Source organism: Phenylobacterium sp. (assembly GCF_041913825.1).
GTDB lineage: Bacteria > Pseudomonadota > Alphaproteobacteria > Caulobacterales > Caulobacteraceae > Phenylobacterium.
Genome location: NZ_JAYSEO010000010.1, coordinates 1 through 55,342, shown reverse-complemented (window position 1 = coordinate 55,342; position 55,342 = coordinate 1). Strand labels below are relative to the sequence as shown.

The 55,342-nt window shown below is 71.0% G+C and carries 49 protein-coding genes, 2 tRNA genes and 1 pseudogene (1 of these 52 cut by a window edge); 28 read left to right on the top strand and 24 right to left on the bottom strand.

The window, feature by feature from the left end; genetic code table 11:
* From ACE3Q8_RS09975 to ACE3Q8_RS09965, 3 genes are all read left to right on the top strand, one after another.
* On the top strand, nt 1-359 hold the 3' portion of the coding sequence (locus tag ACE3Q8_RS09975; protein WP_374470127.1) for a flagellar assembly protein FliX. 73 nt of this gene lie to the left of the window's left edge; the window shows 359 of its 432 coding nt (coding positions 74-432); its start codon lies beyond the left edge, outside the window; it ends in the stop codon at nt 357-359.
* A 92-nt stretch (nt 360-451) separates the two neighbouring features.
* Nucleotides 452-880, top strand: a complete 429-nt coding sequence (gene dksA / locus ACE3Q8_RS09970; RefSeq protein ID WP_374470126.1) for an RNA polymerase-binding protein DksA — start codon at nt 452-454, stop codon at nt 878-880.
* Nucleotides 881-1,058: 178 nt separating this feature from the next.
* The gene (locus ACE3Q8_RS09965) at nt 1,059-3,104 is read left to right on the top strand and encodes an NAD(+) synthase (RefSeq protein WP_374470125.1); all 2,046 of its coding nucleotides are present in this window, start codon (nt 1,059-1,061) and stop codon (nt 3,102-3,104) included.
* Nucleotides 3,105-3,126: 22 nt separating this feature from the next.
* Here the strand turns inward: ACE3Q8_RS09965 and ACE3Q8_RS09960 are convergent, their stop codons facing one another.
* Entirely contained in the window at nt 3,127-3,285 is a 159-nt protein-coding gene (locus ACE3Q8_RS09960) for a hypothetical protein (RefSeq protein ID WP_374470124.1), read from the bottom strand.
* 99 nt (nt 3,286-3,384) lie between these two features.
* Between ACE3Q8_RS09960 and ACE3Q8_RS09955 the strand changes: the two genes are divergently transcribed.
* A complete protein-coding gene (locus ACE3Q8_RS09955) occupies nt 3,385-4,314 on the top strand; it encodes a LysR substrate-binding domain-containing protein (protein WP_374470123.1) in 930 nt (309 codons plus the stop codon).
* Here ACE3Q8_RS09955 and ACE3Q8_RS09950 read toward each other — a convergent pair.
* Nucleotides 4,307-4,906 carry a TIGR00730 family Rossman fold protein gene (locus tag ACE3Q8_RS09950; RefSeq protein WP_374470122.1) on the bottom strand — a complete coding sequence of 200 codons (600 nt, stop codon included), beginning with the start codon at nt 4,904-4,906 and terminating at the stop codon, nt 4,307-4,309. The genes ACE3Q8_RS09955 and ACE3Q8_RS09950 overlap by 8 nt on opposite strands.
* Nucleotides 4,907-4,999: 93 nt before the next feature.
* Here ACE3Q8_RS09950 and ACE3Q8_RS09945 point away from each other — a divergent pair, with 93 nt between their 5' ends.
* Both ACE3Q8_RS09945 and ACE3Q8_RS09940 read left to right on the top strand, forming a co-directional pair.
* The gene (locus ACE3Q8_RS09945) at nt 5,000-5,755 is read left to right on the top strand and encodes an Ig-like domain-containing protein (RefSeq protein ID WP_374470121.1); all 756 of its coding nucleotides are present in this window, start codon (nt 5,000-5,002) and stop codon (nt 5,753-5,755) included.
* Nucleotides 5,756-5,860: 105 nt separating this feature from the next.
* Nucleotides 5,861-7,621, top strand: coding sequence for an ABC transporter ATP-binding protein/permease (locus ACE3Q8_RS09940; RefSeq protein WP_374470266.1), 1,761 nt, complete (start codon nt 5,861-5,863; stop codon nt 7,619-7,621).
* Nucleotides 7,622-7,624: 3 nt separating this feature from the next.
* Here ACE3Q8_RS09940 and ACE3Q8_RS09935 read toward each other — a convergent pair whose 3' ends face one another.
* Nucleotides 7,625-10,849 carry an efflux RND transporter permease subunit gene (locus tag ACE3Q8_RS09935; protein ID WP_374470120.1) on the bottom strand — a complete coding sequence of 1,075 codons (3,225 nt, stop codon included), beginning with the start codon at nt 10,847-10,849 and terminating at the stop codon, nt 7,625-7,627.
* A 28-nt stretch (nt 10,850-10,877) separates the two neighbouring features.
* Nucleotides 10,878-11,945 carry an efflux RND transporter periplasmic adaptor subunit gene (locus tag ACE3Q8_RS09930; protein WP_374470119.1) on the bottom strand — a complete coding sequence of 356 codons (1,068 nt, stop codon included), beginning with the start codon at nt 11,943-11,945 and terminating at the stop codon, nt 10,878-10,880.
* Between the two features lie 237 nt (nt 11,946-12,182).
* On the opposite strand from ACE3Q8_RS09930, the gene ACE3Q8_RS09925 reads away from it, so the two are divergent.
* The 3 genes from ACE3Q8_RS09925 (at nt 12,183) to ACE3Q8_RS09915 (ending at nt 14,891) form a co-directional block, all read left to right on the top strand.
* Nucleotides 12,183-12,623, top strand: a complete 441-nt coding sequence (locus ACE3Q8_RS09925) for a VOC family protein (RefSeq protein WP_374470118.1) — start codon at nt 12,183-12,185, stop codon at nt 12,621-12,623.
* A gap of 67 nt (nt 12,624-12,690) precedes the next feature.
* On the top strand, nt 12,691-13,515 hold the full coding sequence (locus ACE3Q8_RS09920; RefSeq protein ID WP_374470117.1) for an aldo/keto reductase: 825 nt from the start codon (nt 12,691-12,693) through the stop codon (nt 13,513-13,515).
* Between the two features lie 95 nt (nt 13,516-13,610).
* Nucleotides 13,611-14,891: an MFS transporter gene (locus ACE3Q8_RS09915; RefSeq protein WP_374470116.1), complete on the top strand. Its 1,281-nt coding sequence runs from the start codon at nt 13,611-13,613 to the stop codon at nt 14,889-14,891.
* Here the strand turns inward: ACE3Q8_RS09915 and ACE3Q8_RS09910 are convergent, their stop codons facing one another.
* Complete coding sequence (locus tag ACE3Q8_RS09910; protein WP_374470115.1) at nt 14,892-15,347, bottom strand: group III truncated hemoglobin; 456 nt, start codon at nt 15,345-15,347, stop codon at nt 14,892-14,894.
* 186 nt (nt 15,348-15,533) lie between these two features.
* Here ACE3Q8_RS09910 and coxB point away from each other — a divergent pair, with 186 nt between their 5' ends.
* Genes coxB through ACE3Q8_RS09895 form a run of 3 tightly spaced genes read left to right on the top strand, consistent with a single transcriptional unit; the run spans nt 15,534 to nt 19,320 of the window.
* Nucleotides 15,534-16,442 carry a cytochrome c oxidase subunit II gene (coxB, locus tag ACE3Q8_RS09905; RefSeq protein WP_374470114.1) on the top strand — a complete coding sequence of 303 codons (909 nt, stop codon included), beginning with the start codon at nt 15,534-15,536 and terminating at the stop codon, nt 16,440-16,442.
* Entirely contained in the window at nt 16,439-18,982 is a 2,544-nt protein-coding gene (locus tag ACE3Q8_RS09900) for a cbb3-type cytochrome c oxidase subunit I (RefSeq protein ID WP_374470113.1), read from the top strand. The genes coxB and ACE3Q8_RS09900 overlap by 4 nt, the downstream gene beginning before the upstream one ends.
* Nucleotides 18,979-19,320: a hypothetical protein gene (locus ACE3Q8_RS09895; protein ID WP_374470112.1), complete on the top strand. Its 342-nt coding sequence runs from the start codon at nt 18,979-18,981 to the stop codon at nt 19,318-19,320. The genes ACE3Q8_RS09900 and ACE3Q8_RS09895 overlap by 4 nt, the downstream gene beginning before the upstream one ends.
* On the opposite strand, the gene ACE3Q8_RS09890 is transcribed toward ACE3Q8_RS09895, so the two are convergent.
* From ACE3Q8_RS09890 to ACE3Q8_RS09880, 3 genes are all read right to left on the bottom strand, one after another.
* A complete protein-coding gene (locus ACE3Q8_RS09890) occupies nt 19,317-20,177 on the bottom strand; it encodes a hypothetical protein (RefSeq protein ID WP_374470111.1) in 861 nt (286 codons plus the stop codon). The genes ACE3Q8_RS09895 and ACE3Q8_RS09890 overlap by 4 nt on opposite strands.
* Nucleotides 20,178-20,243: 66 nt before the next feature.
* Nucleotides 20,244-21,098, bottom strand: a complete 855-nt coding sequence (locus ACE3Q8_RS09885; protein WP_374470110.1) for a hypothetical protein — start codon at nt 21,096-21,098, stop codon at nt 20,244-20,246.
* A gap of 82 nt (nt 21,099-21,180) precedes the next feature.
* Nucleotides 21,181-21,256: transfer RNA gene (locus tag ACE3Q8_RS09880), tRNA-Asn, on the bottom strand.
* 361 nt (nt 21,257-21,617) lie between these two features.
* Here ACE3Q8_RS09880 and ACE3Q8_RS09875 point away from each other — a divergent pair.
* Nucleotides 21,618-23,030: a Mur ligase domain-containing protein gene (locus tag ACE3Q8_RS09875; RefSeq protein WP_374470109.1), complete on the top strand. Its 1,413-nt coding sequence runs from the start codon at nt 21,618-21,620 to the stop codon at nt 23,028-23,030.
* Here the strand turns inward: ACE3Q8_RS09875 and ACE3Q8_RS09870 are convergent.
* Entirely contained in the window at nt 23,027-24,376 is a 1,350-nt protein-coding gene (locus ACE3Q8_RS09870) for an acyl-CoA dehydrogenase family protein (protein WP_374470108.1), read from the bottom strand. The two genes, ACE3Q8_RS09875 and ACE3Q8_RS09870, sit on opposite strands and share 4 nt — an antisense overlap.
* A 113-nt stretch (nt 24,377-24,489) precedes the next feature.
* Between ACE3Q8_RS09870 and ACE3Q8_RS09865 the strand changes: the two genes are divergently transcribed.
* Both ACE3Q8_RS09865 and ACE3Q8_RS09860 read left to right on the top strand, forming a co-directional pair.
* A complete protein-coding gene (locus tag ACE3Q8_RS09865) occupies nt 24,490-25,485 on the top strand; it encodes a phosphotransferase family protein (RefSeq protein WP_374470107.1) in 996 nt (331 codons plus the stop codon).
* A complete protein-coding gene (locus tag ACE3Q8_RS09860) occupies nt 25,482-25,838 on the top strand; it encodes a DUF6285 domain-containing protein (protein WP_374470106.1) in 357 nt (118 codons plus the stop codon). The genes ACE3Q8_RS09865 and ACE3Q8_RS09860 overlap by 4 nt, the downstream gene beginning before the upstream one ends.
* On the opposite strand, the gene ACE3Q8_RS09855 is transcribed toward ACE3Q8_RS09860, so the two are convergent.
* The gene (locus ACE3Q8_RS09855; protein ID WP_374470105.1) at nt 25,835-26,227 is read right to left on the bottom strand and encodes a GFA family protein; all 393 of its coding nucleotides are present in this window, start codon (nt 26,225-26,227) and stop codon (nt 25,835-25,837) included. The two genes, ACE3Q8_RS09860 and ACE3Q8_RS09855, sit on opposite strands and share 4 nt — an antisense overlap.
* A 14-nt stretch (nt 26,228-26,241) precedes the next feature.
* Nucleotides 26,242-26,520 (bottom strand): hypothetical protein, encoded by a 279-nt coding sequence (locus ACE3Q8_RS09850; RefSeq protein ID WP_374470104.1) that lies wholly within the window; start codon nt 26,518-26,520, stop codon nt 26,242-26,244.
* 77 nt (nt 26,521-26,597) lie between these two features.
* Between ACE3Q8_RS09850 and ACE3Q8_RS09845 the strand changes: the two genes are divergently transcribed.
* Entirely contained in the window at nt 26,598-27,596 is a 999-nt protein-coding gene (locus tag ACE3Q8_RS09845) for a helix-turn-helix transcriptional regulator (RefSeq protein ID WP_374470103.1), read from the top strand.
* Between the two features lie 30 nt (nt 27,597-27,626).
* Nucleotides 27,627-27,782, top strand: coding sequence for a hypothetical protein (locus ACE3Q8_RS09840; protein ID WP_374470102.1), 156 nt, complete (start codon nt 27,627-27,629; stop codon nt 27,780-27,782).
* A gap of 40 nt (nt 27,783-27,822) precedes the next feature.
* On the opposite strand, the gene ACE3Q8_RS09835 is transcribed toward ACE3Q8_RS09840, so the two are convergent.
* The 6 genes and pseudogenes from ACE3Q8_RS09835 to ACE3Q8_RS09810 all read right to left on the bottom strand — a co-directional run.
* Nucleotides 27,823-28,758 carry a calcium-binding protein gene (locus ACE3Q8_RS09835; RefSeq protein ID WP_374470101.1) on the bottom strand — a complete coding sequence of 312 codons (936 nt, stop codon included), beginning with the start codon at nt 28,756-28,758 and terminating at the stop codon, nt 27,823-27,825.
* A 141-nt stretch (nt 28,759-28,899) separates the two neighbouring features.
* Complete coding sequence (locus tag ACE3Q8_RS09830) at nt 28,900-31,131, bottom strand: molybdopterin cofactor-binding domain-containing protein (RefSeq protein ID WP_374470100.1); 2,232 nt, start codon at nt 31,129-31,131, stop codon at nt 28,900-28,902.
* 2 nt (nt 31,132-31,133) lie between these two features.
* On the bottom strand, nt 31,134-32,108 hold the full coding sequence (locus ACE3Q8_RS09825; protein WP_374470265.1) for a xanthine dehydrogenase family protein subunit M: 975 nt from the start codon (nt 32,106-32,108) through the stop codon (nt 31,134-31,136).
* Nucleotides 32,105-32,659: a 2Fe-2S iron-sulfur cluster-binding protein gene (locus ACE3Q8_RS09820; protein ID WP_374470099.1), complete on the bottom strand. Its 555-nt coding sequence runs from the start codon at nt 32,657-32,659 to the stop codon at nt 32,105-32,107. Before ACE3Q8_RS09820 ends, ACE3Q8_RS09825 begins: the two co-directional genes overlap by 4 nt.
* 111 nt (nt 32,660-32,770) lie before the next feature.
* Entirely contained in the window at nt 32,771-33,124 is a 354-nt protein-coding gene (locus ACE3Q8_RS09815) for a hypothetical protein (protein WP_374470098.1), read from the bottom strand.
* 88 nt (nt 33,125-33,212) lie between these two features.
* Nucleotides 33,213-33,785, bottom strand: a pseudogene (locus ACE3Q8_RS09810) (SDR family NAD(P)-dependent oxidoreductase); the annotation flags it as partial.
* 178 nt (nt 33,786-33,963) lie between these two features.
* On the opposite strand from ACE3Q8_RS09810, the gene ACE3Q8_RS09805 reads away from it, so the two are divergent.
* Complete coding sequence (locus ACE3Q8_RS09805; protein WP_374470097.1) at nt 33,964-36,009, top strand: prolyl oligopeptidase family protein; 2,046 nt, start codon at nt 33,964-33,966, stop codon at nt 36,007-36,009.
* A gap of 16 nt (nt 36,010-36,025) precedes the next feature.
* Entirely contained in the window at nt 36,026-37,210 is a 1,185-nt protein-coding gene (locus ACE3Q8_RS09800) for a tetratricopeptide repeat protein (RefSeq protein WP_374470096.1), read from the top strand.
* Here ACE3Q8_RS09800 and ACE3Q8_RS09795 read toward each other — a convergent pair.
* Nucleotides 37,200-37,273, bottom strand: a tRNA-Cys gene (locus ACE3Q8_RS09795). The two genes, ACE3Q8_RS09800 and ACE3Q8_RS09795, sit on opposite strands and share 11 nt — an antisense overlap.
* Nucleotides 37,274-37,421: 148 nt before the next feature.
* Here ACE3Q8_RS09795 and ACE3Q8_RS09790 point away from each other — a divergent pair.
* From ACE3Q8_RS09790 to ACE3Q8_RS09775, 4 genes are all read left to right on the top strand, one after another.
* The gene (locus ACE3Q8_RS09790) at nt 37,422-37,988 is read left to right on the top strand and encodes a protein-L-isoaspartate O-methyltransferase (protein WP_374470095.1); all 567 of its coding nucleotides are present in this window, start codon (nt 37,422-37,424) and stop codon (nt 37,986-37,988) included.
* Between the two features lie 122 nt (nt 37,989-38,110).
* Nucleotides 38,111-39,637 carry a TolC family outer membrane protein gene (locus ACE3Q8_RS09785; RefSeq protein ID WP_374470094.1) on the top strand — a complete coding sequence of 509 codons (1,527 nt, stop codon included), beginning with the start codon at nt 38,111-38,113 and terminating at the stop codon, nt 39,635-39,637.
* 137 nt (nt 39,638-39,774) lie between these two features.
* Entirely contained in the window at nt 39,775-40,341 is a 567-nt protein-coding gene (locus ACE3Q8_RS09780; RefSeq protein WP_374470093.1) for a DUF2497 domain-containing protein, read from the top strand.
* A gap of 153 nt (nt 40,342-40,494) precedes the next feature.
* Nucleotides 40,495-43,161, top strand: a complete 2,667-nt coding sequence (locus ACE3Q8_RS09775) for a valine--tRNA ligase (RefSeq protein ID WP_374470092.1) — start codon at nt 40,495-40,497, stop codon at nt 43,159-43,161.
* Here the strand turns inward: ACE3Q8_RS09775 and ACE3Q8_RS09770 are convergent.
* Both ACE3Q8_RS09770 and ACE3Q8_RS09765 read right to left on the bottom strand, forming a co-directional pair.
* Nucleotides 43,158-44,174 carry a PepSY-associated TM helix domain-containing protein gene (locus ACE3Q8_RS09770; protein ID WP_374470091.1) on the bottom strand — a complete coding sequence of 339 codons (1,017 nt, stop codon included), beginning with the start codon at nt 44,172-44,174 and terminating at the stop codon, nt 43,158-43,160. The genes ACE3Q8_RS09775 and ACE3Q8_RS09770 overlap by 4 nt on opposite strands.
* On the bottom strand, nt 44,174-46,270 hold the full coding sequence (locus ACE3Q8_RS09765; protein ID WP_374470090.1) for a TonB-dependent siderophore receptor: 2,097 nt from the start codon (nt 46,268-46,270) through the stop codon (nt 44,174-44,176). Before ACE3Q8_RS09765 ends, ACE3Q8_RS09770 begins: the two co-directional genes overlap by 1 nt.
* 168 nt (nt 46,271-46,438) lie before the next feature.
* On the opposite strand from ACE3Q8_RS09765, the gene ACE3Q8_RS09760 reads away from it, so the two are divergent.
* Together ACE3Q8_RS09760 and ACE3Q8_RS09755 are read left to right on the top strand one after the other, a co-directional pair.
* Nucleotides 46,439-48,199, top strand: a complete 1,761-nt coding sequence (locus ACE3Q8_RS09760) for a class I adenylate-forming enzyme family protein (RefSeq protein ID WP_374470088.1) — start codon at nt 46,439-46,441, stop codon at nt 48,197-48,199.
* Nucleotides 48,196-48,939 carry a TlyA family RNA methyltransferase gene (locus tag ACE3Q8_RS09755; RefSeq protein ID WP_374470264.1) on the top strand — a complete coding sequence of 248 codons (744 nt, stop codon included), beginning with the start codon at nt 48,196-48,198 and terminating at the stop codon, nt 48,937-48,939. Before ACE3Q8_RS09760 ends, ACE3Q8_RS09755 begins: the two co-directional genes overlap by 4 nt.
* Nucleotides 48,940-48,976: 37 nt before the next feature.
* Here ACE3Q8_RS09755 and ACE3Q8_RS09750 read toward each other — a convergent pair whose 3' ends face one another.
* A complete protein-coding gene (locus ACE3Q8_RS09750; protein WP_374470087.1) occupies nt 48,977-49,600 on the bottom strand; it encodes a hypothetical protein in 624 nt (207 codons plus the stop codon).
* Between the two features lie 141 nt (nt 49,601-49,741).
* Here ACE3Q8_RS09750 and ACE3Q8_RS09745 point away from each other — a divergent pair, with 141 nt between their 5' ends.
* On the top strand, nt 49,742-51,016 hold the full coding sequence (locus ACE3Q8_RS09745) for a class I SAM-dependent RNA methyltransferase (protein ID WP_374470086.1): 1,275 nt from the start codon (nt 49,742-49,744) through the stop codon (nt 51,014-51,016).
* A gap of 19 nt (nt 51,017-51,035) precedes the next feature.
* Nucleotides 51,036-52,040, top strand: coding sequence for an LLM class flavin-dependent oxidoreductase (locus ACE3Q8_RS09740; RefSeq protein ID WP_374470085.1), 1,005 nt, complete (start codon nt 51,036-51,038; stop codon nt 52,038-52,040).
* Here the strand turns inward: ACE3Q8_RS09740 and ACE3Q8_RS09735 are convergent.
* A complete protein-coding gene (locus ACE3Q8_RS09735) occupies nt 52,037-52,858 on the bottom strand; it encodes a glycosyltransferase family 25 protein (RefSeq protein WP_374470084.1) in 822 nt (273 codons plus the stop codon). The genes ACE3Q8_RS09740 and ACE3Q8_RS09735 overlap by 4 nt on opposite strands.
* Nucleotides 52,859-52,913: 55 nt before the next feature.
* Nucleotides 52,914-53,990 (bottom strand): PA0069 family radical SAM protein, encoded by a 1,077-nt coding sequence (locus ACE3Q8_RS09730; protein WP_374470083.1) that lies wholly within the window; start codon nt 53,988-53,990, stop codon nt 52,914-52,916.
* 78 nt (nt 53,991-54,068) lie between these two features.
* On the opposite strand from ACE3Q8_RS09730, the gene ACE3Q8_RS09725 reads away from it, so the two are divergent.
* Complete coding sequence (locus ACE3Q8_RS09725) at nt 54,069-54,530, top strand: cell wall biosynthesis glycosyltransferase (protein WP_374470082.1); 462 nt, start codon at nt 54,069-54,071, stop codon at nt 54,528-54,530.
* Here ACE3Q8_RS09725 and ACE3Q8_RS09720 read toward each other — a convergent pair.
* Nucleotides 54,462-55,342, bottom strand: an 881-nt coding sequence (locus ACE3Q8_RS09720; RefSeq protein WP_374470081.1) for a lytic transglycosylase domain-containing protein, incomplete at its 5' end; no start/stop codon positions are given. The two genes, ACE3Q8_RS09725 and ACE3Q8_RS09720, sit on opposite strands and share 69 nt — an antisense overlap.

Genomic DNA, 55,342 nt, shown 5'->3' with positions numbered 1-55,342 from the left:
GCTTCCGGCTGCCGGGCGTCGGCGAGGCCCAGGGCCCGGCCCAGAGCGCCGGCGTCTCCGCAACCTCCGGTATCATGGGCGTCGAGGCGCTGCTGGCGCTGCAGGACGTCGGCGGGCCGCTCGAGCGCAAGCGCAAGGCGGTCAGCCGCGCCGGCCGGATCCTCGATGTGCTGGACGAGATCAAGGTGGCGCTGCTGGAAGGCGCGCTGACGCCGCACCAACTGGATCGCCTGAGCCGCGCAATCCGCGACGAACGGGCCCAAACCGACGATCCCAAGCTCGAAGCTGTGCTGGAAGAAATCGAAGTCCGCGCGGCGGTCGAGATGGCCAAGCTTGAGCAGGCGAGGCGCGCGGCATAATTCCCCGGCGGAATCCAAGTGATTGAAACCGCCGTTCTCTTTGCTATAAGCCCGTCGCGTGTCTCAGTTCTTTAGGGGGGCGTGAGGTTTTCATGAAGGCGGCCGCAGTGTTGGCTGACAAGCCCGAGTATCGTCCTTCCGAGGACGAGGAGTTCATGAACGAGCGTCAGCTTGAGTACTTCAAGCAGAAGCTGCTGAACTGGAAAGAGGATATCCTCCGGGAATCTCGCGAGACGCTGACGCATCTTCAGAGCGAAACTGAGAACCATCCGGACCTGGCCGACCGGGCCTCGTCCGAAACCGATCGGGCTCTTGAACTTCGCACCCGGGACCGCCAGCGGAAGTTGATTTCCAAGATCGACGAGGCGCTCCGGCGGATCGAGGACGGCTCCTACGGCTATTGCGAAGAGACCGGCGAACCGATCGGGGTCGCCCGGCTCGAAGCCCGGCCGATCGCCACCCTCAGCCTGGAAGCCCAGGAGCGGCACGAGCGCCGCGAGCGCGTCCACCGCGACGACTGACCAACTGCCCGACTGACCCGGCCCCCACGAGGGGCCGTTTTCTTTTCAGGGCGGCGTTTTGCGCCCCGCCCATGGCCGCGCTATATATGCTCACGTTGAGCATTTCCCCGGGCCGCGACCGCTTGGCGCCACGTGACGCGGCGTGCGTTAGTCGGTGGCGACAGCAGCGGAGCCGCGCGTGACGAAGGCGTTCTTTTCGATCCACTCCCATGGCTTCGTGCGCGTGGCGGCCTGTACGCCCCGGGTGTCGCCGGGCGATCCGGGTTTCAATGCGGCCGAGACCCTGGCGCTCGCCCGGGACGGCCACGCCCGCGGCTGCGACCTCATGCTGTTTCCGGAGCTGGGGATCAGCGCCTACGCCATCGACGACCTCCTGCTGCAGGACGCCCTGCTGAAGCGGGTGGAGACCGAGATCGCCGGATTGGCCGAGGCGAGCCGCGAACTCGCCCCCGTGCTCCTGGTGGGGGCGCCGGTGGTCCACACCGGGCGGCTCTACAACTGCGCCGTGGTGATCCACCGGGGCCGGATCCTCGGCGTGGTCCCCAAGAGCTTCCTGCCGAACTACCGCGAGTACTACGAGAAGCGCTGGTTCGCGCCGGGCTTCGGGATCGCCGGGCTGACGGTGCGGCTGGCCGGGCAGGAGGCGCCGTTCGGCACGGACCTCGTCTTCGAGGCCGAGGACCTGGCGGACTTCGTCTTCGCCGCCGAGATCTGCGAGGATTTCTGGGCCCCCGCGCCGCCGTCGACCCAGGCGGCCATGGCCGGCGCCCTGATCCTCTGCAACCTGTCGGCCTCCAATATCGTGGTGGGCAAGTCCGACGAGCGGGAGATGCTCTGCGCCTCGCAGTCCGCCCGCTGCCAGGCGGCCTACCTCTATTCGGCCGCCGGACCGGGCGAGAGCACCACCGACCTCGCCTGGGACGGCCAGGCGACGATCCACGAGCTCGGCAAGCAGCTCGCCTGCACCGAGCGGTTCCCCACCGGCCCGCAGATGGCGGTGGCCGACGTGGACGTGGAGCGCCTGCGGCTCGAGCGGATGCGCTCGCCCACCTTCAACGACAACGCCGTGGCGGCGGGGCATCCCGAGCGGCGGTTCCGGCGCGTCCGGTTCGAGCACAGGCCGTCGTTCGAGGACGTCGGCCTGCTGCGCCACATCGACCGCTTCCCGTTCGTGCCGGACGATCCGGCCCGGCTCGACAAGGACTGCTACGAGGCCTTCAACATCCAGGTGCAGGGGCTGGTGCGCCGGCTCTCGGCCACCAGGTCGAAGCACATCACCATCGGCGTCTCGGGCGGGCTCGACTCCACGCACGCCCTGCTGGTCGCCTGCAAGGCCTTCGACCTGCTGGGCAAGCCGCGGTCGGACATCCTGGGCTTCACCATGCCAGGCTTCGCCACGAGCGAGGGCACGAAGTCGAACGCCTGGAAGCTGATGAACGCGCTGGGCGTGACCGGCGAGGAGATCGACATCAAGCCGGCGGCGATCCAGCTCCTCAAGGACATGGGCCACCCCTTCGCCGAGGGGCAGCCGGTCTACGACGTCACCTTCGAGAACGTTCAGGCCGGGCTGCGCACCGACTACCTGTTCCGGCTGGCCAACCAGCGGCACGGGTTCGTACTGGGCACCGGCGACCTCTCCGAGCTGGCGCTGGGCTGGTGCACCTACGGGGTCGGCGATCAGATGAGCCACTACAACGTCAACGGCTCGGTGGCGAAGACCTCGATTCAGCACCTGATCCGCTGGGTGGTGAAGACCGGCCAGCTCAATCCGGAGGCGTCGGAGACGCTGCTGTCGATCCTGGGCACGGAGATCTCGCCGGAGCTGGTGCCGCCGGACGCCTCGGGGGCCATCCAGAGCACCCAGGCCAAGATCGGCCCCTACGAGCTGCAGGACTTCAACCTCTACTACATCACCCGCTACGGGCTGCGGCCCTCCAAGGTGGCCTTCCTGTCGTGGCACGCCTGGAAGGACGCGGCGGACGGCCAGTGGCCGCCGAACTTCCCGGAGGAGGCGCGCCACCAGTACGACCTGGCGGCCATCAAGCACTGGCTGGGCGTGTTCCTGTTCCGCTTCTTCGAGATCAGCCAGTTCAAGCGCTCGGCCATGCCGAACGGGCCGAAGGTGATCTCGGGCGGCAACCTCTCGCCGCGCGGCGACTGGCGGGCGCCGTCGGACGGCACGGCGCGCATCTGGCTGGAGGAGCTGGAGGCGCAGGTTCCGTAGGCGGGGCGGGGTCCGCCGGCCGTCAGTGCGGGCCCGAAAGCCGCAGCGCGCCGGCCGCCAGCGTATGGTGCGGCTGGGGGCGGGCCCGGTCCTTGCGCGTGCGGATCGCGCGCCAGAGCGCGCCGACAACCAGCACCCAGCCATAAGGCACGTCGCGTTGGGTCTTGAACTGCAGGTCCATGGGCTTGTCTCCCGTCGGGGATTGGAACGCGAGGGAAGGGTGCGTCGAACGCCGTTCCTGGACAAACGGGTTCTCCTGCTGCATCCATAAGGGCAGCTTATGTCCGACCCGCTCGCCACCATCCCGCTCAGCGCCATCCGCGTCTTCGAGGCCGCGGCCCGCCTCGGCAGCTTCACCCGCGCCGCGGACGAGCTCGGCATGACCCAGGCTGCGGTGAGCTGGCAGGTGAAGGCGCTGGAGCAGCGCCTCGACCAGCCGCTGTTCCGCCGGCTGCCGCGCGAGGTGGTGCTGACCGCCGCCGGCGATCGGCTGGCGCGGGCCGCCACCGAGGCCATGGTCGCGCTGCGCGCCGCCGTCTCCGACATCACCGACAGCGCCGACGGCGTGCTGGCGATCACCACCCTGCAGACTTTCGCCATGCAATGGCTGGCGCCGCGGCTGGGCGGCTTTCAGGTGGCGCATCCCGAGATCGCGGTGCGGGTGCGCACCGACAATCGGGTGGTCGACTTGCTGCGCGAGGACGTGGACGTGGGCATCCGCGGCGGAACCGGCGACTGGCCCGGGCTGGAGGCCCACCACCTGTTCCCAACGATCCAGACGGTGCTGGCCGCGCCGGCCATGCTGGCCCGCCTGCCGCCGCTGACCGCGCCGGCCGACCTGCTGCAGGCGCCGCGCATCGGCGTCGGTTGGGAGTGGGGGCTGTGGTTCCGGGAGGCGGGCGTCACCCCGCCTGAGGGCGCGCTCGACGGTACGCCCAGGATCACCGGCGACACTCAGACGCTGGAGGTCGCCTCGGCGCTGGCCGGCCAGGGCGTGGCGCTCGGCTCACCGATCCTGTTCGCCGACGACATCGCGAGCGGGCGGCTGGTGCAGCCGTTCCCGATCAGCGTGCGCATGGGGCACGGCTACTGGCTGGTCTATCCGAAGGACCGGCGGCGGACCCGCAAGATCGCCGCCTTCCGGGAGTGGCTGCTGGCGTGCGTGGTGAACGACCCGGCGATCGCGCGCTACACGGGGCAGCTTAGCTGAGGCCGGCGATCCGGCGCTCGTCCTCGGCGTCCTCGGACACGCCCTCGCCGAGCAGGGCCGGCACGATGTCCTCGACGTGCTCCACCGCAATCCAGGCGTTCATGAAGTCGGGCGGGGTGAGCTTCTCGTCCACCGTGTGCTGGAACAGCTTGAACAGCGGCTCCCAGAAGCCGCGCGGGTTGTAGAACACCACCGGCTTGGCGTGCAGGTCGAGGCGGCGCCACGACAGCAGCTCGACGATCTCCTCCAGGGTGCCGATCCCGCCCGGCAGGACGACGAAGGCGTCGGAGCGCTCGAACATCATGATCTTGCGCTCGTGCATGGAGGTGACGACCACGTGCTCCACGCTCTCGAGGGCGCGCTCCTTACCGACCAGGAAATCCGGGATGATGCCCAGGACGCGGCCGCCGGCCTCGTGGGCCGAGCGGGCGGTCGCGCCCATCAGGCCCACGCCGCCGCCGCCGTAGACGAGCTTCAGCCCGGCCTGCGCCAGCGCGCGGCCGAGCGCGGCCGCCGCGGCGAGGAACTGCGGGTCCGCGGCGTTTGACGAGCCGCAGAAGACGCAGACGGAATCCAGGCGGGCAGGCGCCATGTGATGGTACTCCAGAGAAGACAGCCGGCGCTGGCTTCAGCGCGCAGGCGAACCCGACTAGCTATGGCCCGGGTCAGGGAGTTTCAAGCCGACGTGTTTCCAACGCCTTTCCGCATCGTCGCCATCGCCGCCCTGCTGCTGCTCTCCGCCTGCGGCGGGCGGGGACAGGCCGCCAAGGGCTCCGAGGACTCGGCCGAGGCGGCGGCCGGCTATCTCGCCGCGCCGGTGGCGACCACCTACACCGGCGGCGCGCTGGCGGGCCGCGGCGCGCCGGGCGCGCGGGTGCGGCTGGCTTCGCCCACCGGCGAGGCGGTGTTCGCCCAGGTGGACGGCGAGGGACGCTGGTCGCTGCGGCCGCCGGCCGCCGCCGAACCGCGGATCTGGGGCCTGTCGATGACCGCGTCGGGCCGGCAGGTGCAGTCGGAGGGCTATGTGCTGGTGGCGCCCGCCGGGGCGGCCGCGGTGCTGCGGGCCGGCGGCGGCTCGCGCCGGCTGGACCCGCAGCCGCACGGGATCGGGGTGGTGGACTTCGACCGCGGCGGCGGGGCCGTGGTCTCGGGGACCGCGCCGCCGGACGCAGTGGTCGTCGTGCGGTTGGACGGGCGGCAGGTAGCCGAGGGGCGCGCCGACGAGTCCGGCCGGTTCGCCATCGCCCTGCCGCCGACTGGCGGCGCGGCCCACCGCCTGCAGGTGTTCGGCGACGGGCTGCAGGACGAGGCGCGGGTGGAGACGGCGCCGGCGCCGCCTCTTGTGGGCGGGCCGCTGCGTAGCCAGTTGTCCAGCGGCGGGCTGCGCGCCGACTGGCTGACGCCGGGCGGCGGGGTGCAGTCCACCGTGCTCATCGACTGAGAGGCAAGGGGATTGGCCTACGTCCGCGCCCACGCCGCCCGGGGACGTTTCGCCGGGCCCGAGGCGATCGCGCCGGCCGGAGCGAAGTTCGACTTCTGGGGCTCCATGGCCGACCTCGGCGGGCTGGTGCTCCGCTCGGGCGCGCCGCAGTTGCGCCTACGCATCGCCGCGGCGCTGGTCCTCGTCCTGCTCGGCAAGATCGCCACTGTCGCCGCACCGGTGCTGCTGGCCGACGGGATCAACAGCCTCGCCCCGGCGGCCGGAGGCGTGGGCGTGGTGGTCGGCTGGACCTTCGTCACCCTGGCGCTGGGCTTCGCGGGGCTTCGCCTGCTCGCCGCCTGCGCGCCCTTCGCCCGCGACGCCATCTTCACCCGCGTGTCGCAGTCGACCATGGCCCGCGCGGCCGTGGAGACCTTCGGCCATGCGCTGGCGCTGTCGCTCGACTTTCACCAGAGCAAGCAGACCGGCACGCTCTCGCGGATCATCGACCGCGGGGCGCGGGCGACCGACTTCCTGATCCGCAGCGTGATCTTCAGCCTCGGGCCGACACTGGTGGAGCTGGTGCTGGCCATGGGGGTGATGGCGCTCAGGCTCGACTGGCGGTTTGCGCTCACCGCCTTCGCCACCCTGGTGATCTACGCCATGGTCACCTTCAAGATCACCGACTGGCGTCTCTCGCACCGGCGCGAGCTGAACGACGCCGAGAACCGGGTGGCCGGCCTGTCGGGCGATGCGCTGATCAACTACGAGACGGTGAAGACCTTCGGCGCCGAGCGGCGGGTGGAGAAGGCCTACGAGAGCGCCATGGGCGCCTATGTGGACGCAAGCTCCCGGGCCAACGGCTCGCTGAACCTGCTGAACGCCGCCCAGTCCCTGGTGCTGAACGTGGGCCTGGCGGCCCTGACGGTGATGGCGGGCTACGAGGTGGCCGGCGGGCGGCTGCAGATCGGCGACATCACCCTGGCCATCCTGCTGCTCTCCAACCTCTACGCGCCGCTCGGGATGCTGGGCTTCCAGTACCGCGAGATCCGCCAGGGCCTGATCGACATGGAGCAGATGGTCGCCCTGAAGGCGCGGGCGCCGGACATCGTCGACGCGCCGGACGCCCGCGACCTGCCGCCGGCGAGCGGCCGCGGGGCGCGGCTGGCGTTCGAGGACGTCAGCTTCCGCCATGACGCGCGGGCCCAGGGCCTGGCCGGTGTGAGCTTCGCCGCCGAGCCCGGCCAGACGGTCGCGCTGGTCGGTCCCTCGGGGGCGGGGAAGACGACGGCGGTGCGCATCGCCATGCGGCTGCTCGACCCGCAGGAGGGCCGCGTGACGCTGGACGGCCTGGACATGCGCCAGGTGCGGCAGGCGTCGCTGCGCCGGGCGGTGGCGCTGGTCCCGCAGGACGTGGCCCTGTTCAACGACACCCTGTTCGCCAACATCGCCTTCGCCCGACCCGAGGCCACGGCTGACGAGGTGCGGGCCGCGGCCGAGGCGGCGGAGCTGGGCGGCTTCATCGACGGGCTGCCGAACGGCATGTCCACCCTGGTGGGCGAGCGGGGCCTGAAGCTGTCGGGCGGCGAGCGCCAGCGGGTCGGCATAGCCCGCGCCCTGCTGGCCGATCCCCGGCTGCTGATCCTGGACGAGGCGACCAGCGCGCTCGACGGTCCCACCGAGGCGGCCATCCAGGAGACCCTGCGCAAGGCCCGGGCCGGGCGCACCACCCTGGTGATCGCCCACCGCCTGTCGACCATCGTCGACGCCGACCAGATCCTCGTGCTCCGCCGCGGCCGCATCGTCGAGCGCGGCACGCACGCCGAGCTGCTGGCGCGCCAGGGCGAGTACGCCGCGCTCTGGCGGCGCCAGACGCGGCAGGGCTGAGGCCTACTCCGCCGCCCGGGGCAGGTCGTCGCCGAGGCTCAGGCTGGGCGGCCCGCGCCGGCGGCGGCCGAACCGCTCGCGCAGCGCCCGGATGCGCCGGCCGTAGACGGTGGGCGCGGCCAGCATCACCGGGGTCAGGGCGAGCGTCAGCAGGGTGGCGAAGGACAGGCCCCAGACCACCGCGGCCGAGAGCTGCACCCACCAGTCGGAGCCGGGCGCCTTGTACTCGAAGTGGCCGGTGTGGAAGTTCGGGTGCACCTGGAACATCAGCGGCAGCAGGCCGACCACGGTCACGACGGTGGTCAGCATGACCGGCCGGAACCGCTGGGCTGCGGCGCGGACGGCCGCGTCCACCCGCGGCTGGCCGTTGCGGACGAGCTGGTAGAAGGTGTCCACCAGCACGATGTTGTGGCCGACCACGACGCCGAACAGCGCCACCACCCCGGTCCCCATGAAGATCACCGAGATGTAGGGGAAGGTGCCGGCGAAGTTCACCTGCACGCCCAGCAGGACGCCGACGGTGGAGAGCACCACGGCCGAGAGGGTGACGACCACCCCGTAGAAGCTGTTGAACTGCCACAGCAGAATCACGAACATCATGAACAGCGTCGCGCCCATGGCGGTGACGAAGAACTTCTGCGCCTCCTGGCCCTCCTCGTCGGCGCCGGTGAACTTCCACTGCACGGTCGGATCCAGGGGCGCCTTCTCCAGCCACGGCCGCAGCTCGGCGATCTTCTGGTTGGCGGCCACGCCCTCGACGGCGTTCGCCTGCACCACCACCAGCCGCTGGCCGTCGCGGCGCAGGATGGTGGTCACCTGCTGGGCCGGCACGCGCTTGACGAAGTAGCTGGCCGGGACGGGGCCCTGGGCGGTGGGGATCTTCAGCCGCTCGAGCGCGTCGGTGGTCCGCGCCTCGGGCGTGAACCGGACCCGGATGTCGAGCTCGTCGTCGGCGTCGTCGGGCCGGAAGCGGCCCATCAGCACGCCGCCGGTGACGAACTGGATCGCCTGGCCGACGGTGACCACGTCGACGCCGTAGCGGCCGGCGGCCTCGCGGTCGACGACGAGGTTCCACTCGATGCCCGGCGAGGTGCGGTTGTCCTCCAGCTCGAAGAGCTGCGGATCCTGGGCGAGCCTGGCCTTCACCAGGTCGGCGGCGGCGTTCAGGGCGGCGGGGTCGTGGCCGCGCAGCTCGACCTGCACGTCCTTGCCCACCGGCGGACCGGACTGCGGCGGACGCACCTCGACCTGCATGCCCGGCACGTCGGCCACGCGCTTGCGGATCTCGGCCTCGATGTCGCGGCCGCGGACGCCGAGCTCGCGGCGCGCCTCGAACGGCAGGAAGTCGATGTAGAAGCGGCCGATGGTGTCGTTGGGCGCCGCGCCCGGACCACCGCCGGGGCTGAAGGTTCCCGCCCGCAGGAAGACGGACTGCACGCCCTTCACGTTCTGCAGCCGGCCTTCGACCTGCTGGACGAGCTCGTACTGCGCCTCCGGCGAGAGGTTGCCGCGAGCCTTCACATAGACCTGCACGAACTCCGGATCCTCCTCGAGGAAGAACTCGGTGCGGTGCGGGGTCATGACGAACCAGGTCACGATCGCCGCCACTATGGCGACCCCGGTGGCGATGCAGCGGGTCGGGTGGCCCGCCATCCACGAGATGGTGCGGGCGTACCAGCCCATGAAGCCGCTCATCTCGCGCGGATCGCCGTGCTCGGACTTGTGGATCTCGGCCAGGTGCTCGGCGTCGATGGCCGTCTCGCGCCCGAAGATCGAGCCCACGGCCGGCGTGAACAGCAGGGCCACGAAGATCGAGGCGCCCAGCACGAAGAAAAGGGTGATCGGCAGGAAGCTCATGAACTTCCCGGCGATGGAGTTCCAGAACAGGAACGGGAGGAAGGCCGCGAGCGTGGTGAGCGTGCCGTTGACCACCGGCCAGAACATCCGCCGGCCGGCGGCGGCGAAGGCCTCCTGCTTGGGCATGCCCTCGGCCATCTTCCGGTCGGCGTACTCGACGACGACGATCCCGCCGTCCACGAGGATGCCCACCGCCAGCACTAGGCCGAACATCACCATCATGTTCAGGGTGACGCCGGTCGCCTGCAGGAACAGGAAGGTCAGCAGGAAGCAGATCGGGATGGCCAGGCCGACCATCAGGCCCTGGCGGATGCCGAGGCTGAGCACGATGATCGCCATAACCAGCAGGCTGGCCATGATCAGCCCGCTCTCGAGCACGACCAGGGTGCGGCCGATGAACTCGGACTCGTCGTAGGTGTAGTCCACCTTCACGTTGGGCGGCCAGCGGACCTTCTCCTCGTCGACGATCTTGCGGATCTCGCGCACGGTATCGAGGAGGTTGGCCCCGCTGCGCTTGGAGACCTCGAGGGAGTAGACCGGCTCGCCGTTGAAGCGGGCGATGAAGCTCGGGTCCTTGAAGGTGCGGCGCACGTCGCCGATGTCGGCGATGGTGATCAGCCGGTCGCCGTTCTTCTTGATCGGCAGGGCGAGGATGTCGGCGGGCTCTTCGACGACGCCCGGCACCTTCACCGCGAACTGGCCCTGGCCCGAGCGCAGGTTGCCGGCGGGCACGAGCTGGTTGTTGCGGCCGATCACCTGGGCGAGTTCGCCGGTGGTGACGTTGTAGGCCTCCATGCGCAGCGGATCGATGGTGACTTCCAGCACCTCCTCGCGGCCGCCGCTCATCATAACCTCGAGCACGCCGGGCGTGCTCTCCAGCCGCTCCTTCAGGGCGCGGCCGACCCGGTGCAGCTCGCGCTCGGGGACCTGGCCGGAGATCTCGATGCCGATCACCGGCTCGTCCGAGAAGCTGGCCTCCTGGATGATCGGCTCCTCGGCGTCGGGCGGGAAGCGGCCGCGGGCCAGGTCCACCTTGGCGCGCACGTCGGCCAGGGCCCGGTCCTTGTCGAAGTCGGCTTCGAACTCGAGGTTGACGATGCCCATGTTCTGGCGGGCCGCCGAGTTCATCTCCTTGATGCCCTCGATGGTCTGCAGCTCCACCTCCAGCGGGCGGACCAGCAGCCGCTCGGCGTCCTCCGGCGACACGCCGGGGTAGGGGACCACCACCGAGATGAACGGGAAGTCGATGTTCGGCTCCGACTCCCGGGGGACCGAGAAGTAGGCGAAGAGCCCGAACAGGCTGGCGATCACGGTGATGCCCAGCACCACCTTCCGCCGCTTGATGGCCCCGTCGATGAGGGCTGCGATCATCGTGCCGTTCTCCCGGTGGCGGCTGCGCCTAGCGCGCGGCGGCCACGCGAACCTTCTGACCCTCGGCCACGTAGGACTGGCCGACGGTGATCACCCGGACCGGGCCGGAAAGCCCGCTCACCCACACGCCCTGCGGCGTCTCCTCCTGCACCGTCACGGGCGTGAAGGCGACGCGCTGGTCGGCGAGCACGTGGCGCACGCCCTGACGGCCGGCGGAATCCAGCACCAGGGACGCCAGCGGCACCAGGTGGGCGGGTCCCTGTCCGACGTTGACGCGGACCTCGGCCGACAGGCCGGAGCGGACCTTCAGCGACGGGTTGGCCACCGCGATCTCCACCCGGTAGGTGCGGGTCTGCGGGTCGGCGTCGTGGGCCACGTAGCGCACGCGGCCGTTCAGCATCTCGCCCGACAACAGCCGGGCGGTGGCCGGCGCGCCGACCTGCAGCCGAGCGGCCTCGGTCTCCGGCACGTCGCCGAACACCACCAGCGGGTTGAGCTCGATCATGGTGCCGCAGGCCTGGCCCGGCGCGAGATAGGTCCCGACCTCCGCCTCGCGACGGTCGAAGACGCCGGCGAACGGGGCGGTGATGTTCACCTGGGCGAGCGCGATCTCGGCGGCGCGGACCTGCGCGTGCGCCGCATCGAGCTGGGCCTGGGTCTCGAGGACCTGGGTCTCGGAGCGGTAGCCCTTCTGCGCGAGCTGGGCGGCCGCCTGCCGCTGGAGCTGGCGCGAGCGAAGGTTGGCGCGAGCCTGGTCGAGCGAAGCCTGCCGCGCGTCCACGGCCAGCCGGCAGAGCACCTGGCCCCGGCGCACGAAGCTGCCTTCGGCCGCGGGGGTGGCGGCCACGACGCCAGCGGTCTCGGAGCGGACGATCACCGCGCGGGCGGCCTCGGTGCGGCCGCGCATGGCCACCTCCACCGGCCGGATGGTCTCGGCCGCGGTGCGCACCTGGACCGAGGGGGGACCGGCCGGCGCGGTCGCCTTGGCCTCCGCCGTGCCCGCTTCGTCGCCGCCGAAGATCGAGCGCACGATGAAGTAGAGCGCCACCACGGCGATCATGGCGATGACGAAAACGTACTGCGATTTCATCCGCATAAGCTGTTCCTCGGCCCTCCGCCCCATGTGGCCCCCGGCCGCGCCTCGCGCCGTGAACCACCCTGAGAGGGTGTCGGGCGCTTGTGATGCCACTGTTACGCGAGTGCAAATGAAATCGCGGACAGGTGGCGGGCGGGCCGGCTATTGTCGCTAGGCGTCACGAGGGCGGCCACGCGCAATGCGCCGGCCGCGTGACCACGTGTCGCACGATTTACAGAGTAAGGGAAAGACCCTCCGGTGAGATACCTCCACACCATGGTCCGCGTGACGGACCTCGACGCGTCGGTCGACTTCTACTGCAACAAGCTTGGCCTTAAGGAATTCTCTCGACGCGACTACGAGGCCGGCCGCTACACCCTGGTCTTCCTCTGCGCGCCGGGCGACGAGGCCCTGGCCCAGGCCAGCAAGGCCCCGATGGTGGAGCTCACCTACAACTGGGACCCGGAGGCCTACGAGGGCGGCCGCAACTTCGGTCACCTGGCCTACGAGGTGGACGACATCTACGCCGTCTGCCAGCGGCTGAAGGACGGCGGCGTGACGATCAACCGGCCGCCCCGCGACGGCCGCATGGCCTTCGTCCGCTCGCCCGACAACATCTCCATCGAGCTGCTGCAGAAGGGCGGCTCGCTGCCGCCGGCCGAGCCGTGGGCCTCGATGCCCAACGTCGGCGCCTGGTAAGGCGGCGCTGAAACCCGGGCGGCGGCCGGGTGTTTCGGCAGCCTCACACCAGGGACGAGGGACCACCATGCCGGCGCCGACCATCACGCTGAACGACGGAAACGTCATGCCGCAGCTCGGTCTGGGGGTGTGGCAGTCGCCGCCCGACATCACCGCCGAGGTCGTGCGGACGGCCATTGCGGCCGGCTACCGCTCCATCGACACCGCCGCCATCTATCGCAACGAGGCGGCGGTGGGGGAGGGCGTGCGCGCCTCCGGCGTCGCCCGGGAAGAGCTGTTCGTCACCACCAAGCTGTGGAACGACGAGCAGGGCTACGACGCGGCGCTGCGCGGCTTCGAGGCCAGCCTGAAGCGGCTCGGCATGGATTACGTCGATCTCTACCTGATCCACTGGCCGGCTCCGGGGCAGGGGCGCTATCTGGAGACCTGGCGCGCGCTCCTGCGCCTGCGCGAGGACGGCCGCGCCCGCTCCGTCGGCGTGTCCAACTTCATGCCCGAGCACCTGCGCCGGATCGTCGGCGAGACGGGCGAGGCGCCGGCGCTGAACCAGGTGGAGCTGCACCCGAGGTTCCAACAGACCGACCTGCGGGCGGAGCACGCGAGCTTGGGCGTCGCCACCGAGTCCTGGAGCCCGCTCGGCCAAGGGACCCTCCTGGAGGATCCCGCCGTACGGCAAGTCGCCGAGAAGCACGGCAAGACCGCCGCCCAGGCGATCATCCGCTGGCATCTGGACCAGGGCCTGATCGTCATCCCGAAGTCGGTGAACGAGACCCGGATCCGCGCCAACTTCGAGGTCTTCGACTTCGCCCTCGACGAGGACGACCTGCGCGCCTTCGCGGGCCTCGACAGCCCGACGGGGCGGATCGGCCCAGATCCGGTCAGCTTCGGCTGAGCTTAGTGGCCGGCCAGAATTTCTGACCGGCTCCCAGGCTTAGCCTTCGCACGTCGCCCCCCATCTGAAAGGCTGCAGATTCGAGGGGGTGTCCGATGAGCGCACGCCGGCCGTTCGGCCAGAACTACGCCTGGGTGGTGATCGGCGCGGCCTTCGCCTCGCTGATCGCCGCCGCCGGCCTACGCGCGGCGCCCGGCGTGCTGATGACCCCGCTGCAGGACGCCTTCGGCTGGTCGCGCAGCGACGTGTCGCTCGCCGCCGCGGTCGGCATCTTCCTCTACGGCCTGGTGGGGCCGTTCGCCGCCGCCCTGATGCAGACCCTCGGGATCAAGCGGACCCTGGTGGCGGGGCTCGCGGCCATGAGCGCGGCCACGGCGCTCAGCCTGCTGATGTCCGAGCCCTGGCACTACGTGGCGACCTGGGGCGTGCTGTCCGGCTTCGGCTCGGGCGCCGTGGCCATGGTGCTGGGCGCGGCCGTGGTGAACCGCTGGTTCGTCACCAACCGGGGCCTCGTCATGGGCCTGCTCAGCGCGGCCACCGCCACCGGCGCGCTGATCTTCCTGCCGCTGATGGCGAGCCTCGTGGAGGGCGGCGGCTGGCGCCCGGTGGTGGTGCTGGTGTCGCTGGTCACCGCCGGGCTGATCCCGCTCGTCCTGCTGCTGATGCCCGAACGCCCGGCCGACGTGGGGCTCAGGCCCTATGGCGCCGCCGAGGACGTCCCGGCGGCCCCGCCCGGCCGGCCCGCCGAGAGCGTCCGTCTCGCGCTGGGCGCGCTCGCCCGCGGGGCCCGCACGCCGACCTTCTGGCTCTTGTTCGGCACCTTCTTCGTCTGCGGCCTGACCACCAACGGCCTGGTCGGCGCCCACCTGATCAGCTTCTGCGGCGACATGGGCCTGCCCATCGTCCAGGCGGCGGGCCTGCTGGCGCTGATGGGCGTCTTCGACCTGGTCGGCACCACCGCGTCCGGCTGGCTGACCGACCGGTTCGACCCGCGCAAGCTGCTGTTCGCCTACTACGGCCTGCGGGGCCTCTCGCTGATCGCGCTGCCGTTCACCGACTTCGGCATGATGAGCCTGACGATCTTCGCGGTCTTCTACGGCCTCGACTGGATCGCCACCGTGCCGCCGACGCTCAGGCTCGCCAACGAGACCTTCGGCGACCGCGAGGCGCCCATCGTCTTCGGCTGGGTGCTGGTGGGCCATCAGGCGGGCGCCGCCACCGCCGCGTTCGGGGCCGGCGTCCTGCGCGAGCTGTCGGGCCGCTACCTGGAGGCCTTTGTGATCGCCGGGGCCTTTGCGATCGTCGCGGCGGCGCTCGCCCTGATGATCCGGCGAGAAGGGGACGCCGCGCCCGCGGCGGAGCCGCCGCCGGCCTGATCAGGCCGGCGGCCGCAGGACCGGCAGTTCGCCGCGGCTGTGCGCCAGGCCGAGCTGGAAGCTCTGGGCGATCATCTCGGCGCGGCCGATGAACACCGCGGCCGCGGGCGGCGGGCAGACCTCGCGGGCCGTCTCTCGGAAGAGCTCCAGCCAGCGGTCGAAGTGGGCGGCCTCCAGGCCGGCCAGCCGCAGGTGCGCGGCCATCGGCTGGCCCTTGAAGCGGCCGGTCATCAGGGTCACCGACGACCAGAAGTCGCACATCCGGTCGAGGTGAGGCTCCCAGTCGGCGATGGCGGCGTCGAAGATCGGCGCCAGCACCGCATCCGCGCGGACCCTGCCGTAGAAGGCGTGCACGAGGCGGTGGATCATCGCCTCCGTCACGCCGGCGGCGGCGCCGGGCGCGAGGCGCGCCCGGGTCTGGGCCCGCAGTTCGGGCGTGGGTCCGATGGACGGCATGGGCCGCATATAGGCGGCCCCGCCCCCGGCGCGTACTCCGGTCGTCTACGTAGGTCGCGGAACGTCGACCTGCACCGTGAGTTGGAGCCTTAGGCGGGGGCTCGAGGCGCCCCTGCGGGGAGGCGCCACATTCCGGGACCTGCGGCCGCGACAGCACCGACGCCGGCGGGACAGGGCGCGCCCGCCGTGCTCGACCCTGCGGGTCCCTTCGCGGCGCCGGTGGCCCACCTGAGCTGGGGCCTGTTCCTGATGGCCGCGGTGGTGTTCGCCGTGGTGATCGTCGCCCTCGCGGTCGCCCTCTTCGGACCGGAACGCTGGCGCAGCCGCCTGCGCGGCGAGCGGGCGGTGCTGGGCGGCGGGCTGGCCTTCCCGCTGGTGGTGCTCACCGTGCTGCTGGTCTGGGGCCTCAGCCTGACCGCCGGGCTGACCCGGCCAGCGGAGGACCCGCTGAAGGTTCGGCTCACCGGTCATCAGTGGTGGTGGCGGGTCGATTACCTGAGCGGCCCGGCGGCCGGCGTCAGCGAGGCCAACGAGATCCACATTCCCGTGGGGCGGCCGGTGACCGTGGAACTGCTCTCGCAGGACGTAATCCACTCCTTCTGGGTGCCGCAGCTCTCCGGCAAGCTCGACATGATCCCCGGCCGGCGCAACCGACTGCGCATCCAGGCCGACGCGCCCGGCGTCTACCGCGGCCAGTGCGCGGAATACTGCGGCGGCGCGCACGCGCTGATGGCCCTGGTGGTGGTGGCCCGCCCGGAGGCCGAGCATCGGGTCTGGGCGGCGGCCCGGGTGCGGCCCGCCGCCGAGCCGGCCGAGCCGGAGGCCCGCCGCGGCCGCGATCTCTTCCAGCAGCAGGGCTGCCCGCTCTGTCACGCCGTGCGCGGCACGCCGGCGGGTGGGCAGGCGGGACCGGACCTCACCCACGTCGCCTCCCGCCGATCGCTGGCCGCCGGCGTCCTGCCGAACGAGCGCGGAAGCTACGGCGCCTGGATCGCCGGCAACCAGCGGATCAAGCCGCAGAACCGCATGCCCGAGTACCGCCTGACGCCCGACGAGCTGACCGCGCTCACCGCCTATCTGGAGGGCCTGACGTGACCTCCGAGAGCGGCTTCGACCCGGAACTCCTGAAGCGCTTCCCCGTGCCGGAGGCGAGGTCGGACGAGGAGGAGCAGGAGCTGAAGCGCGCCTGGTGCGCGCCGCGGGGCTGGGAGCTGCTCACCGCCGTCAACAACAACTACATCGGCATCTACTACGTCGGCGCGGCCTTCCTGTTCTTCGTGCTGGCCGGCGTGCTGGCGCTCCTGATGCGCACCCAGCTCGCCCTGCCGCTGAACGGCGTGCTCGGCCAGGAGACCTACAATCAGGTCTTCACCATGCACGGGACGACCATGATGTTCCTCTTCGCCGTGCCGGCGGTGGAGGCCATGGGCGTGCTGCTGCTGCCGCAGATGCTGGCGGCCCGCGACCTGCCGTTCCCGAGACTCTCGGCCTATGCCTTCTGGGCCTACCTGGTGGGCGGGCTCTGCTTCTTCGCCTCGATCTTCTTCGGCGTGGCGCCGGACGGCGGCTGGTTCATGTACCCGCCGCTCACCTCCTGGCGGCAGTCGCCCGGGATCAACGCCGACTTCTGGCTGTTGGGGATCGGCTTCATCGAGATCAGCGCCATCGCCGGCGCGATCGAGATCGTCGTCGGCATCCTGAAGACCCGCGCCCCCGGCATGACGCTGGACAAGCTGCCGGTGTTCGCCTGGGCCATGCTGGTGTTCGCGGGGATGGTGATGATCGGCTTCCCCTCCATCATCGTGGGGACGGCCCTGCTGGAGCTGGAGCGCGCCTTCCACTGGCCGTTCTTCGACGCGTCCAAAGGGGGCGACCCGCTCCTGTGGCAGCACCTGTTCTGGTTCTTCGGCCACCCGGAGGTCTACATCATATTCCTGCCCGCGGCGGGCATGCTGTCGATGATCATCCCGACGGCGGCCCAGACGCCGCTCGTCGCCCACCGCCTCGTGGTGCTGGCCCAGATCGCCACCGGCTTCCTGGCCTTCGGAGTGTGGGTGCACCACATGTTCGCCACCGGCCTGCCGCCGATCTCGGTCAGCGTCTTCTCGGCGGCGGGCTCGGCGGTCTCGATCCCCGCGGGGCTGCAGGTGTTCGCCTGGATCGCCACGGTGGCCGCCGGGCGGCTCAGGCCCGACCCGCCGGGGCTCTTCGCGCTGGGCGGCGTGGTCACCTTCGTCATCGGCGGGCTGACCGGGGTGATGGTCGCGCTCGTGCCGTTCGACTGGCAGGTCCACGACACCCACTTCGTGGTCGCCCACCTGCACTACGTGCTGATCGGCGGCATGGTCTTCCCGCTGTTCGCCGGCTTCTACTACTGGGCCCCGATGATCAGCCGGAGGCCGCTCTCGAAGCGCCTCGGCCGCTGGGCCTTCTGGTTGATGTTCACGGGCATGCAGGTGACCTTCCTGCCGATGCACCTGACCGGGCTGATGGGCATGCCGCGCCGGGTCTGGACCTACCAGCCTGGGCACGGCTGGGAGACGGTGAACCTGATCTCCACCGTAGGCGCCTTCACCATCGCCGCGGGCGTCCTGGTGTTCGTGGTCGACCTCGTCCGCAACTTCCGCTTCAGCGTCGGCGACAACGCGGGCAACGTCTACGGCGGCGGCACGCTCGAGTGGCTGCCCGGCGACGTCTATTCCACCCGGTCGATCCCGGTGGTCGACAGCCGCTATCCGCTGTGGGACCGGCCGGAGATCTCGAAGGAGGTGGAGGAGGGGCGCCACCTCCTGCCGTACACCGCCACCGGCTTCCGCGAGACGATCATCACCAGCCCGATCAAGGCCGAGCCGCAGTACCTGATGCGGATGCCGGGGCCATCGCCCTGGCACGTGGCGGCGGCCTTCGCCACGGCCATCTTCTTCCTCCTGCTGACGGTGAAGCTCTACTGGATCTCCCTGGCCTTCGGCGTGGGGGCCCTCGCCTGCATCGTCCGCTGGCTCTGGGAGATCGACCGGCCGCTGCCGGTGGACGAAGTCGACATCGGCGGCGGCATCCGCCTGCCCACCTATGTCACCGGCCCGGGCAGCCACGGCTGGTGGGCGATGATCGTGCTGATCGTGGTGCTGGCGATGATCTTCGCCATGACGGTGTTCAGCTACGTCTTCCTGTGGAGCCGCGATCCCGTGGGCTGGCCGCCCAGCGACGCGGGGATGGCGGACGCGGCGAGCGGCTGGGGCGCGGCGGCGCTGTTCGCCCTGGCCGCGGGCGCGCTGTGGCTGTCGACCCGCTGGATCGTGACCCGACCACGCGGCCTCGCCTGGCTCCTGCCCGCTGGCGTGATCGCCACGGCGGCGGCGGGCGCGGTGGATTTCCTCGGCCACTGGGACACCGGGCTGCGCGGCCACCAGAGCGCCTATGGCGCGGCGGTCTTCGCGCTCAATGGGCTGCAGGCGGTGCTGGCCTTCTTCCTGCTGATGCTCGGCGCGGGGATGGGGGTGCGCGCGGCGCGCGGCATGGCCGGCGGGCGGATCCGCGCCGGCTACGAGGCCCTGGCGCTGCTCTGGGGCTTCACCCTGTTCCAGGGCGCGGCGACCCTGGCCCTGACACGCCTCTTCCCGCTGGTCGCGCCATGAACGCCAGCGGAAAGGTCTGGGCGCTGGCGCTGGGCGGTCCGCTGATCGGCTTTGGCCACCTGCTGGCGATCTACACGCTCGCCAGCCTCTCAGACGCTCCGCAGGCGATGGACGGCGGCGCGGTGCGGCTCGCCATGGCGGCGACCAGCACGGTCAGCGCGCTCGCCAACCTGTGGCTGGTCACGCTGGCCTGGCGCGACCGGCTGCCGCCGCTGGCCCGCGAGCCGGACGTGGAGGCCTCGCGCTTCTGGCGCGGCGTGGTGGGCATAGGCGCCGGCGTCTCGCTCGTGACCGTGCTCTACCAGGGCTTGCCGGCCCTGTTCGTGCCGGCGGGCTAGACGGGCCGTCCGGCCAGCCAGACGGCCAGGTTGCGGAAGTAGCGCAGGGTGTCGGCCATCGCCTCCGGATCGCGCCGCAGCCCGTCGCCCGGCGGCTCGTCCACGAAGGTGGGGCAGCCCAGGCGGGGGTCGAGGTTGTAGTCGGCGAAGTGGTGGAAGGTGCTCTGCGCCACCGCCGGCCCGCCCTCGGGGCCGGGCTCGAAGGCCACGGCGATGTTGAACGCGCGGCCGGTGACCTTGCTGCGCCCGCGGGCGACGACGCGGGCGTGCGGCTGGTCCGGCGGGGCGCCCACCGCGCCCTCGTGCGGATGGGCCGGGAGGCGGCGGATCGCGCCGCCGTCGGCGCGGCGGAAGATCGGGTGGGGATCGCCTTCCAGGCTGATCTCCTGGAAGTCGCCGTTGGCGCCGGAGTGATAGTTCGGCCAGTCGATGTGGGTGGTGTAGGGGTCGTCCCGCGTCCTCTGGGCCTCGTCGGGGTCCGGGTTGCGGGTGTGGAAGAAGTGCGCCTCGCCGACGCCGGCGAGGGTGCAGATCGAGCTGCCCAGGTCCATGTGGTCGCGGGTGACCATCAGGCCGCCGCCGCGCTTGCGGAAGCGGCTCAGCGCCGCGCACTCGTCGCCGTTCAGGCCCTCGCCCTCGTCGACGGCGAACAGCCACACCTGATCGAAGTCCGAGGTGTCGACGCCGCCCAGCACGGGATCGGTCTCGCCGAAGGGCGTGGCGCGGTCGCGGGCGGTGACCGCGACGCCCGGCAGGCTGCCCAGGAACTCCGCCAGGCGGGAGAAGCGGCCGATGTGCCAGTCGTCGGGGGTCGGCGGGATGGTGGTCTGCAGCAGGATACGGATCGGCTCTGCCATGGGGTTCGCTCGCGTCTGAGGCCCCAGTCTAGCACGCCCGTCGACCCGCGCGACGCCCGGCGGGCCTCAGGGGGCGGCCGGTTCCAGGTCCGCGTAGCGGCCGAAGCTCGGGCGGTGGCCGATGTGCAGGAAGTGGTCGAGCCAGAGCCAGTAGCGGGGTGGGTTGTAAAGCGCCTCGGGGCTGGCGTCGGGGGCGAACAGGTCGCCGGCGAGGTCCTGGCGCACGAAGAAGGCGTTCGTGCCGGTGATGTTGGTGCCGACCAGGCGGTAGCCCTGCCGCGTGGCGGTCTCGCAGAGGGCCTTCAGGCTGGAGCCCATGTAATCGCCGCCGCGCCAGACGTGGCCGGCGTCGTAGACCGGCTGCTTCGAGAGGTGCGCCGGCCATTTGGCGTTGTACTCGATCGCCACCACCTTCGGCCGCACGGCCTGGAGCGCACCGAACAGGTAGACGTCCATGCCGTCGATATCGATGGACAGGAGGTCGAGTTCGACCCCGCCGGTCAGGTCCCGCAGGAGCCGGTCGACGTTCTCGGCCGTCACCCGCCCGAAGGCCAGCGTCAGGCGTCGGTCGACGATCGAGCCGAATGTCGACTCGATGGCGGCCCGGCGGCTCGCGTCGCCCTCGATCCAGGCGCCGATCCAGCCCTTGTGGAGCAGGTAGAGCGAGTTGCACTCCAGCCCGTCCTCGACGCCGATCTCCACGAACCGGCCGCGCGGGACGCCCAGCCGCCGGAAGATCTCCTCGAGAATCCCGTCCTCGTCGTTCTGGCTGTAGACCTTGAAGCCGAACGGCTCGAGCCGGCGCGGGTCCTCGCGCAGCGGGGCGAGCAGGCGCTCGATTTCCTGGCGCGCCTGGTAGCCGTTCCCCCGCTGCAGATGGGCCTGGAGGGCGGCCAACCGCCTGTCGTCCGTCGTTGTCATGGCGCCGTCCTAGCCGAGTCCATGGCCAGGCGCACCGCGGGCGGGCGTTTCGCAGCATCGCGATGTGGGGAAGGGCTCTCGATGGCTCCCCGGGCAGGACTCGAACCTGCGACCCGGCGGTTAACAGCCGCCTGCTCTACCAACTGAGCTACCGAGGATCAGGGCCGTCGAGAGGCGGGGCATATACGCTGCGATTCCGCGGGGCGCAAGCCGCCCGGCCGCCTTCTTGCGCCGCGGGCGAAAAAAGAGCCCGGCGCGAGCGCCGGGCTGGAAAAAGTCGGTGATGGTGGGGTGTCTTCAAGGAAGACGGCCACAGGGTCGGCCCAGGTGGTTAAGCGGCTATTAACACCCGTAAACGGTTCCAAACGTTGATTAATTCCGAGGCGCTCCGCCCTCGGGCCGGGATTCATGATTCGCCCGCCGCGCCGCATTGTCGCCCCGGATTGGAGGCGTCCTCGGGATGGGCTACTCGATGACGGAATCACGAAAACGCCCGTCACGGGAATCGCGGAGGCCGCCATGCGCATCCACTTCACCGGCATCGCCGGCGCGGGCATGAGCGCGGTCGCCCTGATGATGCGCGACGCCGGTCACGAGGTGTCCGGCTCGGACGCCGACGTCTTCCCGCCGATGTCCACCTATGTGGAAGGCCTGGGCTTCCCGTTCCACCGCAGCTTCGACGCCGCCAACCTGCCCGAGGACCTCGACCTGCTGGTGCTTGGGGCCAGCGCCAAGCTCGGCGGCGACGACAACGTCGAGGTGGCCGAGGCGCGGCGCCGCGGCGTACCGGTCACCACTTTCCCGGAGCTGGTGGGGCAGGCCACGCAGGACCGCCAGAACACGGTGGTGGCCGGCTCGTTCGGCAAGTCCACCTGCACGGCGCTCATGGCGCACATCCTGCGCGAATCGGACCGCGACGCGGGCTGGATGATCGGCGCGATTTCGCCCTCGCTGCCCGCCACCGGTCACTGGGGGACCGCGCCCGAGGTGATCCTGGAGGGGGACGAGTACATCGTCGGCCCGAACGACCGGCGCTCCAAGTTCGTGCTCTACCATCCGCGCGACGTGCTGCTGACCTCGCTGATCCACGACCACGTCAACGTCTTCCCGACCTTCGCCGACTACGAGGCGCCGTTCCGCGAGCTGCTGCGGCTGTTGCCGGGGGACGGCCTGCTGGTGGCCCGCGACCACCCGGCCATCCGCGCCATCGTCGGCGAGGCGGCCGGCCGCGTCGTCTGGTACGACACCGCGCCCTGCGCCGGCTGGCACAGCGAGGACGTGGTGTACGGCGAGGTGACCCGGTTCGCCCTGGTCGCCCCCGACGGCCGGCGCATCGCGCTCGCCACCTCGCTGCTCGGCGAGCACAACATCGAGAACATCGTCGGCGTCGCCGCCTACCTGCTGGAGCGGGGCCTGGTGTCGGAGCCGGCGCTGGTCCGCGCGGTGGCGAGCTTCGCGGGCATCCGCCGCCGCCTCGACCGCCTGACCGGCGCCTCGAAGGTGCCGGTGATCGAGGGCTTCGGCTCGTCCTACGAGAAGGCGCGTTCGGCGATCGAGGCCCTGCTGCTGCACTATCCGACCCGGCCGCTGACCGTCGTCTTCGAGCCGCACACCTTCTCCTGGCGCAACCGCGACGCGCTGCCCTGGTACGACACCGTCTTCGAGGGCGTCGCCAAGGCGCTGATCGTGCCGCCGCCGAGCCACGGCGCGGCCAGCCACAACCAGTCGAGCTTCGAGGAGATCCTGGCCCGCACCGCCGCCGCCGGCATCGCCGTCGAGGGCGTGCGGACCGCGGAGGCGGCGACCGCCGCGCTCAGCGGCCTGGCCGGCGACGAGGTGGTGCTGCTGCTCTCCTCAGGCCCGCTGCTGGGTCTGCCGGACAGCCTGCCCCCGGTGTTCGACCAGCTCTACGCCGAGGCCGCGGCGGCCTAGGCGTTGGACGAGATCGCCGGGATCGGCTGCACGTAGTCGCCGCCAGCCTGGGTCTCCGCCGCCTTGAAGGCCTGCCGCTTCGGGCCGAGGTAGCCGAACAGGTAGGCGGCGACCTTGCGCATCTGGATCTCCTCCGAGCCCTCGGTGATCCGGTAGCGCCGGTGGTGGCGGTAGATGTGCTCGAAGGGCTTGTGGCGGGAATAGCCGATGCCGCCGTGCACCTGCATGGCCCGATCGGCCGCCTCGCAGACCAGCCGGTTCGCCCAGTAGTTGCACATGGAGACCTTGTCCGAGATCGTCTTCTCGATCTGCTTGTGGTCCATCTGGTCCATCTGCCAGGCGGTCTTGCGGATCAGCAGGCGCAGCATCTCGCACTGGGTCGCGAGCTCCACCAGCGGCCACTGGATCGCCTGGTTCTCGGCCAGCGCCTTGCCGAACGGCTTGCGCTCGCGGGCGTACTTCACGCTCTCCTCGATGCAGTAGACCGCCGCGCCCAGGCTCGAGGCCGCCTGGCGGATCCGGTTCTGGTGCACGAAGCTCTGGCCGAGCCCCAGACCCTTGTCGATCTCGCCCCAGTAGCTGTCCTCCGGCACCCAGCAGTCGGTGATCGAGATCCGCGGGTGGTCCGTGGGCATGTTGAACGTCCACAGGTACTCCTCGATCACGAACCCGGGCGTTTCCTTCGGCACGATGAAGCAGGTGATGCCGGTGGCGTCGCCGTCCTTGCCCGAGGTTCGGGCGAAGACCATGCAGTGGCTCGCCACGTGCATGCCGGTCGTCCACATTTTTGCCCCGTCAATTCGCCAGCCGGGCTTGCCGTCACGGGTCTCGCGGACCGCGCGGGTCTCCATGAAGGTGGCGTCGGAGCCGTGGTTCGGCTCGGTGAGTCCGAAGCCGGTGCGCATCTCGCCGTTGAGCAGCTTGTCGGCGTAGCGCTCGTACTGCCAGTTCGTGGCGAACTCCTTGAACATCAGCACGAACGGGTTGTTGCCGACGATCGAATGCTCGGTCTGAAGGTCGTTGAATAGGCCGAGGCCCTTGGCGGCCAGGTGCTCGCGGATCACCGCCATGGCGAGCTGGCTGCCGCCCTTGCCGCCCATCTCCTGCGGCCAGGCGTAGCGGTAGTGGCCGGCGTCGTCGGCCAGCTTGCGCGCCTTGGCCAGCAGGGCCTCCCACTCGGGGCGGGGCAGCCCCTGGTTCTCGAAATCCGTTCGGGCCCATTCGCGGCGGTGGTCGAAGAAGCGGTCGTTATCGTCCTGCCGCTGCAGCGGCATGATCTCCGCCTCGATGAAGCGGTCGAGCTCGTCCAGATAGTCCTGGAGGTCCTGGGGCAGGGCGAAGTCCATGGCGTTTCCTCGGCGCTTGTCCTTGGGCGGGTTGACGCCGCGGGAGGATTTACAGGCCCGCGGATGTCCCGCCAGATCAGGAGCCTAGACCATCGAGGAGGTTCCGTCGGGTCATGGATTCGCCCGTCCCAGAAGCGCTTTCCAGGCTGGCGGTGCGGCTGGCGGGGGAAGGCGCGCGGGCGGACGGCGCCCAGCGCCTCTCGGGCGGCGCGAGCATGGAAACCTGGGCCTTTGAGGTGGTGGCCGGCGACCGGCGCGAGGGCCTGATCCTTCGCCGGCGGACCGCGCCGTTCGACGCCGAGACGGCGCGCTCTATCCCGCTCGCGACGGAGGCGGCGCTGATCCGCGCGGCCGGCGCGACGGGCGCGCCCGTTCCGCCGGTCCGCCACGTGTGTGAGGCCGCGGACGGCTTGGGCGAGGCCTATGTGATGGGCCGGGTCGGCGGCGAGACACTCGGCAAGAAGATCGTCGAGGACCCGCGGTTCGAGGCGGTCCGGCCGAAGCTCGCGCGCCAGTGCGGCGAGGTGCTGGCGAAGATCCACGCGACCCCTCCGCCGATGGGGCTGGGGCTCAAGACCGTGGACGCGGTGCTCGAGCTCGACCGCTACGAGGAGGTGTACCGGGCCACCGGCGCCGAGCGGCCGGTCCTGGAGCTGGCGTTCCAGTATCTCAGGCGGCGGACGCCCGAGCCCGTCGAGCCGGTTCTGCTGCACGGGGACTTCCGGAACGGCAACATCATGTTCGATCCGGCGCGCGGGGTCGCCGCCGTCCTCGACTGGGAGCTCGCGCACATCGGCGACCCAGCCGAGGACATGGGCTGGATCTGCACGAACTCCTGGCGGTTCGGCCGGTCGGAGAAGCCCGTGGGTGGCTTCGGGGACTACGCCGACCTGCTGGCGGGTTACGAGGCGGCGGGCGGCCGTCCGATCGCGCTGGAGCGGGTGCGCTTCTGGCAGATGCTGGGCTCGCTGCGCTGGGGCGTCATGTGCCTGACCATGTACCTGAGCTGGCGCGACGGCCTGGAGAAGTCGGTGGAGCGGCCGATGATCGGGCGACGCGTCTCGGAGACCGAGGCCGACCTCGTGGCGCTTCTGGAGCAGGGCCTGTGATCACCCATCCCAAGACCGAGGAACTGGTGCAGGCCGTCGCCCACTGGATCGACCAGATCCGGCCGAGCCTCGATCCACGCAACGCCTTTCTGGCCCGCGTGGCGGTGAACGTGCTCTCGGTGGTGGAGCGGGAGCTGAGCCGTGGGCCGGCTGCGGAAGCCCGGGCTGTCGAGGCCATGGCGGGCGTGCTCGGCCGGTCCGGGGAGTTCGAGGCGCTGAACCGGGAGCTCTGCGAGCGCATCCGCAGCGGGGAGCTGACGGAGGTGACCCCGGGACTGGTGGCGGCCCTAAAGACCATAGCCCTCGACCAACTCGCCATCGACCAGCCGAAGTACCGGCCGGAAGGCGGCTAGTCGCCGCGGTTGTGGCTCCACTGCGGGACCTTCAGCGGCGGCAGCCAGGGCTCGCGGCGGATCACCCAGCTCTCGTATTGCGGGGCGAAGACGCCGACGTCGTCGAAGCTGGTGATGCTGATCTCGACCTCGTCGCCGTTGGCGTTGACCACGCGCGAGCCGCAGCGGGGGCAGAAGCGGCGGCGGTAGCCCGGGGAGCTCTCCCAGTCCGCCAGGTCGCCGGTGACCTCCACCTGTTCGGCGGCGAAGACGGCGAAGGGCAGGAAGGCCGAGCCGTGAGCCTTGCGGCAGGTCAGGCAGTGGCAGAGGCCGATCCGGTCGGGCTCGCCGCGGGTGGTGAAGCGTACGGCGCCGCAGGCGCAGCCGCCGTCTCGAAGGATCCCGGTCATATGACCGGAACGCGTCAGGCGGCTTCCAGCACCCGGATGATCTCGCTCTCCCGCTCGTTCCAGAGGATCGACACCCGCGCCGCGCGGGCGGCGTGGGCGCCCAGGGCGGCCTTGACTTCGCGCTGGCGGATGCGGGCGGCGGAAAGGCGGAGCAGGGTGCGGCCGGAGCCCTGGTCCTGCTCCTCGTCGTGGAAGCGCAGGACGGCGTCGACCACGGCGGCCGGCGGCGGCACGGGGCGGGGGTCTTGGATGGGGCGGGCGACGCGGGGCTTGAAGCGGCGGTAGCTGGCCATCTCTCGTGAACTCCGTTGCGGGTTTCGACAGCATCGGTTCTGATGGGCCGGTGCGACAGAAACGGACGTAAGCTCGGATGCGACACGAAAAGGCGGGCCGGCTGCTGGAGCTGGCGCGGATGCTGGCCAGCACCGCGGAAGGGCTGACGCTCGACGAGATGGCCGATCGGCTGGGTGTCGGACGTCGCACCGCCGAGCGAATGCGGGACGCCGTGCGCGAGGTCTTCCCGCAGCTCGAGGAGGTGGACGACCCGCCCACCCGCCGATTCCGGATTCCCTCAGGGCTGGATGGCCTCTTCCAGGCGCCGACGGCCGAGGAGCTGGCGGCGCTGAACGCCGCTGCGGAGGCCTGGAGCGCGCAGGGCGCGAGCGCGCGCGCCAACGCGCTGAAGTCACTGGAGCAGAAGGTGCTGTCGGCCACGCGGGCGGCCGCGCGACGCCGGCTCGCACCCGACCTGGAGGCCCTGCTGCAGGCGGAGACCATCGCGGTGCAGGCCGGGCCGCGGCCGTTCGAGGACGAGGCGGTGCTGGCCACCATCCGGGACGCGCTGAAGGGGCTGTCGACCCTGCGGTTTCGGTATGAGGGCGGCTCCACGCCCGGCCGCGCGCGCGAGGTGACGCCGTATGGGGTCTTGTTCGGCCGCGCCAACTACCTCGTGGCGGCGGAAGGCGAGGGGAGTCCGCGCAACTGGCGGCTCGACCGGCTCCGCGACGTGGAGGTCACCGGCCGGCCGGCCCGGCGCGATGAGCGCTTCAGCCTGCAAGACTATGCCGACGAGAGCTTCGGCATCTACCAGGACGACACCGAGGACGTGGTGCTGCGGATCCTTCCGGCCTCCGCCGAAGGGGCGCTCCGCTGGCGCTTCCACTCCAACCAGACCCTGGAGCAGCAGCCGGACGGCTCGGTGGTGGTGCGCTTCCGGGCGAGCGGCATGCGCGAGCTCGCCTGGCACCTGTTCACCTGGGGCGACCAGGTGCAGATCCTGGCGCCGCAGCGCCTGAGGGAGCTGATCGTCGAGCAGATCGAACTGGCGCGCCGCGCCCATGCGACCGCAACTGACGCACCCACGGCCTAGCTCTTGGTCCTCGTGAAGAGGAGCAAGCCTATGACCGTCGTCGCCGACTACGCCGCGCTCTACGAACTGGAGATCCGCCCCCGCCGTCGCCTCGTGCGGGCGCTCGCCCACCTGGTCTGGGCCGGCCTGTTCCTGGTGCGCCCGAAGCTGGCGCTTGAGATCTGGCGCGAGCGCCGGCCCGGGTGAAGCAACGTCCCTCGCTCCCCCGGACCGGCCATGGGCCGCGTCAGGCGCCGAAGATCCAGCCTGCGCCGAGGCTCGACAGCTGGACGCCGACCAGGACCATCTGGCCGCCGCCGCCCATGTTGATCACCACGTCGGCCCCGACCTGGGCCGTGGTGTAGGTCGTGCCGGCGAGCAGGTTCACCCGGTCGCCCTCGAGGACGTTGAAGTCGGTGACGCGATCCAGGCCGGCGTCGCCGTGGGTGTGGAACAGGTCCGCGCCGGCGCCGCCGGTGAGGGTGTCGTCGCCCTTGTCGCCGGCCAGCCAGTCGTCGCCGGCGTCGCCGCGGACGATGTCGTTCTGCTGGCCGCCGCGGACCCAGTCGGCGCCTTCGCCGCCGTTCAGGGTGTCGTCGCCCAGGTTGCCATAGACCACGTCGGCCCCGTCCTCGCCGTACTGGACGTCGTTGTCCTTGCCCCCGACCACCCAGTCGTTGCCGAGCCCGCCGTAGACGGTGTCGTTCCCCTCATTGCCGTGCACGTCGTCAAAGTCGGCGCCGCCGCGGATCAGGTCGTCGCCGACATAGCCGCGCAGGTAGTCCTGGCCGGCGCCGCCCTCGATGGTGTCGGCGCCCGCATAGCCGTAGATGCGGTCGGCGAAGGCCGAGCCCACGATGCTGTCGGCGCCGGACAGCAGGGTGCTGCGCGCGAGTTCGTTGGCGTCGGCCTCGGACCAACCGATGAAGGTGGTCACCGGGATGGAGAAGCCGGTGAGTTCGAAGGTGACCTGACCCTGGAAGGTCTCGCGCCAGCCGGTCAGCGTGCCGCCGGAGAGTTCGTCATTGGCGTAGGTGAACTGGCCGGTGAAGTCGTAGAGCCACTCGCCGTCCTTGAGGCTGATCGAGGTCGCCCCGGCGGAGACCACATCGGCGATCTGGAGATCGACGATCTTCAGGTTCTCGAAATCCATGGCCGAAGGGCCGGCGGTAAGAAGCGCCATCTGCTGGCTCCACTGTGCTGCGGCCCGCCGCGGGGCGTGGCCAGGTCGTCCGCAGGCCGACGACCTGCAACGGACCAGGAGTAGCGGGAGCCCAGGGGCGGAACCTCCCCCGTTTGGGGGAGGCGACGCACACTCGGAGGATCAGCCGCGGAGGCCGGCCAGGATCTTGTCGAGGGTCAGGGGATAGTCGCGGATGCGCACCCCGGTGGCGTTGTACACCGCGTTGGCCACGGCCGCGCCGACGCCGCAGATGCCCAGCTCGCCCAGGCCCTTGGCCTTCAGGGGGCTCGCCTTGTCGTCCAGCTCGGGCAGGAAGACCACCTCGATGTCCGGAATGTCGGCGTGGACGGGCACGTGGTACTCGGCCAGGTCGTGGTTCACGTAGGAGCCGAAGCGGTGGTCCTGGGCCACCTCCTCGGTGAGCGCCGCGCCGATGCCCATGGTGACGCCGCCCAGGCACTGAGAGCGCGCGGTCTTCTCGTTGAGGATGCGGCCGGCCGTGTGGACGCTGAGGAAGCGGCGGACCCGCACCTCTGCGGTGTCCATGTCGACGCCCACCTCGCAGAAGTGGGCGCCGTAGGCCTGCTGGGAGTACCGGTCGGTGAGGTCGCCGGGCTTGAAGTCGCCCACCACGTCCACCGGCCCACCGGCGGCCAGCTCCTCGAAGGTGCGGGAGACATTGCCGGCGACGAGGCCGCCGTTCTGCAGCCGCGCCTGGGCTGGCTCGACGCCGGCCCGCCTGGCCAGCTCCTCGCGCAGCAGCTCGCAGGCCGCATACAGCGCCGAGCCCGCGCTGTTGGCGCCGAACGAGCCGCCGGAGCCGGCGGCCTCCGGATAGTCGGTGTCGCCCATCAGGACGGTGACCCGTTCGGGCGGCAGGCCCAGCATGTCGGCCCCGACCTGGGTCAGGATGGTGTAGGTCCCGGTGCCGATGTCGGTCATGGCCAGACGAGCCGTCACGCTGCCGTCCGGCTCGAGGGTCAGGCGGCACTTGGACGGCTGCACGATGACGCTGCGGGTCGCCGCCGCCATGCCGACGCCGACGAGCCAGCGGCCGTCGCGGACCTGGGCGGGTTTCGGATTGCGCGCCTCCCAGCCGAACCGCCGGGCGCCTTCCTTCAGGCAGGGGATCAGGTTGCGGGTGGAGTAGGGGACGTGCTGCTCCGGATCCTCGGCGGGCTCGTTGCGGATGCGAAGCTCGATGGGATCGAGTCCGACCTTCTCGGCCAGCTCGTCCATGGCGCATTCGAGGGCGAGGAGGCCCACGGCCTCGCCAGGCGCGCGCATGGAGCAGCCGATCGGCACGTCCATCAGCACCAGCCGGTGCGTGGTGCGCCGGTTCGGCGCGGCGTAGAGGGTGCGGGTCGCCTGGGCCGCCGGCTCGTTGAAGGTCTCGTCGGGATTGTTGTCGCTCCAGACGTCATGGGCGATGGCCGACAGCCGGCCGTCGGCGTCGGCGCCGAGCCGGATCCGCTGGATGGTCTGCGGCCGATGGCCGGTCATCTCGAACATGTGCGTGCGCGGCAGCACGACCTTGACCGGCCGGCCTTTCAGCTTGTGCGAAGCCAGCGCAGCCAGGATGGCGTCGGACCAGACGTCCAGCTTGCCGCCAAAGCCGCCGCCTATGTAGCGGCTGACCAGGCGCACCTTGTCCTTGGGAAGCCGGAACGTCGCCGCGACGCTGCCGGCGCCGGGCGCCACCATCTGGTGGGAGGTGTGCAGGGTCAGCCGCTGGTCCGTCCACTCGGCGATGGTGGCGTGCGGCTCCATCATCGCGTGGCTCTCGACGGGGGTGGCGTACTCGAGGTCGAGCTGGACCGGAGCCTCGGCGAAGGCCTTGTCGAAATCACCCACGAAGCTGTCGGCCTCGGGGTCGTCCCATGGGGGCACGCCCTTGACGAGGTTGCGGCGGATGTCGCTCTCGTGCGGCTCGCGGTCGTAGGTCACCCGCACCAGCCGCGAGGCGGAGCGGGCCTGCTCGAAGCTCTCGGCGACCACCAAGGCGACGGCCTGGCCGTAGTGGTCCACCTGGGCGTCGTTCAGCTCGGGGACCGCCTTCTTGCCCGACGTCGGGCCGTCCGGGGTGCGGGGGGCCTGGCCATGGGGCGGATCGACATTGCGCCAGGTGAGGACGGTGATCACGCCGGGCTGGCGCTCGGCCAGGCTGGTGTCGATCTCGGCGATGCGCCCCTTGGCGATCGTCGCCGGCACGGGATAGCCGTAGGCCACCTCGCCGAAGCCCGCGTACTCGGCGGCGTAGGTGGCGCGGCCGGTGACCTTCAGAGGGCCATCCACGCGGTCGAGCGGCCGGCCGAGCACGCCGTCGGGGCGATGGTCGAGGGGCGTGTCGCCGATCGGATCGGTGAACTCCACGGTCAGCCCTCCACGCTCGAGAAGACGGCGGCAAGCGTCTGGCGCGCCAGGGGAATCTTGAAGTCGTTCGAGCCGTGGCCGTGCGCGCCCTGGAGCAGGGCCGCGTCCGCCGCCTCGGCGGCGTCCCGGGGCGCCTGATCGGCGAGACCGGCCTCCGCCTCCTCCTTGCGCCAGGGCTTGTGCGCGACGCCGCCCAGCGCCACGCGCGCCGAGCGGATCCGGCCGTCCTCGACCTCTGTGACCGCGGCCACGGAGACGAGCGCGAAGGCGTAGGAGGCCCGGTCGCGGACCTTGCGGTAGACCTGGGCGCCGGGCGGCGGCGGCGGCAGGGCGACGTGGGTGATCAGCTCGTCGGCGCGCAGCGTGGTGTCCACGTCCGGCCGATCGCCCGGCAGCCGGTGGAACTCGGCGATGGGGATCGCGCGCCCGCCCTCGGCGGAGGCGGTCTCGACGGTGGCGTCCAGCACCCGCATGGCGATGGCCATGTCGGAGGGATGGGTGGCGATGCAGTGCTCGCTCTGACCGACGATGGCGTGGATCCGGTTGAAGCCCTCCAGCGCCGAGCAGCCGGAGCCGGGCTCGCGCTTGTTGCAGGGCTTGGCCGGGTCGTAGAAGTAGTAGCAGCGGGTCCGCTGGAGCAGGTTGCCGGCCGTGGTCGCCCGGTTGCGGAGCTGGCCCGAGGCGCCGGCCAGGAGGGCCCGGGCGAGCACGGCGTAGCGGCTACGCACCCGCGGATCCCAGGCCAGGTCGCTGTTGCGCACCAGCGCCCCGATGCGCAGGCCGCCCTCCGGCGTCTCCTCGATGCGGTCGAGGCCCAGGTGGTTGACGTCGACTAGGTGGGTCGGCGCCTCGATCTCATGCTTCATCAGGTCGAGCAGGTTGCTGCCGCCGGCGATGAACTTGGCGGCGGGATGGCCCTTCACCGCCTCGACGGCGTGCTCGACGCTCTCGGCGCGCTCGTAGCTGAAGGTCTTCATGCCAGGCCTCCGGCGTCCTTGATGGCGGCGACGATGTTCGGATAGGCGGCGCAGCGGCAGAGGTTGCCGCTCATGCGCTCGCGGATCTCCGGGTCGGTGAGTTCGGCGGGGGCGTTCAGGTCCGCGGTGACGTGGCTGGGCGCGCCGGCCTTGCTCTCCTCCAGCATTCCCACCGCCGAACAGATCTGGCCGGGCGTGCAGTAGCCGCACTGGAAGCCGTCGTGCCGCAGGAAGGCGGCCTGCATCGGGTGCAGGTCGTCGGGGTCGCCCAGGCCCTCGATGGTGGTGACCTCCTCGCCCTGGTGCATCACGGCCAGGCTCAGGCAACTGTTCACGCGCCGCCCGTTGAGCAGGACCGTGCAGGCCCCGCACTGGCCGTGGTCGCAGCCCTTCTTCGACCCGGTCAGCCCGAGGTGCTCGCGAAGCGCGTCCAGCAGGCTGGTGCGGATGTCGAGGTCGAGCGCGTGGTCCTCGCCGTTGATCCGCAGCCGCACGGACACGGTGAGCGGCGGTCGCGCATCGGGCGCGCCTGGGGCTCCGGCGTGCGGCATCGGTGGATCTCCTCAAGCAAAGGGGAGCCCGGCCCCTGGCGCCGAAGCTTTCCGTCCCTTGCGCGCAACGTGCGACCGGCGCGGGCGATCCGGCGCCGCGCGAAAACGTGGCTAGGCGGGCCGCGGCCGCGAAAGCGCGCGGGCGGCGAGCAGTCCGCCAAGGGCGAGCACGCCGATCCCGAGGCCGACACCGGCGCGCATCCCGGAACGCATGTAGCCGCCGTGGACCCCGCGGCCTTCCGGAACGGGGGCGAAGATCGCGCCGTCGGTGCGCGCCGCGGGACGCGCCCGGCGGAAGTAGGCTTCCATGAAGCGGACCGCCACCCAGCCCGTGAGGTCCGGCGCCAGCGCATGGATCGCGCGCGCGGCCGTGGCGCTCTGGCCCACGACGACGCCCTTCCGCGGGTGGAGGGCGAGCCGCACCATGGCGTCGGCCACCGCCTGCGGGTCCTTTACGGGCGGCAAGGGCTTGAGCTCCCGGCCCACATAGTTGCCCGTGGGCGACGCCGGGGGTGTCCAGGAAGCCGGGGAAGACGTCGCAGACGTGGATGCCGGGGTGGCGGGTGAGCTCGGCGCGCAGCGCCTCCGAATAGCCGCGGAGGCCGAACTTGCTGGCGCTGTAGGCCACGGCGTAGGGCGAGGGTACCCAGGCGCCCAGGGAGTTGGTGTTGATGAGCACGCCGCGCCCCTGGCGCTTGAAGTGAGGCACGATCGCGTGGGCGCCGTTCAGATAACCGATCAGGTTGGCGCGGATGACCTGCTCGTGAGCTTCGATCGGGGTCTCGTCGAACGCGCCCACGGCCCCGACCCCGACATTGTTCACCCACACGTCCACGCGACCGAAGCGCGTGAGGGCGGCGACGGCCAGAGCGCTCACCGCCGCGGCGTCGGTGATGTCGGTGGTCACGGCCAGGGCCTCGCCCCCGGCTGACCGGCACTCGGCGGCCACCTCCTCGAGCAGGTCCGTCCGCCGGGCGGCGACCACGACCTTGGCGCCCTTGCGCGCGAAGGCGACGGCGGCGGCGCGGCCCACGCCGCTGCTGGCGCCAAGGACGACCACGACGGCGTCCTGCAGCGTCTTCAGACGGCGCGGCGGCGGCCTACCGGTGTCGGGCGACGTGACCATGGGGCGCTCCTCGGGAATGGCTGGCCAACCCGGAGGCGGGGGCTTGGTTCCGGACGCCCCTGCGCCGGATTGGGACTTGAGCCCGGCGGCCGGATTGCGCTCTATCGGCGCCTCAAGCCGGGGTGATCCTGAGATGAAAGCGCGCGTCCTTGCGACCTTGTTGGCCGGAGTATTCCTGATGGGGGCGGCCCCAAACGACGATCCCTACACCTGGATGGAGGAGATCGAGGGCGCCCGGGCCCTCGACTGGGCGAAGGCCGAGAACGCCCGCTCGCTCCCGAAGCTGCAGAACGATCCCCGCTACCAGGGCCTCTATGCGGACGCCCTGAAGATCGCCACCGCCACGGACCGGATCCCCTCGGTGGGCTTCGCCGGCGACGGCTCGCTGCGCGACTTCTGGCAGGACCGGGAGCACGTGCGCGGGATCTGGCGCACCACCAGCCTGGAGAGCTACCGCTCGGGCAAGCCCGAGTGGCGGACGATCATCGACGTGGACGCGCTCGCCAAGGCGGAGAACGCCAACTGGGTCTGGCACGGCGCCGACTGCCTGGAACCTGACGAGCGGCTCTGCCTCGTGGCGCTGTCCGACGGCGGCAAGGACGCCGAGATCGTCCGCGAGTTCGACGTCTCCACGGGCAAGTTCGTCGACGGCGGCTTCCGCCTGCCCGAGGGGAAGCACCGCTACGCCTGGGTGGACAAGGACACCCTCGTCGTCGCCATGGAATGGGAGAAGGGCCAGGTCACCACCTCCGGCTATCCCTATGTGCTGAAGCTGCTGAAGCGCGGCCAGCCGCTGTCGGCGGCGCGGGAGGTGTTCCGCGGCGAGGCGAAGGACGGCGGCTACGGCGTCTCGCCGATCGTGCTGCGCGATCCGGACGGCAAGGTGCAGGCGATCCTGGCGCACCGGCCGCTCGACACCTTCAACGCCGAGCATCACCTGATCACCGACGCCGGGCCGAAGAAGCTGGACCTGCCCAGCAAGGCGAGCGTCCAGGGATACGTCTCCGGCCGGCTGCTGGTCAGCCTGGAGCAGGACTGGGCGCCCAAGGGTTTCAAGGAGGGCGATCTCCTCGACCTCGACCTTGCCGCGGTGAAGGCCAATCCCGCCAGCCTGGCGGCCAAGCTGGTGCTGCGGCCCACCGAGAGCCAAGCCATCGAGCAGGTGGCGACCACCCGCGGACGCCTGGTCGTGGCGCTCTACGACAACGTGAAGGGCCAGGTGGTGAGCTTCCGCCGCCAGGGCGAAGGCTGGATCTCCACGCGCCTCGACCTGCCGACGGACTCCACGGTCCAGATCGGCTCGACCACTGACCACGACGACCGGATGATCGTCTACGCGACGAGCTACCTGACGCCGTCCCAGCAGTTCCTGGCCGACGCCGGCAGCGCCGAGACCGCTGTGCTCAGGACCGCGCCGGCGCGCTTCGACGCTTCGAAGCACGTGGTGGAGCAGCACTGGGCCACGTCGAAGGACGGGACCAAGGTGCCGTACTTCATCGTCCGGCCGAGGGATCTGAAGTTCGACGGCGCGGCGCCGACCCTGCTCTACGCCTACGGCGGCTTCCTGGTCAGCCAGACGCCGTCCTATGCGGCGACGGTCGGCAAGCTGTGGCTGGAGAAGGGCGGCGTCTATGTGGTCGCCAACATCCGCGGCGGCGGCGAATTCGGGCCCCGCTGGCACAACGCCGGGCTGAAGCTCAACCGCATGCGGGTCTACGACGACTTCTTCGCCGTCTCCGAGGACCTCATCGAACGGAAGGTGACGAGCCCGCGGCGGCTGGGGATCATGGGCGGCTCGAACGGCGGCCTGCTGATGGGCGTGGCGCTGACCAAGCGACCGGACCTCTACAACGCGGTGGTCATCCAGGTGCCGCTGTTCGACATGATCGGCTACACCCACATCGGCGCGGGCGCGTCCTGGGTCGGCGAGTACGGCGATCCCGCCGAGCCGGCCGAGCGGGCGGTCATCGAGACCTATTCGCCGTACCAGAACCTGAAGCCCGGCCAAAAGTACCCGCGCGTGTTCCTGGAGACCTCCACCAAGGACGACCGGGTGCACCCGGCGCACGCCCGCAAGGCGGCGGCGCGTCTGAAGGAGTACGGGTACGACTACCTCTACTACGAGAACATCGACGGCGGTCACGCCGCCGCCGCGAACCTCAACGAACGGGCCATGCGTCAGGCGCTGGAGTACACCTACCTGCACCAGCAGTTGATGGACTGACGGCGACCGCGCGGAGATGGCCGACCTCGACGCCCGCTTCGCCGAGGCGGCCGCCCAGCATCGCGCCGGGCGGCTGGCCGAGGCGGAGGCCGGCTACCGCGCCGTGCTGGCGGAGCGGCCGGACCACGTGCCGGCGCTCAGCAACCTGGGTTCGCTGCTGCGCGCCACCGACCGGGTGATCGAGGCCGAGGCGCCGCTTGCCGAGGCGCTGCGGCTGGCGGCGCCGGGCGACCTGAGGCCGGTGGTGAACCTCGCCAACCTCTACAGGTGGACGGGCCGCTGGCGCGAGGCCGTGCGGCTCTACGACCAGGTTTTCGCCGCCGGCGGGGCCTCGGCCGAGCTGAGCCTGGACGCCAGCACCGTCCATCTCGCCTGCGGCCGCGAGGCCGAGGGATGGCGGCTGCAGGACGCCCGACCCAACGCCCAGGCCCGGCGGGGGCAGGGGATCCCGTTCCCGGAGTGGCGGGGCGAGCCGCTGGACGGCCGCTCGGTCCTGTTGCTCCCGGAGCAGGGCTTCGGCGACCAACTGCAGATGATCCGCTATGCGCCCATGCTGAAGGGCCGCGGCGCGGCGTCGCTGACCATCGTTGCCCCGCCGCCGCTGGTGCGGATCTTCGAGGCCATGCCAGCGGTGGATCGGGTGATCGCCTGCGGGCCGGACGAGACCGTGGCCGCTCCGCCACAAGACTTCTGGACCATGCCGTTCTCCTTGCCGCTGTGGCTGGGTGAGGCGCCTGCGGCGCCGTACCTGGCCGCGCCTGACGGCGCCCGCAGGGCGTGGCGCGGCTTCGATGAGGGCCGGGTGGGGATCGTCTGGCACGGCGGGCGGCACCAGCCGATCGAGCGCCACCGCGGCCTGCCGTCGCCCGAGCTGCTGGCCCCGCTGGCGAGCCACGCCCAACTGGTGGACCTGCAGGAGCCGCGCGGAGACTTCGCCGACACGGCCGCGATCCTCGAGCACCTGGATCTGGTCATCACCACGGACACCGCGATGGCCCACCTGGCAGGCGCCATGGGGTGCGACGCCTGGGTGATGCTGCCGTACATCGCCATGGACTGGCGCTGGGCCAACGGGCAGCGAACGCCCTGGTACCCGAGCCTGCGGCTGTTCCGGCAGCCGGCGCCTGGCGACTGGGCGAGCGTCGTCGCGGCGCTGGAGCGCGCGCTGCGGGATCGGGTGTCGGGAAGGTTGGAGGCCTGACCGGGAATCGAACCCGGGTTCACGGATTTGCAGTCCGGTGCGTCACCACTCCGCCATCAGGCCGCCGCCGAGGCGCCGCGGCGCCCGGAAGGAAGCGCTGGCTAACAGAACGCTCCGCCCGGGGCAATCTCTGTCGGCGGGCCGCATTGCGTTCGCAACCGGCTGGGACCTATAAGCCCCCGTCGTTTTCCTGCCTTCCCCAGAGAGACTCATGGCCGATCTCGCCGCCGCCCGCCTGAACATGGTGGAGAGCCAGGTGCGAACCTCCGACGTCACCGACGTGCGCCTGCACGACGTCATGCGGGTGCTGCCGCGCGAGCAGTTCGTGCCCGAGGGCAAGACCTACCTCGCCTATGCCGACCTGGAGGTGGAGTACGCCCCAGGCCGGTTCCTGATGCGGCCGCGCGACGTCGCGAAGCTGCTGCAGGCGTTGCGGCCGATGCCGGGCGAACGCGCGCTGGCCATCGCCGCCCCCTATGCCGCGGCGGTGATCGAGCAACTCGGCGTCACGGTGGACAGGGTGGACGGCGAGGACCTGCGGGCGGTCAGCGGCCAGTATGACTGCATCATCAGCGAGGGCGCGGTCGCCCAGGCGCCGCAGGAGTGGCTCTCGGCGCTCGCGCCGAACGGGCGCCTGGTGGTGGTCGAGCGCGATGGGCCGGTGGGGAAGGCCGGCCTCTACCTGCGGACCGAGGACGGCGTCGGTCGGCGCGATCTGTTCGATGCGCCGACGCCGGTTCTCAAGGGATTCGAAGCGCAACACGGTTTCGCCTTCTGAGGGCGCCGGAAACACCGAAGAAACCTCGGGGTGAAAAAAGCTTAAGGTGACGGGCCGTTGGTCTTGCCCTTAGGCAACGTCATAGGGGTCTCAATCTCTCTCCTAAGTATCGGGGATACAGAATGTCGAAGAACCTTCGCGGCCGACTGCTCGCCGCGATCTTCACCCTGGGGGCCGCCGGCGCGACCGCCGCGACCGCCGGGGCCGAGACCCTCGCAGACGCCATCGCCATGGCCTACGAGTCGAACCCGACCCTGCAGGCCCAGCGCGCCGCCCAGCGCGCCATCGACGAGAGCTACGTCCAGGCCCGCAGCGGCTGGCGACCGACGCTGAGCGTCAGCGGCCAGGCCGCCTGGCAGGACATCCGCACGCCCCGGGAGGCGCTCAGCCGGGCGGGGCAGCGGACCATCGAGGACGGCAACGCCGGCACCGCGACCATCACCTTCTCGCAGCCGATCTGGACCGGTGGCCGGGTGGCCGCGGCGGTGTCCGCCGCCAACGCCGACATCCTGCAGGGCCGCGAAAACCTGCGCCGCGTCGAATCGCAGGTGATCGGCCAGGTGATCCAGGCCTACGCCGACGTGCGGCGCGACCAGGAGGCGCTGCGCATCCGCCAGGAGAACGTGTCGGTCCTCCAGCGTCAGCTCGACGAGTCCAACGCCCGCTTCGAGGTGGGCGAGATCACCCGGACCGACGTCGCCCAGTCGCAGGCCCGCCTCGCCGCCGCCCAGTCGCAGTTGCAGCAGACCGAGGCCCAGCTCGGCAACAGCCGGTCGAACTACGCCGCCGCCGTGGGCCGCAACCCTGGCACGCTCGAGCCCGAGCCGTCGCTGGCCTTCCTGCTGCCGGCGACGGTGGACGAGGCCTTCACCGCGGCCGAGCAGTTCAACCCGCAGCTCCGCGGCCAGCAGTTCGCCGAGCAGGCGAGCCGCGCGCGGCTGGCCGGCGCCCGCGCCGAGCGGCTGCCGAACGTCTCGCTCCAGAGCACCACTCGCTTCGGTCCGGCGCCCCTGGAGCCGTACGAGCGTGGCCTGTTCGCCCGCGAGACCACCACCGGAATCGGCGTCACCGTGCCGATCTTCAGCGGCGGCCTGACCAGCTCGCGCATCCGCCAGGCGGTGGAGCGGAACAACACCGACCGGATCAACATCGAGGCGCAGCGTCGCACGGTGCTGCAGCAGGTCACCCAGTCCTGGAACCAGTTGATCGCCAGCCGCGCCAACATCACCTCGACCGCCGAGCAGGTGCGCGCCGCCCGCATCGCGGCCGAGGGCGTGCGCCAGGAGCAGCAGGTGGGCCTGCGCACCACGATCGACGTGCTGAACGCCGAGCAGGAACTGCGCAACGCCGAGCTCAGCCAGGTGAGCGCCCGGCGCGACGAGTACGTGGCCGCGGCCAGCGTGATCTCGGCCATGGGCCGGCTTGAGGGTCGCAACCTGGTGCCGACGGTGCCGCAGTACGACGCCACCCGGAACTTCCGGAAGCTGCGGATCACCTGGGGCTGGGTGCCCTGGGAGGAGCCGATCGCCATCGTCGACCGCACGCTCGCCCTACCGCCGGCCCCGCAGCCGCAGGCCAAGGCGCTGGAGCCGGCGATCGCGCCGGGCCTGCAGCCCCCGCCGGCCGCCACGCCGTCAAGGGAGCCCTGAACCGGTTCGCCTGAGGGGCGAATTTAGCTCGCCGGCGTAAATTGCAGGATCGGTCGGGCGCGCTTAGGCTACCGCTTTAGGGATTCTCTAGAGCGGCGGTCCAGCCCATGTCCGAGCAGTCTTCGCAAGAACCGACGATGGAGGAGATCCTGGCCTCCATCCGCCGGATCATCTCCGAGGACGACGCGGCCGCCGCCGACGCCAAGGCGACCCCGCCGCACGGGGACGAGCCGCCGACCCCCGTTCAGCCGGAGCCCGAACCTGTGGCCGAGGCGCCGGCCGTGGAGGAGGTGGCTCCGCCGCCGCCGACCCCGGAGACGCCGGCCGCCATGGCCGAAGACGAGGACGACGACGCCCTCGAGCTGACCGACAAGGTGGAGACCCACGGGGACCTGGACGTCTACTCGCCCAGCGCCGAGGCCGCTCCGGAGCCGGCGGCCACGCCGGCCCCGGCACCCGTGCCGCCCGTGGCCGAAGCGGTCGCCCCGCTGGTGAGCGACCGCGCCGCCAGCGCCGCCGCCTCGGCCTTCGACCGCCTGTCCCAGACCATCGCCATGCCGGCCGACGGCCGGACCCTGGAGGACGTCGTGCGCGAGATGCTGCGGCCGATGCTCCAGCAGTGGCTGGACGACCACCTGCCGGAGATCGTGCAGGCCTCGGTGGACGCCGAGGTCGAGCGGATCGCCCGGGGCCGGGTACGCTGATCCCCTAGCTCCGCTCATCCCGGCGAAGGCCGGGACCCATGCGGCGCCCGCGGATGCACCGCCTCCAGCGAGCCCTCCCGAGATTCAGCTTGGGTCCCGGCTTTCGCCGGGATGAGCGGGTGTGTATGCACCGCACTCGCAAGAAGCTGACCCATGCTCGAAAAGACCTTCGATCCCAAGACCGTCGAACCGCGCCTCTATGCCGCCTGGGAGGCGTCCGGCGCCTTCGCGCCCGTGGAAGACCCGGCCGCCGAGCCGTTCTCCATCGTCATCCCGCCGCCGAACGTCACCGGTTCGCTGCACATCGGCCATGCGCTGAACAACACCCTGCAGGACGTGCTGATCCGGTTTGAGCGGATGCGCGGCAAGGCGGCGCTCTGGCTGCCTGGCACCGACCACGCCGGCATCGCCACCCAGATGGTGGTGGAGCGCCAGCTCGCGCAGCAGGGCAACATCGGCCGGCGCGAGCTCGGCCGGGACGCCTTCGTCGCCAAGGTCTGGGAGTGGAAGGCGGAGTCCGGCGGCACGATCGTCAACCAGCTCCGCCGGCTGGGCGCCTCCTGCGACTGGAGCCGCGAGCGCTTCACCCTGGACGAAGGCCTGTCCGCCGCCGTCCGCAAGGTGTTCGTCACCCTGCACAAGGAAGGCCTGATCTACCGCGACAAGCGGCTGGTGAACTGGGACCCGCACTTCCAGACCGCCATCTCGGACCTCGAGGTGGAGCAGAAGGAGGTGGACGGCCACTACTGGCACTTCGCCTATCCGCTGGAGGACGGCTCCGGCGAGATCGTCGTCGCCACCACCCGGCCGGAGACTATGCTGGGCGACACCGCCGTGGCGGTGCATCCGGACGACGAGCGGTACAAGGCCCTGGTCGGCAGGAATGTTCGCCTGCCCATTGTCGACCGGCTCGTGCCTATCGTCGCCGACGACTACGCCGATCCGGAGAAGGGCTCCGGCGCGGTGAAGATCACCCCGGCCCACGACTTCAACGACTTCAACGTCGGCAAGCGCCACGGCCTGCCGATGATCAACGTCCTGGACGACTTCGGCCGGATCAACGGCAATGCGCCGGCCGACTATCAGGGTCTGGACCGCTTCGCCGCCCGGAAGAAGGTGGTGGAGACGTTCGAGGGGCTGGGCCTGCTGCGCGGCGTCGAGAAGACCCGCCACATGGTTCCGCACGGCGACCGCTCGGGCGTGGTCGTCGAACCCTACCTGACGGACCAGTGGTACGTGAACGCCGAGGTCCTGGCCCGCGACGCCATCAAGGCGATGGAGACGGACCAGACGGTCTTCGTGCCCCGCCATTGGGAGAAGACCTACTTCGAATGGATGCGGAACATCCAGCCGTGGTGCATCTCGCGCCAGCTCTGGTGGGGCCACCGGATCCCGGCGTGGTTCGGGCCGGACGGTCAGATCTTCGTGGCCGAAACCGAGGAAGAGGCGAGGGCGCAGGCCCGTGAGGCCTATGGGCGGGACGAGCCGCTGAAGCAGGACGAGGACGTCCTCGACACCTGGTTCTCGTCGGCGCTGTGGCCGTTCTCGACGCTCGGCTGGCCCGCGGAGACCGAGGACCTGCGCCGCTTCTATCCGACGCACACCCTGATCACCGGCTTCGACATCATCTTCTTCTGGGTCGCCCGGATGATGATGCAGGGCATCCACTTCATGGGCGAGGTCCCGTTCAAGCGGGTGTTCATCAACGCCCTGGTCCGCGACGCGTCCGGCGCGAAGATGTCCAAGTCCAAGGGCAACGTCATGGACCCGCTGGAGCTGGTGGACGAGTTCGGAGCCGACGCCCTTCGCTTCACGCTCACGGCCATGTCCGGCGCGGCGCGCGACATCAAGCTGTCGAGGCAGCGGATCGAGGGCTACCGCAACTTCGGCACCAAGCTGTGGAACGCCACCCGCTTCTGCCAGATGAACGGCTGCGCCCGCGCCGAAGGCTTCGAGCCGTCCCAGGTGAAGGGCGTGCTGAACCGCTGGATCGTGGGCGAGACCACCCGCACCGCCCAGATGGTCACGACGGCGCTGGCCGACTGCGGTTTCGACCAGGCGGCGGACGCGCTCTACAAGTTCATCTGGCGCCAGTTCTGCGACTGGTACGTGGAGCTCGCCAAGCCGATCCTGACCGGCGAGGACGAGGCGGCGAAGGCCGAGACCCAGGCCACCGCCGCCTGGGTGCTGGACCAGATCCTGATCCTGCTGCACCCGGTCATGCCGTTCCTCACCGAGGAGCTGTGGGGCCAGACGGCCGACCTGGGGGCCAGGCGGACCCACGACGGCTTCCTGATGACCGCCCGCTGGCCGGAACTCGGGGAGGCGCTGATCGACGCCAGCGCCGACACCGAGATAGAGCTGCTCATTGACAGCATCTCGGAAGGCCGCTCGGTCCGCGCCGAGCTGAACGTGCCGCCGTCGGCGCGGCCGCCGCTGCTGGTGGTCGAGGCCTCGGAGGACCAGCGCCGCGTGCTGCGCGACGGGGCCTCGCTGATCGCCCGCCTGCTGCGCGTCGAGGACGTGCGCTTCGTCGACGCCGCGCCGGAAGGAGCGATCCCCTACGTCGTGGACGGCGCGACGCTCGCCCTCCCGGTGGCGGAGTTCATCGACCTGGCCGCCGAACGCGCGCGGCTCTCCAAGGAGGTCGCCAGCCTCTCGGCCGACATCGAGAAGACGGCCAAGAAGCTCGGCAACCCCGACTTCGTGGCCCGGGCGCCGGAGGAGGTGGTCGAGGAGAACCGCGAGCGGCTCGCCGAGGCGGAGACCGCCAAGGCCAAGCTGGAGGGCGCGCTCGCCCGCCTCACTGCGGTGGCCTAGCGGAACAGCTTCCGGCGGTAGGACTCCGCGCCGTAGAGCGACAGCGCGGCCACGGCGAGCCCAGCCAGGAAGGTCAGCGCCTTCCAGGCGAGGCCGCCCACCTTGGACGCGTGGACGGGCCAGAAGGCGTTGTAGAGCCGCGCGGAAGCCGGCTGCGCCAGCGCGTCGTCCACGGCGAGGATGCGGCTGCCGGCCGGATCGATCCAGACGGTGGTGCGGCCGTTGGCGTGCCACTCCTGCGGCTGGCGCAGGCGGATCGCGGCCGGCTTGCCCGGCTTGGGAAACGAGGCGAGCCGGATCTCGGCGCCCGGGAAGCGCTGCTGCGCCGCCTCGAAGGCCCGGGGCCAGTCCATCGGACCGGCGCCCGCGGCCACCGGCGGCCTCGTCCGCTGGAACCCCATGAGGGCGGCGAATACGTCGTCAAGGGCCACTGCCGAGCCCGTCAGCACGATCACCGCCGCGATCGGCGCGCTGAGAACGCCCAGGTCGCGGTGCGCGGCCAGCCATCCCGCACGGCCGCCGCGATCAGGCCGGAGCCGCCAGCGGAAGCTCCGCCAGGCCGGAACCCAGACGACAAGGCCGGTGAGGATCATCGCCAGCGCGAGCAGGCCGACCGCTCCGGCGACCTTCGTTCCCGTGTCTCCGGAGAGCAGGTGGTGGTGCAGGTCGAACAGCCAGTCCACCACCCGGCCGTTCTTCGGCCAGGCCTGGATGGGTGCACCGCCGCCGGCGGGGAGGTAGGCCCCGCCGTCGTCGCGCAGCACCTCGTGCACGCCGATGGCCGGTCCGGCGAAGATCACCGTGCGGGCGTCGGGGAAGGCCGCCTGCGCCGCCGACATCGCCTGCGCCGCCTCGGCTGGGGTGACCGCCATCGCGCGGTCCGCCGTGGGCACGGTCGCGCGCAGCCACTGGGGCTTGAACGCCAGGGCCGCGCCAGAGAGCGCGAGCGGGACCAGCAGCAGGCAGAGCGCGAGGCCCGTCCAGGCGTGCAGCTTGCGCAGCAGCGCCAGCATCAGAGCGCCCGGGTGATCCGGAACTTGAGAGTGCGCGGCGCGCCGACGCCGATCAGGCCGTTGCCGGCGGTGTTCCAGTAGTTCTTGTCCGCCAGGTTCTCCACGTTGACCTGGAAGGTAGTTTCGCGGCCAGCGATCTCACGGGTGACGCGCGCGCCGACGTCGAAGGTGACGTAGCCATCGATGAAGGCCTGGTTCAGCGCGTTCACAGCCCGGTCGCCCGTGTAGAACGCGCCGGCGCTGAGGACGAGGCCCTCGACCTGAGGGATCTTCAGATCGGCGAACAGGCTCGCGGTCCACTCTGCGGTGTTCTCGGGCCGCAGGCCCACCAGGCGCGCGTCGGCGGCGCGCTTCTGCTCGGCGTCGAGCCACAGCGCCGAGCCCACCAGCGACAGGGTTTCGGTGACCTCGCCGGACGCCATGATCTCGACGCCGCTGTACTCCACCTCGCCGTCGAGCACGAACCGGCGCTCGCCGTTGGTGAAGGCGTTCGGGCGCACGATCCGGAAATAGGCGAGCGAGGCGACGACGCCCTCCGCCAGCTCGGCCTTCACGCCGGCCTCCCACTGTTCGGACTTGGCGGGCGGCAGGACCTCGAAGGCGTTGACCGTGTTGGCCGGCGCGATGCCGCCTTCCTCGAGCCCTTCCAAGTAGGTGGCGTAGAGGCTCACCCAGTCCCTCGGCTTGTAGATCACGGCGACGGCCGGGGTGGTCTTCTCGGCCGAGTAGACGGTGGGAGTCGCCGCCGCGAGGTTCGAGCGGCTCTCGTAGTCCGTCCAGCGAACCCCGGCCATCACCTGCAGCGGTCCCCAGGTCACCCGGTCGACGAGGTAGGTCCCTTCGTCCCGGATCGCGGACGGGTTCTGAGTGAGCGGCGTCGTCAGCGGGCGGTGCGGGACCTCGCGTGGCTGGAACAGGTTCTGGGCGACGTCGTAGGTCGGGCTCTGCCGGCCGTTCTGCTCGCGCTCGTTCCAGGTCCAGCCGAGGACGACCTCGTGCTCGATCGGGCCGGTGTCGATCAGGCCCACCGCCTCGGCGCGCAGGTTGCGGTTGACGTACTTCTGGCCGAGCGTCTGGAAGACCCGGAGGGTCCCTTCGCCGGTGGCCAGGCTGTAGTTCTGGAACTGTGAAAACGCGCGGTCCCGCACGGTCTCGGCCCGCCCGGCCTGAACCTTCACCCAGAAGCGGGGGGTGAAGCGGTACTCCGCGGCCGCCAGCATGTTCTGGGCGCGTGCGTCGTAGTGCTGCCAGCCGCCCGCCAGGTTGAGCGTGTTGTCGGGTACGGCCGGCAGCGCGATGACGCCGTTGGCGGCGGGGAGCAGGGCGATCGCCGCCGGCTCGGCGATGTCCTTCTCGATGTACTCGAGATCGACGTCGATCCGCAGGTTCTCGACGGGGTCGATGTCGAGGGCGAGCGCCGCCAGGGCGCGGTCCCCCTTCACGCGGTCGACACCCGTCTCCACGTGGCCGCCGGCCAGGTTCAGGCGCGCGCCGACCCGATCGTCGAAGTAGCGGTCGCCCAGGTCGACCGAGGCGATGGCCGAGCCATGGTCGTCGCCGCGCAGGGTGACCTCCGCCACCGGCGCGGCGCCCGCCTCGGCGCGCTTGGTGGTCATGTTGATCACGCCCGAGGGCGGCACGAAGCCATAGTAGAGCGCGGACGCGCCCTTCAGCACCTCCACCCGCGCCTTGTTCTCCAGCGGCTGCTCCACCAGGTTGATGACGGGCAGGGCGCCGTTCAGCCGGTAGTTGCCGCGGTTCTCCACAAGGATGCCGCGGATGGCGATGTTGTCGTAGGTCCCCCCGGAGAGCTGCGAACGGGTCACGCCGCCGGTGTTCCGCAGGGCGTCGTAAAGGCCCTGGGCGGCCTGGGCGTCGAGCACCTCCCGCGAGATCACGTTCACGGTCAGGGGCGTGTCCAGAAGCCGCGCGTTGCGGAAGGCGCCGGCCTGCACCGCCTGGGCGGCGAAGCCATGCTCGGCGGTGACCACGAGCTCCTCCAGCTCCCGCGAAGGCTCGTCGGTCTTGGCGGCCGTGGCGAACAGGCTGACGCCGGCGAGCAGGACGACGGAAAGGCGGGCAGGGACGTGGGGCATCGAGGCCTGATAATGCTTCTGCGAATAAGTCGCAGCTACAAGGCCCGCGCTGGGTCGTCAATGGAGGCGCGCCTTCAAACGGCCGTTTGCCTCTGACGCTGGGTTATGCTTGTTCAGGTATGGAAGCGGGGCCGCCCGAGACCCCGCTCACGCATTAGGAGTGGAACGATGTCCGAGCCCGCGCTGCCGCCCGGTTGGCCCGCCATGTCCATCCAGCAGGCGCACGCGCTGCTCACCCAGCCCGGCTCGCCGCTGGAGGCTGAGGAAAAGGTCATCCGCGGGATCAAGACCAAGGTCTGGAAGAACCTGCCGCCGTCGCTCCGCTCCGTCGTGGAGGCCTCCCGGGCCCACGGCGAGAAGGTGTTCCTGGTCTACGAGGACGAGCGCGTCACCTTCGAGGCGTTCTACCGCGCCGTCTCGGCCTTCGCCCGCGAACTGCAGGCGCATGGCGTCCAGAAGGGCGACCGCGTCGCCGTCATCATGCGCAACCTGCCGGAATGGGTGGTCTCGTTCTACGCCGCCGCTTCGATCGGCGCGATCGTCACGCCGCTCAACGCCTGGTGGACCGGTCCGGAGCTGGAGTACGGCCTCACCGATTCCGGGGCCAAGGTCGTGGTCATGGACGCCGAGCGCTACGAGCGGCTGAAGGAGCACCTGGGTAACTGCCCCGATCTGGTGCGGGCCTATGTCAGCCGTGAGGTGGAGGAGATCGCCCACCCGTACGTCTCCAAGCTGGAGGACGTGCTGGGCGGCGCCGACGACTGGGCGAAGCTGCCGGATCAGGCCCTTCCGGCCGCCGAGGTCGATCCCGACGACGACGCCACCATCTTCTACACCTCCGGCACCACGGGGAAGCCGAAGGGCGCGCTCGCCACCCAGCGGGCCGTGAACTCGAACATCATGACGGCGGCCGCGGCCGGCGCGCGGACCTTCCTGCGCAAAGGCGAGATGCCGCCGGCGCCGGACCCGAACGCCCCGCAGCGCTCGGCCCTGATCAGCGTGCCGTTCTTCCACGTCACCGGCTGCTTCGCCGTGCTGAACCCGTCGCTGTTCGCGGGCGGCAAGCTGGTGATGATGTACAAGTGGGACGTGATCCGCGCCTTCGAGCTGATCGAGCGCGAGAAGATCATGCTGGCCGGCGGCGTGCCCACCATCGCCTGGCAGCTCATCGAGCACCCGGCGCGGGCGAACTACGATCTCTCGTCGCTGGAGAGCGTGTCCTACGGCGGCGCGCCGTCCGCGCCCGAGCTGGTGCGGCGGATCCGCGAGGCCTTCCCGAAGAGCCAGCCCGGCCAGGGCTGGGGGATGACCGAGACCTGCGCCACCGTCACCTCCAACGGCGGCGAGGACTATGTGAACCGTCCGGATAGCTGCGGTGTCGCCGCGGCCGTGGCCGAGATCCAGATCCGCGACCCCAACGACGGCAAGACCGTGCTCGCGCCCGGCGAAGTGGGCGAGCTCTGGTCATTCGGCCCGATGAACTGCAAGGGCTACTGGAACAAGCCCGAGGCCACGGCGCAGACCTTCGTCGATGGTTGGGTGCGGACCGGCGACCTCGCCCGGATGGACGAGGACGGCTTCTGCTTCATCATCGACCGCGCCAAGGACATGCTGATCCGCGGCGGCGAGAACATCTACTGCGTCGAGGTGGAGAACGTTCTCTACGACCACCCGGCGGTGATGGACGCCGCGATCGTCGGCGTGCCGCACCGGACGCTGGGCGAGGAGCCGGCGGCCGTGGTCACCCTGAAGCCGGGCGCGGAGGCCACGGAGGACGAGCTGCGGGCCCACGTGGCCGAGCGGCTGGCGGCCTTCAAGGTGCCGGTGAAGGTCCGCTTCTGGCACGAGACCCTGCCGCGCAACCCGAACGGCAAGATCCTCAAGAACGAGCTGAAGAAGCTGTTCGAGGACGAGAAGGCCGACGCCTGAGGAAGCGCGCCGACGTCCTGCTGGTGGAGCGCGGCCTCTTCGAGAGCCGCGCCCGCGCCCGCGCCGCCATCGAGGCGGGCGGGGTCACGGCCGACGGACGGCCCGTGGCCAAGGCGTCGGACCTGCTGGACGAGGCTGCCGCCATCTCGGCCACGCCGGCTCATCCGTGGGTCGGCCGAGGCGCGCTGAAGCTCGCCCATGCGCTGGAGGCCTGGACGGTGGCGGTGGAGGGCCGGGTGGTCCTCGACGTGGGCGCCTCCACCGGCGGCTTCACCGAGGTGGCGCTGAGCCGCGGCGCGGCCCGGGTGCACGCGGTGGACGTGGGTCGCGGACAGCTCCACCCGAAGCTCGCCGCCGATCCGCGGGTCACGAACTTGGAGGCGACGGACGCGCGGGACCTGTCACCGGCGCTGATCCCCGATCCGGTCGACCTGGTGGTCACCGACGTCAGCTTCATCGGCCTGGCTAAGGCCCTGCCGGCGGCGCTGGCGCTCGTTCGGCCGGGCGGCGAGCTGATCGCCCTGGTGAAGCCGCAGTTTGAGGTCGGGCCCGAGCGGGTGGGCAAGGGCGGACTGGTCAAGGACGAGGCCGCCCGGCTGGACGCGCTGGAGGGGGTGAAGGCGTTCCTAGCCGGCTGCGGCTGGACGGTGCTGGCCACCGCCGAGAGCCCGATCGCAGGCGGCGACGGCAACCGCGAGTTCCTGCTGTGGGCGCGCAAAGAAAAGGCCGCCCGGGGTTAGCGGGCGGCCAGTTGCAGATGCTCTTCGGTAGAAGCTGTCAGTCGACGACTTGGTAGCGGCCGGTCGAGTCGCGGCAGACGCGGACCATGCGGGTCTCCGTGCGGCCGTCGGGCATGTAGATCGGGCTCTCGGCCAGGGTGCAGCCGTCCGGGCCGACCGAGCGGCCGGCCAGGCGGTAGCGTTCGCCGCGGCGGCCGTAGGCCCAGGAGCTGTCGTCGTAATAGCCGCGGTCGTCGCCGTAGTAGTCGCGCTCGCGGTAGCGGCCGTAGCGGGGCGTATCGTAGCCGTAGCCGTACTGAGGATAGCGGCCGCTGTCGTAATAGGAGCTGGAGTAGGGGACCTGGCCGCCGTTGCAGGCGGCGCTCTTGTTGCCCACCACGGCGCCGGCGATGGCGCCCAGGCCGCCGCCGAGCAGGGCGCCGTCCTGACGGTTGCCTCGAGCGGCCGCATTCGCCCCCACCGCCGCGCCGAGGGCGCCGCCCAGCAGGGCGCCGGCGACGCCGCGGCCGGTCTGCTCGCGCTTGCACGGGTCGTAGCTGTAGCCGCCGCCGTTGTAGCCGTACTGGCCATAGGGCTGGGCCGAAGCGGCGCTCGCGGTCAGCGCCGCGGCGCCCGCGGCCGCGACCAGCACGCCCTTGGCGAAGATGGAACGCATGGACATCAATTCCCCTCTCTCGGATCCTTCTGAGCGCGCCCCTCGGCGGCTTCGGCTCCGGTTATCGTCCGTGCAACCTGAACGGCCGTTGATCGGGTCGTTCATCTTCGTTCACCTTCCGCGCGCGCGGGCCTGCTAAGAGGGCGCATGCGTCGCCCCAGGCCCCACCGACCGGCTCCCGCCGGCCCGCCCGTCGAACTCTTCATCGAGGCCATGGGCGGCGAGGGCGACGGCGTGGCCGCGGGCGGCGTCTACGTGCCGTTCAGCCTGCAGGGCGAGCGGGTGCGCGCCACCGGCGGCGGCGAGCGGCGTGAGCTGCTCGAGGTGCTGCAGGCGAGCCCGGACCGGGTGACTCCGCCGTGCCCGCACTTCGGCGTCTGCGGCGGCTGCGCGCTGCAGCACTGGGCGCACGCACCCTATCTCGCCTGGAAGGCGGAGCGTCTGCGCGTCACCCTGGCGCGGCAGCACCTCGACACCGAAATCCTGCCGGCCTACGCCGCGCCGCCCGAGAGCCGGCGGCGGTTCGCCCTGCATGCCCGGCGCGGAAGCCGCGAGGCCGCGCGGGCGGGCTACAAGGCCCGCAAGTCGTGGGACCTGGTGGACGTCGCCGTCTGCCCGATCTCGGACCGCGGCCTGCAAGCGGCGATCCCGGCGCTGAAGCGGCTGGCCGCCCCGCTCTTCGAGCATCCCAAGTCCGCGCCCACCCTGCACACCACTCTCACCGCCACCGGCCTCGACGTGGACATCTCCGGCGTGGAGGCCAAGAGCGGCGGCCTGTCGGCCGATGCGCGGATGCAGGTCGCCGAGCGCGCCGCCGAGGCCGACTTGGCCCGCGTAACCATCGGCGGCGAGGTGGCCTACCTCGCGCGCATGCCGCAGGTGCGGCTCGGGCCCGCGGTCGTCAGCCTGCCGCCCGGAGCCTTCCTGCAGGCGACCCCTGGGGCGGAGGCCGCGATGAGCGCCTTCGTGGCCGAGGCGGCGCAGGGGGCGAGCCGGATCGCCGACCTCTACTGCGGCGTCGGCACCTTCACGTTCCGACTGGCCCAGATCGGCCAGGTGCATGCCGCCGATTTTGCGGCGGAGGCGGTGGGGGCGTTGACCTCGGCGCTGGCCAGCGCGCCCGGGCTGCACGGTGTGACGGCGGAGGCCCGCGACCTCGTGCGCCGACCGGTGCTCGCCGAGGAGCTGAAGAAGACCGACGTGGCGGTGTTCGACCCGCCGCGCGCCGGGGCGGCGGAGCAAGCCGCCGAGTTGGCCCGCTCGGGCGTCGCGCGGGTGATCGGCGTCTCGTGCAATCCGGCGACCTTCGCCCGCGACGCCCGCACCCTCGTGGACGCCGGCTTCCGGCTCGAGCGCGTCCTGCCGGTGGATCAGTTCCTCTGGTCGACGCACATAGAACTTGTGGGGGTGTTCTCGCGCTGAGCGCCCCCATATTGCCAGGATGGTTCCGCTCTCCGTCCTCGACCTGTCGCCGATCCTGGAAGGCTCCGACGCCGCCCAATCGTTCCGCAACACCCTCGACCTCGCGCAGGCCGCCGAGCGGCTGGGCTTCCAGCGCTTCTGGCTCGCCGAGCATCACAACATGCCCGGCGTGGCCAGCGCCGCGACGGCGGTGGTCATCGGCCACGTCGCCGGCGGCACCTCGACGATCCGCGTCGGGGCCGGCGGGATCATGCTGCCCAACCACGCCCCGCTGGTGATCGCCGAGCAGTTCGGGACGCTCGCCGCTCTCTATCCGGGCCGCATCGACCTGGGCGTCGGCCGCGCGCCCGGCACCGACCAGGTGACCGCCCGGGCCCTGCGTCGGACCTTGGCAGGCGACGTCGACCGCTTCCCCCAGGACGTGGTCGAGCTGATGACGTACTTCCGCGAGGCGCAGCCGAACCAGCTTGTCCGCGCCGTGCCAGGCGCCGGCCTGGACGTACCGGTTTGGATCCTGGGCTCCAGCCTGTTCGGCGCCCAGCTCGCCGCCGCGCTGGGCCTGCCGTACGCCTTCGCCTCGCACTTCGCGCCGCAGCAGATGGAGGAGGCGGTCGCCGTCTACCGTCAGCGGTTCGAGCCCTCTGAACACCTCGCGAAGCCGCACATCATGCTCGCCCTGAACGTCGTCGCCGCCGAGACCGACGACCAGGCGCAGCGGCTGTTCACCTCCCTTCAGCAGGCGTTCCTGAACCTGCGGTTCGGCAAGCCCTCGCCGCTGCCGCCGCCGGTTGACGACATGGCCGAGCGGTTCGCGCAGTTCGGCGTCGACCCGAGCCGCATGGAAGCCCTCGCCAAGGCGGTCGTCGGCGGCCCGGATACGGTGCGTCGCGGCCTCGACGAGTTCGTTCGCCGCTATCAGCCGGACGAGGTGATGGTCACGGCGCAGATCTACGACCATGCGGCGCGGATCCGCTCGTTCGAGATCCTGGCCGACGCCCGCGACCAGCTCGCCAAGGCTGCCTAACGCTTGACTTGCCCGCTCTCACGGAAATCCGCGGACACGCGAGCCGCCAAGAGCTGACCGAACACCTGCGCCTTGCGGTCCCCAAGCTCCTGGAAGAGCTGGGATGCCGCGGAGGCGCATGCCTCGAGGTCCTGATCGATGAAAAACAGGCGTCGAGTGGTGTTCCACACGCGTTCCTTCACGGTCAGTCCGTAGACCTGCGACTGCTCAGCGTGCGGCGACAGCGTGGTAAGGAACGGTAGCGTCACCGCGGCCGAGAGGGCTCCCTCGTGGATCAGGTGGCGCAGAACGAGGTCGATCGGCGCGTCCAGCGGGTCGGCGAACACCCGCAGCAGCGTGGCAAGCTCGCGTTTCGCCGGTCCGGCGACGAGGTACGAACTCGCTCCGACGAACTGGATCGCTCGGAGGTCCAGCAGGCGCGGCGTGTTTCGGCCCGGCCAGAAGGCGAGCACCTTGAGCATGTCCTCGGCGTTGGCCGGGCCGACATCCGTGAACAACAGATGAGCCTTGGACGCCGAGAGAGCCTCGCCGACCATCTGGAACGCGGAAGCGGAGAGCTCCGCGTCGTCCTCGAGGATCCAGAGGGGCGCGTCGTCATGCAGCGAACTTTCCAGTAGCCGGAGGTGGCTCAGAAAGGCGCCCTTCTCGCCGGCGGTCAGGCGGCCCTGCGTCTCGATCTGCGCGCCGTCGACACCCGGGAATACCTCCAGGGTCCAACCGACTGGCGCAGCGGCAGCGAAGGCGGAGCGGATCGCGTCGAGCCGCTTCGCCGCCTTTGGCAAGTTGATGACGCAGCACCGGATAGGATCGACACTCATCGTCGGGGGAGCCTGCTCGATAAGACCGGCTCGGGCGATAACACGCGCGGCCTGATCACCCGAATAGGTCGATCTGGTCGCCCGGCCTGGGCGGCACGCGGAACTGGGTGAGATCGAGAGGCTCCCAGCGCTGATGGAGCCCATAGCGCTTCTTGGCGGCGGCGAAGCGCTTGCTCATCAGGTCGGCGAGGGGACCCTGGCCGGTCATGCGGCTGCCCCACTGGCTGTCGTAGTCGCGGCTGCCGCGCATCTGGCGTACGAGGGACATCACCCGGGCGGCTCGGTCGGGATGGTCGGTCTCCAGCCACTCCCGGAAGAGGTCCTTGATCTCCAGCGGCAGGCGGAGCGCCACATACCCCGCGCCGACCGCGCCGGCTTCGGCCGCACGCTCCAGCACCGCCTCCATCTCATGGTCGTTCAGGCCGGGGATGACCGGGGCGAACATCACGACGACCGGGACGCCGGCGTCCGTGAGCCGGCGCACCGCATCCAGCCGCTTCTCGGGTGTGGCGGCGCGGGGCTCCATGGACCGGGCGAGGCGGCGATCCAGGCTGGTGATCGAGATCGCCACCCGGGCGAGGTTGCGGGCCGCCATCGGGGCGATCAGGTCCAGGTCGCGGAGCACGAGGGCGGACTTGGAGATCACCGAGAACGGGTGGTTGAAGCGCGCGAGGACCTCGATGATCGAGCGCGTCACCTGCAGCACCCGCTCCTGGGGCTGGTAGGGGTCGGTATTGCCGCCGATGTGCACCGTCTCGGGGGTGTACTTCGGCTTGGAGAGCTCGGCTTCCAAAAGGCGCGCGGCCTCGGGCTTGAAGAACAGCTTCTGTTCGAAGTCGAGGCCCGGCGAGAGGCCCATGTAGGCATGGGCGGGCCGCGCGTAGCAGTAGATGCAGCCGTGCTCGCAGCCCCGGTAGGGATTGATCGAGGCCGAGAAGCCCACGTCGGGGCTGTCGTTGTGCGAGATGATCACCCGCGCCTTCTCGGGCTGCAGCTCGGTGCGGAAGCCCTTCGGGTCTGGCTCATCCGGTGTCCAGCCGTCGTCGAACGCCTCGCGGAGCTGGCTCTCATAGCGGCCGGAGACGTTGGAGCGGGCGCCGCGGCCGCGGGTCTGCTGGGGAAGGCTGGTCACCGGGGCAGTCTAGGATCTCGGGGAGAACGAAACAAGAACTACATTGACCGAGCGCGCGGCGCAGGAGTTTCTGCGGCCATGCTCTCGGTGATCATCGACGCCTCGCGGGACGAGGACCGGCTGGCCGGCCTGCTGGCGGCTCTGACGCCGGCGGCTGTAGAGGGGCTGGTGCGCGAGGTGCTGGTTTCGGGCGCGGCCTGGAGCGAGCTGGTCGCCGACCAGGTCGACGCCATGTGCGAGGACACCGGCGCGGAGCTGGTGGGGGAGCTCGGGGCGGCCATCGCGCGGTCCCGCTCCGAGCTGGTCCTCGTGCTGCCCGCCCGCATCCGCTTCACGGAGGGCTGGGTCGAGCGGTTGGGCGATTTCCTGGCCGCGGGCGGTCGCGCGGCGATCCTGGAAGGCCGCAAGGCCGGCGGGCCGTTCGCGGGCCGCCCCTACGGTCTGCTCATCGGCAAGGCCGCGGCCAGCGGCCTAGTCGAGCCCGATCTGCAGGGTCTGCGCCGACAGCTCGGCCCCGCCGGCGGGCGGCGTCTGCGGTAGGTCGAGGCGGGCGTCGATGATGCGGGCGCCGCCGGCCAGGGCGTCGAGCGTGCGGGTCTCCTGGCCCCAGAGCTTCTTGTAGCTCCAGTAGGCGGTCATCACCTTCTCGACGTAGTCGCGGGTCTCCTCGGCCGGCAGGGACTCGATCAGCAGCAGCGGATCGTCGTCGCGGCCGACGCGCTCGAGGGTCTTGGACACCGCGCCCGGGCCGCCGTTGTAGGCGGCGACGGTGCGCAGGATGTCGTAGCCGGTGTTCCGGTCCATCAGCCAGGTCAGGTAGTCCTGGCCCGCCCTGAGGTTTGTCGCGGGGTCGAACAGGCGCTTGGGCTGCTTCATCAGCTTGTCGTCGCCACTGGCGCGCGCGGCGCTTTCGGGCAGAAGCTGCATCAGGCCGATGGCGCCGGCGTGGCTGACCGCCTGCGGGTTGAAGCGGCTCTCCTGGTAGGAGATGGCGTAGACCAGCGCCTTGTCGACGGTGAAGCCGTCCTTCGGCTCCAGGTTCGGCGTCGGGTACTCCCAGAAGTTCGGGGCCGGTCGCTGGCTCTTGACCTTGGGCGGGGCGGCGGCGTCGAGGGCGTCGATCAGCTTCAGCCAGCCGTCGCGCTCGCGGTCGCTGGAGGCGAAGCCGAGGCCGGCGCGCAGCTCCTGGCGGGCTTCGTCCCACTTGCCGATCTGGATCAGGGCGGCGGCCCGGTGGGCGCGCGGGCGTTCGGCGGCGAAGCGGGCCAGCTCCGGGTCGGGCTCGGCCGACGGGGCCGGGCGGGCCGGGGGACGGGGCAGCGCGGGCGGGGGGGCCGGCGCGCGCCAGGAGG

Bases quoted from the DNA above. Each gene is read 5' to 3' on its own strand.
- ACE3Q8_RS09750 (WP_374470087.1), bottom strand. From the start codon at position 49,600: ATGTCCATGCGTTCCATCTTCGCCAAGGGCGTGCTGGTCGCGGCCGCG.
- ACE3Q8_RS09735 (WP_374470084.1), bottom strand. From the start codon at position 52,858: ATGAGTGTCGATCCTATCCGGTGCTGCGTCATCAACTTGCCAAAGGCG.
- ACE3Q8_RS09765 (WP_374470090.1), bottom strand. From the start codon at position 46,270: ATGCCCCACGTCCCTGCCCGCCTTTCCGTCGTCCTGCTCGCCGGCGTC.
- ACE3Q8_RS09770 (WP_374470091.1), bottom strand. From the start codon at position 44,174: ATGCTGGCGCTGCTGCGCAAGCTGCACGCCTGGACGGGCCTCGCGCTC.
- ACE3Q8_RS09790 (WP_374470095.1), top strand. From the start codon at position 37,422: ATGGCCGATCTCGCCGCCGCCCGCCTGAACATGGTGGAGAGCCAGGTG.
- ACE3Q8_RS09910 (WP_374470115.1), bottom strand. From the start codon at position 15,347: ATGCCGTCCATCGGACCCACGCCCGAACTGCGGGCCCAGACCCGGGCG.
- ACE3Q8_RS09725 (WP_374470082.1), top strand. From the start codon at position 54,069: ATGCTCTCGGTGATCATCGACGCCTCGCGGGACGAGGACCGGCTGGCC.
- ACE3Q8_RS09845 (WP_374470103.1), top strand. From the start codon at position 26,598: ATGCGACACGAAAAGGCGGGCCGGCTGCTGGAGCTGGCGCGGATGCTG.
- ACE3Q8_RS09800 (WP_374470096.1), top strand. From the start codon at position 36,026: ATGGCCGACCTCGACGCCCGCTTCGCCGAGGCGGCCGCCCAGCATCGC.
- ACE3Q8_RS09875 (WP_374470109.1), top strand. From the start codon at position 21,618: ATGCGCATCCACTTCACCGGCATCGCCGGCGCGGGCATGAGCGCGGTC.
- ACE3Q8_RS09840 (WP_374470102.1), top strand. From the start codon at position 27,627: ATGACCGTCGTCGCCGACTACGCCGCGCTCTACGAACTGGAGATCCGC.
- ACE3Q8_RS09940 (WP_374470266.1), top strand. From the start codon at position 5,861: ATGGCCGACCTCGGCGGGCTGGTGCTCCGCTCGGGCGCGCCGCAGTTG.
- ACE3Q8_RS09870 (WP_374470108.1), bottom strand. From the start codon at position 24,376: ATGGACTTCGCCCTGCCCCAGGACCTCCAGGACTATCTGGACGAGCTC.
- ACE3Q8_RS09955 (WP_374470123.1), top strand. From the start codon at position 3,385: ATGTCCGACCCGCTCGCCACCATCCCGCTCAGCGCCATCCGCGTCTTC.
- ACE3Q8_RS09785 (WP_374470094.1), top strand. From the start codon at position 38,111: ATGTCGAAGAACCTTCGCGGCCGACTGCTCGCCGCGATCTTCACCCTG.
- ACE3Q8_RS09835 (WP_374470101.1), bottom strand. From the start codon at position 28,758: ATGGCGCTTCTTACCGCCGGCCCTTCGGCCATGGATTTCGAGAACCTG.
- ACE3Q8_RS09820 (WP_374470099.1), bottom strand. From the start codon at position 32,659: ATGCCGCACGCCGGAGCCCCAGGCGCGCCCGATGCGCGACCGCCGCTC.
- ACE3Q8_RS09950 (WP_374470122.1), bottom strand. From the start codon at position 4,906: ATGGCGCCTGCCCGCCTGGATTCCGTCTGCGTCTTCTGCGGCTCGTCA.
- ACE3Q8_RS09915 (WP_374470116.1), top strand. From the start codon at position 13,611: ATGAGCGCACGCCGGCCGTTCGGCCAGAACTACGCCTGGGTGGTGATC.
- ACE3Q8_RS09960 (WP_374470124.1), bottom strand. From the start codon at position 3,285: ATGGACCTGCAGTTCAAGACCCAACGCGACGTGCCTTATGGCTGGGTG.
- ACE3Q8_RS09930 (WP_374470119.1), bottom strand. From the start codon at position 11,945: ATGCGGATGAAATCGCAGTACGTTTTCGTCATCGCCATGATCGCCGTG.
- ACE3Q8_RS09850 (WP_374470104.1), bottom strand. From the start codon at position 26,520: ATGGCCAGCTACCGCCGCTTCAAGCCCCGCGTCGCCCGCCCCATCCAA.
- ACE3Q8_RS09865 (WP_374470107.1), top strand. From the start codon at position 24,490: ATGGATTCGCCCGTCCCAGAAGCGCTTTCCAGGCTGGCGGTGCGGCTG.
- ACE3Q8_RS09745 (WP_374470086.1), top strand. From the start codon at position 49,742: ATGCGTCGCCCCAGGCCCCACCGACCGGCTCCCGCCGGCCCGCCCGTC.
- ACE3Q8_RS09805 (WP_374470097.1), top strand. From the start codon at position 33,964: ATGGGGGCGGCCCCAAACGACGATCCCTACACCTGGATGGAGGAGATC.
- ACE3Q8_RS09825 (WP_374470265.1), bottom strand. From the start codon at position 32,108: ATGAAGACCTTCAGCTACGAGCGCGCCGAGAGCGTCGAGCACGCCGTC.
- ACE3Q8_RS09855 (WP_374470105.1), bottom strand. From the start codon at position 26,227: ATGACCGGGATCCTTCGAGACGGCGGCTGCGCCTGCGGCGCCGTACGC.
- dksA (WP_374470126.1), top strand. From the start codon at position 452: ATGAAGGCGGCCGCAGTGTTGGCTGACAAGCCCGAGTATCGTCCTTCC.
- ACE3Q8_RS09740 (WP_374470085.1), top strand. From the start codon at position 51,036: ATGGTTCCGCTCTCCGTCCTCGACCTGTCGCCGATCCTGGAAGGCTCC.
- ACE3Q8_RS09760 (WP_374470088.1), top strand. From the start codon at position 46,439: ATGTCCGAGCCCGCGCTGCCGCCCGGTTGGCCCGCCATGTCCATCCAG.
- ACE3Q8_RS09920 (WP_374470117.1), top strand. From the start codon at position 12,691: ATGCCGGCGCCGACCATCACGCTGAACGACGGAAACGTCATGCCGCAG.
- ACE3Q8_RS09890 (WP_374470111.1), bottom strand. From the start codon at position 20,177: ATGGCAGAGCCGATCCGTATCCTGCTGCAGACCACCATCCCGCCGACC.
- ACE3Q8_RS09935 (WP_374470120.1), bottom strand. From the start codon at position 10,849: ATGATCGCAGCCCTCATCGACGGGGCCATCAAGCGGCGGAAGGTGGTG.
- ACE3Q8_RS09780 (WP_374470093.1), top strand. From the start codon at position 39,775: ATGGAGGAGATCCTGGCCTCCATCCGCCGGATCATCTCCGAGGACGAC.
- ACE3Q8_RS09775 (WP_374470092.1), top strand. From the start codon at position 40,495: ATGCTCGAAAAGACCTTCGATCCCAAGACCGTCGAACCGCGCCTCTAT.
- ACE3Q8_RS09885 (WP_374470110.1), bottom strand. From the start codon at position 21,098: ATGACAACGACGGACGACAGGCGGTTGGCCGCCCTCCAGGCCCATCTG.
- ACE3Q8_RS09895 (WP_374470112.1), top strand. From the start codon at position 18,979: ATGAACGCCAGCGGAAAGGTCTGGGCGCTGGCGCTGGGCGGTCCGCTG.